Here is a 55,848-nt window from a genome sequence, read left to right as displayed (position 1 = left end):
CGCCGCCCGCACGTCCACACTGTTGGTCAACGCCTACGGCGCGGTCGGTATAGCTGTAGCCGAGACGCTCGCACTGCCGGGTCGCGACCTGGTTGGCGTGTTGATGGCTCAGCGGCGGGTGATCGAGGCGCTCGGTCAAGTAGGACACCGCCACCTGTCCGGCGCCCTTCCCGGGAGCCACGGCGTAGTCGGGGCTGCTCGCGCATCCCTGCAGTCCCACCAGAACAACCAGAGCGAATGCATGGCGGCGCATGGGTCTCTCCTGTAGTCGGCTCCGGTCCGATCCTACCTGCGATACGGATCCGCTTCACGCCGGGGTGCAAACTCCCACTCGCCAATCGGTGAGTCACAGATGCAGCTTCAAGCCTTCATGCGATGCGACGAAACCGAGTCCCTCGTAGAACCGGATCGCATCGGTGCGTTTCTTGTCGGAGGTCAGTTGCACCAGATGGCAGCCCCGGACCTTGGCCCGGTCGATGGCCCACTGGAACAGTTGCCGTCCTATTCCGCCGGAGCGCTGGTCTTCCGCGACTCGGACTCCTTCGATCTGCGCACGCCACCCGCCCTCATGTGTGATGTGCGGTACGAACGTCAGCTGGAGCACGCCGGCTACCGGCCGATCCGGCGTGTCAACGACGATGAGCTCGTTGTTGGGGTCGCGGTCGATCGCCATGAACGCCGCTTCGTACGGCGCGGGGAGCGGCGATGTGTTGTTCTCGCGTCGCGCACCCAGGGGATCGTTCGCCAGCAAAGCAACGATTGCGGACAGATCCTCCAAGGTGGCAGCCCGGAAAGTGAGAGCCGAGGCCGTCATGACTTCGCGCCCGCCATGATGATCCCCATCCCGAGCAGGCAGAAACCGACGCCGACCCAGTCCGTGACCGTTGGCCGCACCGAGTCCACGACCCACAGCCAGACCAGCGCGACGCTGATGTAGACGCCGCCGTACGCCGCGTAGACCCGGCCGGCCGCGTGTGGATGCAGTGTCAGCAGCCAGGCGAATGCCGCCAGGCTCAACGCCGCCGGTACCAGCAGCCAGGCCGAGCGGCCCTGCTTGAGCCACAGGTACGGCAGGTAGCACCCGACGATCTCGGCAAGCGCCGTGACGACGAACAGCCCGAAAACTTTCAGCATTTCCAAAACAGACGTTCCCTCCCGTCGCCGCCGCGCTACACCAGCCAACCGCGCGCAATCGCCCTGCGGCTGAACCAGACAAGGCCGATACCCACGGCCAGCACGATCGCCTGCATGGCCACGGCCACCGGGCCCGCGAGGGTCGCGCCGTCTGCCAGCACGAACAGCCCGAAGTCCTGGACAAGGATTCCGAGCAGCGATAGGACAAACACCGGGAACGCCCACTTCCTGCGCAACAGCAGCCCGATCGAGCCAAGCACACCCCCGAAAACCGCAACGGCGGTCGCCACAACGGCCCAGCCCGGGCGCGCGGCGTAAAGCGCCTGCTGGGCCTCGGGCAGCCGGGCGAGGTCGTCGGGCGAAAGACGAAGATCCGAGAAGAACGCAAGACATCCGAGCAGGTTCCACAGCAACGCCACGATTGCGACGACCTTGAGCGAGACAGGCGGCTTCATTCGGTTCTCCCCGGCTTGTGAAAGGTGTAAGCGCCTCGTCGCAATCAACGTCAACTTGCCTCCTACGCGGCCCGGCGAAACCGAACCCGGATGCGTGGCGGAGGGCGCGACTGCCAAAGCCTACCCGCTTACCGGCGCAGGGTGCCCATGCATCCAAGTGTTTGGGATCCGCACCTGCCTCCCGCCCCAATCCACTCCGTTTTGCGGGTTAAGCCGCCCGTGGATAAGCTTTCCCGGCGCGTTCGCGCATTCAGGGGAAAGGGGATCAGATGATCAGCAGGAACATGGGACTGCCGCTCGCCGCGGCGGTGTTGGCATGCGCGTGCGGAACCGCCCACGCGGCCAAGGACGCGCCGGAGCGCCACGATCCGTCGCAGGGCGAACTGCTCTCGGGCATGGCACTGCACGCCGTGGCCGCGCATGACCGGCTCAAGAGCCAGATCACCTACGGCTACATCGATGTGGGTGACACCATCACCAACGCCACCAACAGCCTGTACATGAATACCCCCGGGCTCTCGTACGGCAGCGCCGCTGCCGCGGGCCTTGCCGGCGGGCTGATCGCGACGGCGCTCATCAACGCCGAAGCCAAGGCGTCCGCCCAGCACCAGGTGCGGGATGCGAACACGGAGTTCGAGCGTGCCCAGTGCAAGCTGTCGAACACCGACGCATTGCTGGGTGCGATCGAGCGCAGCGTCGCTGGCACGCCGTGGGGTGCCGGACGCGACATCCAGCGCCATGTGCTCGCGCCGGACCAATCAGTGGACGACCTGGTGACGCAGGACGAGCCGCGCTACGAACTCGTGGCGACCTACAGCATGACGCCGGACTATTCCGCGCTGGTCACCTCGGTCACCCTCGGCGCCTACTCGCCGCAGCTGCCCGGCGCCCCGTCGCGCTGGCAGAAGAAGCCCGCGTGGAGCGACGACCTGGTGGTGGTGTCGGATATCGTTCCGCTGGCCGACAAGACCCCGGCTGACATCGAAGCCGCCGTCGCCCGCGAGACCGCGCGTTATGCCGACTCCGGCGCATACAAGCTGATCCAGGCCGCCAACGCCGGCGACCGCACCGCGCGGCGCGATGCCAGCGCAATGCTCAGGACCCACAAGTCGCGCATGCGTGAGGCCAAGGGCGAGCGTTGGACGCCACGCGAAGCCGCGGCCGCGCGTGCACGCATCTGGGCGGCCGACGATTGCAGCCTGGTCCGCGCGGCGCTCACGCAGGGCGCGACCGACATCGAGACGCTGCTGGGCCGCCTGTTTGCCGGCTCGCTCCCCGCCCACGCGGAAGCCGTCCAGCCAGCGGTGCCGTTGCGCGACGATAGCGATCGCGTCATACAGCCACTTCCGGAGGGGCGGTACGTCGCACGCGCCGTCGATGCCGACGCACCACTCGGCTGGCGCTACTCGTGGTTCCCCGAGGACGAAACGCCGGAAGAAGCGTCGGCGGAATAAGCCCGAGGCGGGACCCTGCGCACGCGGGGCCCTGCTGGACGGTCTCCGTTGCCGCTACTGGCTAGAGCGCTGCCGCTCCCGCCGCCTCGCTCATGGACAGGTGCCCCGGTTGCGCCTTCACGCGCCCGAGCCATGCCCGCACGGCCGGATACTGCGCCAGATCAAACCCGCCTTCGTGCGCCACGTGCGTATAGGCGTAGAGGCCGATGTCCGCAATGCTGTACCGCTCCGCGACGAAGAATGCGCGCTGCGACAAGTGCTGCTCCATGACTCGCAGCGCGGCGTGGCCGGGCGCCATCTTCTCCTGGAGCCTGGCTTCCTGCTCCTCGCGTCGGCCGAGGTAGCGGACGATGTAACGCGCGACCGCAATGTAGGGTTCGTGGCTGTACTGCTCGAAGAACAGCCACTGCAGGACCTGTGCACGTTCGAGACGCGCCGACGGCAGGAGCGGCGTGCCCTCTGCGAGGTAGTGGAGGATGGCATTCGACTCGGGCAGGTAGGTGCCGGGTTCGATCTCCAGCAGCGGAATCTTGCCGTTCGGGTTCCTGGCCAGGAACGCCGATGTACGGTTCTGCGTTTGCAGGATGTCGACGTGCACCCCACTCGTGCGCCAGCCCAAGCTGCGCCAACACCAGCTTGACCTTGTAGCAATTACCCGACTTCAGATCGCCGTAGACGGTGAACACTCGATCTTCCCCACTTATTCCTGTTGTGTGCTCTAGCGTCTGATCTACGCCGAGCCGCGGAGCCGATCCGGCTTGAATGAATTGTCAGGCCCGCGCCGCTTGGCCAGAAGGAAGGCCGTTATCACCGAGACCATCACGGCAACGCCGAGTACGGCGAGGTAGATGAGCTGCGGCAAGTCCTGGTAGGGCACATCGTGTGTGCTCGCCAGGCCGCGCACCGATTGCGGCCGACAAAGGCCAAGACTAGCGCGCCGAGCTCACAACCCCAGCCACCGAGCAGAAAGACCCACCGATGGAGCTCGGAGCCCCGACGGCCGAGCTACTTACTCGGAAGGTGGGACCAAGAGCTCCAACGGCCGAGCCGTGAGCTTCAACGGCCGAGCAAGTTGCCCGGAACATGGAGCCGAAAACCAGGGCTGCCGAGCAACGTGGCCCGCTGGTTGAGCTCCGAGCCCCACAGCACGAGGAAATTGCGTCGAAGATGGAGCTACAAGACCCGGCGGCAAAGTCCCAAGCTGCAACACCAAGTCCTTGTTCCGACGGCTTGCATTATTGCTGCCTTAGCGGCCTAACGCTTGAGTTAAGGGTTGCTGCGAAGCGACATCCCCTTGAACGAATTGTTACGCCTCTTCTGTACGGGATGACACCTTGTGAATACCCGTGGAAACAACCACGAGCACAACAATCGCCCACATAGCTCCGTGATATCGGTGCGCCTGAGTTTTGGAGACGTATCTAACAACACCGCGGGTTGCGATTGCGACCGGTTTGTCGGCCGAATGGACAGGACGGCCAGCAAGAACGTTGGATTGCTGGTGCATTGTCCAAGCTCCAATTACGGCAAATGCACTAGCCAAAACTACCCAAGTTACCTTGCTCCGCGTGGTCAAACGCTTGGGTAAACGAAGCAGTCCTACACCCAACGCAACAACACAGAGTGCGATGGCAACTTGGACAGACGTTGCGGACAAGACTGCGACGAGAGCTTCCATGGGGTCTAACACCTGATTCAAGCCGCGCCGCGAAGCGGCGTCGGCTTGAACGAATCGTTATGCGGCGCTCTGCTTGTCTGCACCATGCAACAACTTCACAAAGCTAGGCATTCGAGGGTCCACGAAACGATAATAGCCCCGGCCGCACTTCTCGATGATTCCGCCTGCCTTTGCGGCAATTGCCGTCAATCTCCGTGAGATGATTGCCGCCTCTACATCTAGACCCACACGATCCTGTAACTGCTGTCTAATATCGTATGCACGAAACTCAGATCCCTTGCATTGCGCCGCACCGAGAACAATGACTTTATACTCAAGCGGCTTGTTGAAGCTATGCAAGCAGTTTGTGTAGCTATCCTTCAATGCGTTTTCTGAATCTTTCACTGATTCGATTAGCGCCGCAGTGAGGACCTCCGAGCCGATGTGCTTGTTTCCGCTAACCACGCTAGCCTCTGCACATTTGAGGCAGATCAGGTGAGTAAAGTGCGGTAGTCCGGCACTAATGTCGGTGATGCGTGTTACGACCTCTTCAGTCGGAACTTGGCCGAGCTTCTTGAAGCCGTTACGTATGATCTTCTTTATGTCATCGTCATCCATCCGCTTCAGCTGGACTTCCTTGAGGCATCTTTGCACCGAGGGATGGCCCGCGGTTAGATCAGATCCCGTGCTAGCGATTCCGACCAGCACAACTTTCAGCGGTGACTTGTTGTCGCTCAACAATTTTACGAGTTCTGCGAGTTTCTTGCGATCTTCTTTGCCAGCAACTGCATCTACCTCGTCAATCAAAAAGATGCCAGGCTTTGACTGAAGTTGCTCAGCCACCCAAGACGGAGACGAGAGACTGACCTGATGCAGCACTTTGACTGCATTCTGCCGGTGAGAATCCAGTTCTGCACCCGCCACGGGAATCTTGATGGACGCTTTTCCGCCTCGATTCGTGGTTTGTGTCATCTCTCGGTTCTGATGCTCGATCTCAAGTGCCCTTAGAACGTTTAGGACAATGGATTCGAAAGTATCGCTGGAGTCACAACGTTTCTCGATGTACTTGCCGCCGCCCATGACGCGTTGTAGGAGGACACGACAAGTTGTGATTGCGAGGGATGTCTTGCCTACGCCCCGATCGCCAAAGACGAGTACGTGTTGCCCTTCGGTATTTATTACGCTGACAAAGCGAGAGGCCTCCTCCTCTCGTCCGAAGAAATGCGAGATGTCATCCACGGGCGAATGTGGAGTAAATACCCTTCTCGCACCACTCCTGACGATCCTCGTCTCACGCCCAATTCCAAATGTCCCGTTGCTCATGCTTCCCCTAATGTCACGATGAGTGCGGCATAGCACTTGAGTTAAGCCGACTTGCGTAGTGGAGCCAAAGCCATGGCAAAATTTTTCTGCCATGGCTTTGGTGTAACGAAGCAAGTTCGGCTTGAACGAGTTGTTTGGCGGCAAGTGCACAACTGCAGCTTGCCGCCAAGGCTTACTTAGCTAGCCCGGAGGCGAGCACTCCCTTCTTACCCTCTTCCTCTGTTACTAGCTCTACGTTCGCACCGCCGACAAATACGCCCATCTTGATGTATTGCCTAATGAAATGGTTCACGCCTTCTGCAGCGATGAACTTGAACGCGTTGTCACTGAACTCTGATTCGGTCGAAACCGTGTGCTCCCCTGGCTCCACCTGCTGGTAAAAGTAGGTCTTGTTTGCGCTCTCGCCAAGGAACTCTCCGTCTAGATACAGGTTTTTCTTGAGCGCTTGGCCCGCGAAGCTATTCCTGTAGATATACACCCCAGCGTGTCCCTCTGCTGGCGCCGGAAAAGTCTTTAACGCAGCGTCCTGCCCGGCAGGCCCCATTGGGACGGAAGCGCAGCCGGACGCAAAAAGAACCGCTGCGGATACAGCAAGAATCAATCCCCTAAACATACTTTCCCCTTAGTTGTACAACGGTGGTGAAGCTAGGTTTGACGCCTAACACCTGAGTTAAGCCGAACTGCGTAGTGGAGCCTAAGGCATGGAAAGCTTTTCCTGCCATGCCTTAGGCGTAACGAAGCAGTTTCGGCTTGAACGAATTGTCAGGCTTCACCGATTCGATAATACCGGCTTGCCCCAACGTTGATGAGGTGCACTGCAATAAATACGAGCGAGACACCTACAAGAAGGCCGCATGCGTACCAACCAGCTCTAGGCCAAAAATCTTGCCGCCCGGGCTGATCGCCAACGACCAGAACACCGATGAGAATTACGGACATTAGAGCGCACACGAGGATGTTTGGCATAGCTAGTGCAATCCAAAGGGCCTCCTTTCTAGGATTCCAAGAGCTGGAAAATAGCTTACGGAGGGCTTGGAATACGAAGCCAGAGCCACAAGAGATGCCGCAAAGGTATCCGCCACCAAAAAGTACAAATATCTCGATGAATTTCACAGTGAGGCCTAACGCCTTATGTCTTTGAAGTTCCGTAGCCTAGACGTCGAGAGCCCGGTGTGCGCGCCCGATAACGCCTCGGTGTCAGCAGCACCGTAATTCAGCAGGGGCCGCACACCGGGTACTCACTTCCAAACGCCCGAACAGTTGCGCGAGAAACACTCGCACCGATAAGCGTGGGCTGGAGGTGAGGCGCTCTCGACCTTTCCTACTCTAACGGAGGTGGGCATGACTGCGGTGGGCATCGATGTCAGCAAGGCCATGTTGGACCTGGCGTTCAACGACACGACGAAGGTCTATCGCTTTCACAACACTCCGGCGGGGATCCGCCGCCTTGTCGAGTTGTTACGTGCCCGTCCCGGTGTCCGGATCGTGTTGGAGGCTACCGGCGGGTACGAGGAAGCCGTGCTCGATACCTGTGCCGAGGCCGGTCTGTGGATCGCGCGGATCAACCCGCGGCAGGCGCGGGACTTCGCCAGGGCGGCCGGACAGTTGGCCAAGACCGACAACCTGGACGCTCGCATGCTGGCGGAGATGGCGGCAGTGTTCCATGCACGGCTGCGTCGCCATGTGCCCGCGGAGCCTTGGCAGGCAGAGCTCAAGTGCTGGTTGCGGCGCCGCCGCCAGATGGTCGACAACATCCAGCGCAGCCGACAGCAGATGGCGCTGACCCTGCCGGCGATACGCCTGCTGGTGAAGAAGACGCTGGTGTCTCAGCAACGGGAGCTGGCGACTGTCGACGCGGCCTTGAAGGCGCTGTTGCAGGCGCATACGACCCCGGCGCTGAGCTCGACGAAGGGGCTGGGGCCGGTGTTCCAGACCACCGCTTTGGCCTTGCTGCCCGAGCTGGGGCTGTTGAGCCGACACCAGATCGCCAAGCTGGTCGGGGTCGCACCGCTCAACCGCGACAGCGGCAAGACCCAGGGCAAACGCCAGATCTACGGTGGCCGCTCCGAGGTGCGCGTGGCGCTGTACATGGCCACGCTGTCGGCGGTGCGCTGGGACCCGACCATGCGGGCGCACTATCAACAACTGCGTGCGCGGGGGAAGCTTGCGAAGGTCGCCTTGGTCGCGTGCATGCGCAAGCTGCTGACGATCGTCAACGCCCGCCGCCGGGACGAACTGCAGGGTATGGATGCGATCGCCTGCGCCGCCTGATGGGGGGTGAAGCTCAAGACAGTTGCTGAGTTAAGCCGAACTGCGTAGCGGAGCCAAACACATGGCAAGCTTTTTCTGCCATGTGTTTGGTGTAGCGAAGCAAGTTCGGCTTGAACGAATTGTTAGGCCGGCGGCTCACGGACGCCGGCCTGCTGAAGGAATGCTGCAAGTTGCTCAGAGTTGACCTTGCGCCCAATACCGTACAGGTACTCCCGGCCGTCTTTGGTGCGAAAGGTGAAGACCCGGTGCTCCATGCCGCCCATGCGAGTGGTGCCGACGATGGCAGATTGTACCTGCGCGAGTGGAGTGACTTCCCGGCCAACTGCGATACGGTCCGCTGCTACGAGGACACTGTTGGGGATGCGTGAGAATAGCCACATGCCCGGATAAGCGATTAGCAGCGCCGGCGTACCCGAGAACAGCGCGACCAATGCGAAGTCTCGGGAGCTGGTTGGCGGATCCGCAGCCACAAGCGCAAGCGCCAACAGCGCCGCCAGGATGATGACGAGCAAGAGCTTGTTTCCGCTTGCGGCAGAACGAGCACGAGCCTGAGCAAAGGCGAACGGCTCAGTCCAGTAGAAACGTTGGTCGCGCGACATTTTCACCAAGCAGGCCTAACGCCTGAGTTAAGCCGACTTGCGTAGCGGAGCCAACAACATGGCAAGCTCTTCCTGCCATGTTGTTGGTGTAGCGAAGCAAGTTCGGCTTGAACGAATTGTTGGTCAATAGCCTCTTGATCTAAAAACGCCTTTCAGAGGCTTTTTGACAAGTTCCGGAGTAGATAGATGGGAACTCTGCGTTTCCGTAACGGGTTGCACCCGTATAGCGATTGATATTGAAGAAAAAATCAGTTCCTTCAATCTCGACCTCCCAAGAGATGCTGGAATCTGTAATGTTCGCGGGATACTCAAGCTTTGAGTCGAGGGTGACAAGTCCGTTGGCAAAGTCAACGCCCGCAATGAAGTCTAGTCTTCTATTTTGTTTTGGCTCTATTAGCTCGCAGGACAGGCGCAACGACGGTTGAGCACTCTTTGCAGAAGGTGGCTGAGATGGATTTAGGGACGAGTTAAACAGGTTGTAAAAGGAAGCGCATTTAGATGCCTTCTTTTCGTCACTCGCAGCATCGAACTCTTGAGCGTTCTTCCACCTTGCAGCCTCCTCAAATTGTTCAATTGCTTGCCCCGGATCAAGCTTGGCCGCGATGGCAAGCCTGCCTACTGCAATTTGTTCTTTTCTTGATGCGACCCACCGCTCATAGATTGGGTCAAATCTGGAGGCATAGCCATTTACTAGTGATTCGCAAATATCCCTAGTCCCCGGTGCAACTACACTGGCTGGGTATTCGATCCCCGTGAGCTTGTCTTCCGCGTGAGCGACCGATGGCAGAAGTATAAACAACAAAGTTAAGGGCTTTAAGAGCTGCATGAGTCTTCCTCTGTTGCCTAACACCTGAGTTAAGCCGACCTGCGTAGCGGAGCCAACAGCATGGCAAGCTCTTTCTGCCATGTCGTTGGTGGAGCGAAGCGGGTTCGGCTTGAACGAACTGTTAGGCAGCATCACTCGCACCAGACCTCACAGACCTCCTTTGTCCGAAGGTTAAGGATTTCTGCGGACGCACACGCCCCGTAAGCGCTGCCCTCGATGAAGATCACGGAATCGCCCTCCTCCATGTCGAAGCAGTAGGTCTTTGCCTCGTACTTCTCGCCGTTGATGATGAAAAGCTCATCGTCGTGGGCTACCTCAATCTCATATTCTGTCGCTGCACTGACGGTGCCTGTCACTACCAGTAATGCGGAAACGGCAAGCCATCGGCTGATCTTCTTCATGATGCGTCTCCCCTCGTTGTGTGCTGCCTAACGCCAGAATTAAGCCGACCCGCGAAGCGGGTTCGGCTTGAATGAATTGTTAGGGGGCAGGCTGGTCATAGTTGACTGTGACCATGTAGTACGTCACGCCCTCATGTGTGTGAGAGTTGAACGAGCTAAACACGAACTCAGCATCCGGTTGCGTTACCGGTGCCATTTGAGCCTTGCCGCCATCAGCTGCGATTGCCTTGGCAGACTCTGCAAGCGCAACCAGACTTTCACCCGAGAGACCAGGTGTTTCCATGGGGCCGTAGAGCTTCTTTAGAGTGGTGTAAGTCTCTATCCAAACTTGCGTAGCCTTGGAAATGTCAGTGCCCTCGTACGTACGAAGAGCGATTCGCCAGAGGCGGCCATCCTTGAGGTAGAACTGGGCGTTCTGGCGCTTGCCGCCAAAATCGGCGCTGTATGTCTCAAGATCACCATTAGAGAACGCGCGATACGGGCCGTGGCTTTCGACAGCCCTGATCTCATACGCCGACATGCCGAAGGTCCATGGGCCAAAACCTCCAGCCAAGGCCGGAAAAGCTGCGAATAGCAGAAGCACAAGTGCCACGAATCTCATTCCTGCCCCCTAACACCGGAATTAAGCCGACCCACAGCGCGTGAGCCGGGAGTGGAACTGATGCCCCAGCAGCGACTATGCCTGCAAATGGGACGAAGTGGGTTCGGCTTGAATGACCTGTTAGGTGCAGCGCGACTACCAACCGAAGGTGATGGCGACGAGCAGTACAAGGGATCCACCCAAAACAAGAGTGGCGAATGCGTACGGCAGCGCTTTTGCTGCGGCCCCGGCAGCAGCACGATACTCGCCCCTATTGACCAGGGCAGCCCCTCGACAGGCGAAGCCCAGAACCCATGCGGCTCCAACACCTAACACCAGCGGTGCAGCTCCCGGCGAGCCGTCACCGTACACGGCGAAGATGGAGCTCAACCCCACCAAAGCAAGATTGGCGACCGTTATGCCGATGACTGCCCAGGTAGCGGAGGTTTTCGACATGGCGCCTAACGCCCTGAGTTAAGCCGAGCCGCGAAGCGGCTTCGGCTTGAACGAACTGTTAGCACCCACCTGCGTCACTTGCGAGCCGGGGGTGGATTTGGGGGCGGAGTAGGCTTGCTCTGCGTGGGTGGAGGATTCGTATTCGCGTTGTGACCCCGCCCTGGAGGTGGCGGGTTAGAACCTTTGCGTACAGTATCGTCGTAGCTCTTCTTATCGTTTGTCATTTCTTTGGCTCCTCATATCGCAGGAATTCAACCCACTCGACATCTTGAACATTCACAAGTATTCCGTCTAGCTGTGTCAGATCAATGGGATTACCGTCATCGTCAATCCAGCTTGGGACTTGGATATAAAATTGACCTCTTTGTGGGTCTATAGGCCATTCTTTGGGCCAGCCGTAAAGTCTCCGGCCATCCTTGAGATGGAGGATGATGTAAGTGACATGCTCGGTGAAAGCGCAAAACCACTCGGATGGGTGAGATGTGCGTGACGTAAAGCCAAACGATCTAAGCCTTCTATGGAATAAATCGTTGTTTGTGCAGTAAGCGATTAGTCCACCGAGGATGACCGCAAGAAACAGCGACCCCAGCAACTCCGATTCTTTGCTCCAAGGTGCGAATGCTAGGACGGATCCGAAACCGATCAGAGCCCATCTAAGAAGAGGGAGGAACGCCTGAATTACGAATGTAAAGATTAGTGCTTGTACGACGCGCTCAAACTGTGAGGGTTTCGCGTGAGATGTAAGACCGTAGAAGAGCCAGGCCGCTGCGAACCCGGGCAGCAGAAAGGCTAAGAGCTCAATAGCATCAGATGGCAGCTGAGTCATTTGTGGGTGCTAACACTTAGTAGACCCCAAAAACGGGGTGTATTCCGGATGGTACCCCGTCGCAGAAGCCATGGGACGCTTACAACAGCGAGCTCTCACGACAAAGTGACCCATCGCAGGTCCCGGGAAATGCCGCGTTTCAGCGGCGGTATCTCTTACCGCTGCAAATATGCCGCATAGCGCGGCCGCGACGCGGCGATGCAGTCGGGTCACTCCGCACGTCCGAGCGACACCGTCACCTCGTCCATAACCCTGGCCCCATCCTGCTCCCCTCCACCAAACGTCATTGGCCCCGCTTCCGCCGCCAGCGGCCGATAACCCCCGTCGTAATCCCAGGTGGTCACGTGCAGCCGCGCGCCCTCCAGTGATTCCGGCTGGCCGAGTGCCGTCGCCGGCAGGGTGAAGGTAATGGTGCGTGCGGCATGGTCGACGGCGATGGTCGCCCCCGGGGTGACAAGGGTGCCTTCGTCTGTGTCGCTGGCGCCCCGCGGCGTGGTCAGCACGTTGGACCAGCCGTGGGCGCGCAGCCGGCGGTGCCACTGCATGCCGTCCGGCAGGTTGGCGTGCTGTTGCGGCATGGTGCGGGTGCCATCGTCGCGGCCTGGCAACTGCAGGTACGCGGTGAACGCGGCCCGGTCGAAGCCGTTGGCTGGGTTCCAGCCCTTGCTGATGCCACGCACGGTGAGTTCGAAACGCAGGGCGCCGCCGGCGGTCCAGACGCGTACGCGTTCGATGTCGGCCGGGTGCAGGCCGCGCCAGCCGGGGTCGAGCGGGTAGACATAACGCCCGGTGGGGCCGGTGTCGTCGCCCCGCGGGTCGGCGTGGTCGGCCCGCAATGTCCAGTCGAGTGCAACGCGGAAGCCACGTGCGTCGCCGGCGGTGCCGCTGTCGGGGTCCCATGCGACGACGCGATGCGCGAGGACGGGGTCGGTCATGCCGTCGGTGCGGACCGTTGCGCGCCAGCGGCCGTCGCTGTCGGCCTGCACGTCGGTTGCGGCTTCCAGGTTGCCGTCGACCACCAGCTGGAACGCGTGGCCAGGACGGGCGGTGCCGGTCAGGTACAGGTCGCCGGTGACGGTTGGTTGCGCCGTGCCGCCGTGGCGCTGGATTGGATCGATGGTCGGCGCAGCCGGTGGTGGTGTGGTCGGCGTTGCCACCCCGGTGGCGGGCGGTTCGATGCGCCAGACCATGCCGCTGCGTGGCGGCAGCGCCAGGGTCAGCCGGCCGTCCGCGCCGACGACAAGGTCGGGCGGCGTACCGTCGATGCCGAACAGCCCGCGCAGGCGCGTGCCGGCAGGCGCGGCCACGTCGACGCGATCAAGCAGGGCGGCATGTCCGGCGCTGTTGAGCACCACCAGTGCCGACTCGCCGTCATGGTCGGTGCGCCACGCAATCGCGCCGGCGGCGGCCGGGTTGTCCGCCAGCACGGTCGGCACGCCGCGCGAGAACAGCGGGTGGTCACGACGCAGGGCGATGGCGCTTTGCAGGTAGCGGTACAGCGGCGTGGCGGTGTCGAAGTGCCCGCGCCCGCCGCTGCCCACCCCGCCGGCGAACATCGACGCACGCCGTTCGGCGAAGCCCTGCTCGGTGCCGTAATAGATGACGGGGATGCCCGGCAGGGTCAGCATCGCCAGCAGGGCCTGCTTGAGCGCCGGCACGTCGCCACCGGCCAGGAACCGGTCGACGTCGTGGTTGTCGATGAAGCTCGGCATGCGCTGCGGGTCGGCATGCAGCGCCAGCATCGACTCGATGCGGTGGCGCAGCTGCGCGGTCGGCGCGCCCCGCGCGAACACGTCGCCGAGGCTGCCGTACAGCGGGAAGTTGATCATCGACGGCAGCCCGCCGGGCGTGCGCATGTACGCGTCGAGCTTGCGCGCCTGGGTGTCGTCGAACGGCGCGTCGCTGCCGAAGCCTTCGCCGAACGCGAGGAAGTCGTCGCGCCCGGAGGCGGCGGCGACGCGCGCGATGCCCGGTGCGTCGGCGTCGGCGCTGTGCAGGAAGTCGGCGAAGAACGCCGCCGGCACGTGGAACGCGGTATCGACCCGGAACGCATCGACGCCGACCTCGCGGACCCAGTGGCCGTACGACGCGCGCAAGGCGTCGCGCACCGCCGGGTTGCGGGTGTCGAGGTCGTCGAGGCCGGCCAGCGCGAAGTCGAGCTCCTGCCGGCGGTCGGTGAAGTCGGTGATCTCCGGCGTCCAGTGATAGATGCCGGCCGCGCGCTCGTCCGGGTTGGCCGGGTCGTTGCGGTCGAACGGTGGCTGCAGCGGCGCGCGGCGCCCCTGAGGGTCGGTGCGCAGCCGGCAGTCGCGCGCGGGGTCGGCATCGCCGGTGCAGTCGAGCCAGTCGCCGGCGTGGTTCACCACCACGTCCTGCACCAGGTACATGCCCTGCCCGTGCAGCACGCGCGACAGCGCGCGGTAGTCGTCGAGCGTGCCGTAGTGCGGGTCGACCGCGCTGAAGTCGCTGGCCCAGTAACCGTGGTAACCGCCGTAGCTGGCGCCCGGGTTGAGCCACTGGCCGGCAACCGGCGGGGTGATCCACACCGCGGTCGCGCCGAGGCCCTTGATGTAATCGATCCGCCGGGTGACGCCGGCCAGGTCGCCGCCGCTGTAGCGCGACGGGTCGGACGGGTCGTACTCGCCAGCACCCTGGTCATTGTTGGCCGGGTCGCCGTCATCGAAGCGGTCGACCAGCACGAAGTAGATGACCTGGTCGCGCCAGTCCGGCGACGGCACGTGCAGTGCGCCATCGCTGGCCGAGGCGTTCGCGATGACAGCCCACATGCCCAGTGCCAGTCCCAGCACCAACCCCCGCGCACGCCTTGTCCGCTGTCCGTATCGCACCTGGCCGCCCCTGCCGCGATGCGGCCGATGAATGCGCGCCCCACTATTCCACAGCAGTGTTGCGGCACGCCGGGTGCAACACGGCCGCGCCAATGAATACGTTTGCAGCGCAATTTGTGCGGGGTTTCACACGACTACCATCGCCCTGCGCCTGGGGAACGGCCGTCGTTCCGGAGCGCGAACGAACGGCCCGGGGCGTGTAATCGCCCATGTCCGGGCACCGGCATTCCGCGTAGTGGAGGGGACACCTTGAACATGAAACGCAACCTGCTGAGCGTGGCGCTGGCCACGGCGACGCTGATGATCGCCACCGCCGCACAGGCGCAGGACGCCAGCGCGAACGCAGACCGGCAGGCCCCGCCCGAAGAGACCGCCACCCCGGCCGACGACGCCACCGAGCTGGACCGCGTCACCGTTACCGGCATCCGCCGCGGCATCGAGGACGCCATCGAAGCCAAGCGCACCTCCACCTCCATCGTCGAGTCGGTCTCGGCCGAGGACATCGGCAAGTTGCCGGACATGTCGATCGCCGACTCGCTCGCGCGCCTGCCCGGCCTCACCGCGCAGCGCTTCGGCAACCGCCCGCAGGAGATCAACATCCGCGGCTTTGCCGGCGACTTCTCCACCACGCTGCTCAACGGCCGCGAGCAGGTCAGCCTCGGCAACAACCGCGGCGTGGAGTTCGACCAGTACCCGTCGGAGCTGATGAGCCAGGTGATGGTCTACAAGACCCCCGATGCGCAGCTGGTCGGCCAGGGCCTGTCCGGCACGGTCGACCTGCGTACCGTGCGCCCGCTGTCGTTCGCCGAGCGCGTCACTGCCGTAAACCTGCGCGGTGACATGAACCGGCTGGAGGACAGCGACGAGTGGGGCAGCCGCGCCAGCATCTCCTACATCGACCAGTTCGCCGACGACACCGTCGGCATCGCGGTCGGCTATGCACGCATGGACAACCCGACCCAGGGCCGGCAGTTCGAGTCCTGGGGCTACGACAACGGCGTGCTGGGCGGTGCCAACCTGCACGCGATCGAGGGCGACAACCAGCGCGACGGCCTGATGGGCGTGCTGGAGTGGAAGCCCAGCGACCAGTACCACTCCACCCTTGACGTCTTCTACTCGCAGTTCGACAAGGAAGAGGCCAAGCGCGGCCTGCAGATGGGCCTGGTGTGGGGCAACGGTTCGACCCTGGTCGGCGGCACCACCAACGACAGCGGCACCATGACCGAAGCCCATTGGGAGAACGTCAAGCCGATCGTGGTGCGCAACGACTACAACGCGGCCGACGACGACATGTTCGCGTTCGGGTGGAACCAGGCCATCGCGATCACGCCCAACTGGACGGTCACCACCGACCTGGGCCATTCGTCGGCCAAGCGCAACGAGCGCATCCTCGAGGTGTACGCCGGCCTGCCGGACGGCGGCCGCGACACCGTCGACCTGGCCTACAACCCGAACGGCTACTTCGACTTCACCCTGGGCCAGGACTACACCAACCCGGACGGCCTGCGGATGTTCGACCCGGGTGGCTGGGGTGGCGAGCGCGCCCAGGCCGGTTACCTGAAGGACTTCGAGGTGCGCGACGCGCTGACCTCGCTGCGGATCGACCTGACCCGCACCTTCGACACCGGCTTTGTCAGCGCGCTGCACTTCGGCGCCAACCTGACCGACCGCACCAAGAGCCGCGCCTCGTCGGAGGCGACCCTGTGCATGACCGCGGCCTGCACGGAGAACGTCGAGGGCGTGATCCCGGCGCAGTACGTCACCGACACCTCGTTCGGCCACTTCGGCCTGCCCGGCGTGCTCGGGCTTGATGCGCTGGCGATGTTCAACGACGGCGTGTTCCACCTGTGGCGCAAGGACCACGCGGACATCTCCAACAAGAACTGGGAAGTCGACGAGGAGGTCTCGACGTTCTACGTGCAGGCCGACATCGATACCGACCTGGGTTCCATCCCGGTGCGCGGCAATATCGGCGCGCAGCTGGTCAGCGTCGACCAGACCTCCACCGGCGTGGCGACCTTCCAGGGCGTGGCGCTGGGCGAGGCAGCTACGCGCGGCGCGTCCAGCACCGAAGTGCTGCCGAGCCTGAACCTGTCGTTCGAGCTGCCCGCCGACCAGATGGTGCGCGTCGCCGCCGCACGGCAGATGGCGCGGCCGCGGATGGACGACCTGCGCGCCAATGCCGGTTACGGCTATGACGCGCAGCGCGGCATCCTCACCGGCGGCGGCGGCAACCCGGAACTGGAGCCGTGGCTGGCCGACGCCTACGACGTGTCCTACGAGAAGTACTTCGGCGGCAAGGGCTACGTCAGCGCCGCGTACTTCTACAAGGACCTCAAGACCTACATCTACAACCAGACCACCGAGTTCGACTACCGCCAGTTGCCGATTCCGATGGACTTCGACCCGGCGCTGCTCCCGGACAACTGGTGGCAGGGCGAGTACAGCCAGCCGATGAATGGCGAGGGCGGCACGCTCGACGGCTTCGAGCTGGCGGTGTCGGTGCCACTGGACCTGGTGTGGGCGCCGCTGGAAGGCTTCGGCGTAGTGGCCAGCTACTCCGAGACCGACAGCGAGATCGAGCCGCTCGGCCCCGGCACCACCGAGCCGTTGCCGGGCTTGTCGCGCTACGTGTCCAACATCACCGCGTACTACGAGCGCTTCGGCTTCTCCGCGCGCGTTGCCCACCGCAAGCGCTCGCGTTTCCTCGGCGAGGTGCAGGGTGCGGGTGGCGACCGCAGCAAGGTGTACTTCGACGGCGAGTCGGTGACCGACCTGCAGCTGGGCTACACCTTCCAGGACGGCCCGATGCAGGACCTGTCGCTGCTGCTGCAGGTCAATAACCTGGAGAACGAGCCCTACCGCACCATCCACGATGGCCTCAGCGAGCGCCCGCACCAGTATTTCGAGTTCGGCCGCACGTACCTGCTGGGCGTGAACTACAAGTTCTGAGGTGCGAGCGGGAAGCCGCATGTCCCGACTCGAACAGGTTCTACCCCGACTGCCCCGCCGGTTCGCCGGCGGGGCTTTCTTTTGCGAGAGCTGCGTCGGGGTGACATAGGTCGCACGCGAAACATTAAGCGCGAACTTTTCCAGGGTAGGAAATTTCCTACGCAAGGGCGCGATACCTACTGATACCTGCCGGCTCCGCAAGGAGCGACTCTGTCGCGGCCCCGGTGGCTGGCAACTACTGAAGCTGCATTGGATGCGGCGGAGTCCGGCCAGCCCCGGGGCTACATACTCGGGGAATCGCCATGGGCTACAGAGTCGAGCTTCGGATAACGGATGAGATCGGCAATGAGACCCGATGCCCCACAGACGGCCGTCGCCACAAGACGCTGGTCCACGCGTGGAGCGCAGGGATGCAAGCCGCTCGCGTTGAGGCCGTCAGGCATGGAGCGAACGTGCAGGTGCGCATCCTTGATGACTTGGACGCTGTGACGGTTACCGGCTCTGTCGACGCTCCGTTGAGTGCCTAAATCACTAAGTCACGCGACGAAGCGGTACTCGGCCGCATCGAAGAACTGCTCGACATCGCCAATACGGATCGGGCCGAGGCCGATCACAGCTGAAGCCGCTCCTACGGGGTGGGGTGCCAGGCCTCCCGGAGGCGGGCGAGGCCCTCGTCGAAGCCGACCGGCGGCACGTAACCGAAGTCGCGCCGCGCCGGGCCCATGTCGTACCAGTGCGGGGTGACCAGCTGTTCGGCGAGGAAGCGCGTCAATGGCGGCTCGCCCTTGAGCGGCAATGCACCCCACAGCGCTTCGCAGGCGGCGCCGATGGCGTAGGCGAGGCCGAACGGTACGGTCCTGTCGACCGTGGGCGCACCCACCGCGGCAAGCAGCGCGTTGATGGTCTCGCGCATGGTGCGCGGGTCGCCGTTGCTGATGAAGTAGGCGCGGCCAGCGCAGGCGGCGCCCGGCGCGAGCGCGTCGAACGCGTCGAAATGCGCCTGTGCGGCATTGTCGATATAGGTGGTATCGACCAGGTTGTGGCCGTCGCCGACCAGCCGCAGTCGGCCGGTCCGGGCACGTTCGGCCAGCCGGGGCAGGAGCTGGTTGTCGCCCGGCCCCCAGATCAGCCGCGGACGCAGGGCGACGGTGGCGAGCGCTGCATCGTTGGCCGCCAGCACTTCCTTTTCGGCGATGGTCTTGGTGGTGGCATACGGCGCCTTGAAGCCCTCGCCATACGGCACCTCGTCGGCGCCGAGGCCCTCGACCGGGTGCGTCGCGCGGTGGGTGACGCTCGGGGTGGAGGTGTACACCAGGCGGCCGATGCGATGGGTGCGGCACGCGTCCAGCACGTGCCGCGTGCCCAGCGCGTTGGCGCGGTGGTAGTCCTCGTACGGCCCCCATGCGCCAGCCTTGGCCGCATTGTGGAAGACCGCTTCGCAGCCGTCGGCGGCGGCGATGACGGCGTCGCGGTCGGCCAGGTCGCCGCGGAGCTGGGCGACGCCGATCGCCTCGAGTTCCGGGTAGTGCCCGCGGTTGAAGCTGGCGACCTCATGGCCGCGGGCGCGCAGGCCGCGGCACAAGGCTTGGCCGAGGAAGCCGCCACCGCCGGTGACCAGGATCTTCAATTGAGTGCCTCCGTGTTCGTGCAGGTTCGGTGTGAGCGGGCTTCAGGCGCGATCGAAGACCCAGTGGTGGCTCGCGATATCCGATCGCGGCTGAAGCCGCTCCTACGACGGCAGGCGCTTCTGCGCCCAGGCGGCCAGCGTCTCACGGCCGATCTTGGCGTTGTGACGGATGTCGACAGGGAATCCCGGATGCCGCAGGAAGCGATCGATGCCGGCGGTGTGCGGGTGCGCGGCGCCGATGCGGCGCAAGTCGCGCTCGATGCCGGACCACTCGCCGCGCGCTACGCCCTCGGCCAGCTCGACGCACAGCACCGGCGTCCGTGCCGCGATGGCGCCGACACCGACGAGCGCGGTCCGTCGCACCTTCGGGTGGGTGTTGAAGACCGGCTCGACCTGCTCGGTGAACAGCGTGCCGGACGCGGTCGCGACCCGGTGCGACTTGCGGCCGCAGAACCACAGCCGGCCCTCGGCGTCGAAGTAGCCCACGTCGCCCATGCGATGCACGACGCGATCACCGCCCGGGGTGTGCTCGCTGATCTTCGCCAACCGCGTCTGCGCGTCGCGGTTGAAGTAGGTGTCGGTCGCGGTCGGCCCGGCGACGGTGATCTCGCCGACTTCGCCCGCCGGCAGTTCGCGTGCGTCGTCCCAGCGCGCGATCGCCTGCTCGGTGATGGCGATGATGCGGACCTCGATGGGCGGCACCGGACGGCCGACGCAGGTACCGGCGCCGGCCTCGGTCGCCGCGCGCGTGGCCTGCAGCTCGCGGCCTTCGACCAGCGCGACCGGCAGGCATTCGGTGGCGCCGTATGGCGTCCAGAACTCTGCGTCTTCAGGCAGCAACGCACGCAGACTGGCGACCACCTCGGCCGGCACCGGCGCGCCCGCCGACATCACCCGTCGCACTGTCGGCAGGGGTGCACCGTGCCGGGCGAGCACCGCCATCAGGGCGGGCGAGCCGAACAGCTGGTCGACCCCGAACCGCGCAATCGCGTCGTGCAGGCGACGCGGGTCGGCACGGGCGGGCCGCGTCGGGTCCATGTCCGGGATCACCGACGTCAGCCCCAATGCCGGGTCGAACAGGGCGAATGGCGGGAACGTCGGCAGGTTGACCCCGCCCGGCGCGATGCCGAACGCCTCGCCGAGCATGGCCGCCTGCGCCACGAAATGACGGTGGCGGTAGACCACGCCCTTGGGCACCCCGGTCGAGCCGCTGGTGAACAGGATCGCGGCGACGTCGTCCGGCGCGGTGTCGGCCAGTTGCGGCCCCGCACCAACCCCCGCCGCCTCGACATCGGCCAGGGTGGTGTCCGCCAGCCATGCGCGGGCACCGGTGGTGACCCGCACGCTGGCCGACCGCGCCCATCCCAGCAGCCGCCGCGCGAGGTGTGCCAGCGGGATGCCGACGAACGCCTCCGGCCGCGCCTCGTCCAGGCATTGCCGCAGCGCGCGCTTGTCGATGCCCGGGTCGACCAGCACCGGCACCGCGCCGGCCTTGAAGAGCGCGAACATCAGCAGGAAGAACGCCGGTGACGGCCGCACCATCACCACCGTGCGGGTGCCGCGCACCACGCCGTGCGCGGCCAGGCCGGCGGCGATCGCATCGCTGCGCGCGTCGAGCTCGCCGTAGGTCAGGGTGACGTCGTAACGCGCCATGCCGTCGGGTCCACGCCCGCCGGGGCAACGCATCGCAATGCGGTCCGGCGACTCGGCAGCCAGCCGCGGCAGCGCGGCGGCGATGTTGCAGGGAGCGGTCATGGCGCCATTGTCGCCGCTGGCGCAGGCCGGGCGAAGCCGCGCGCGCCAACACCTGCCTGAACCGTAGGCCCCGCGGGCGATACGGATCGCCACGGGGGGCTTGCGCGCGGCCGTGGAACCCGCAAAATCGCCGCCCCGATTCCGGCGTCCTCCCGGCCGCCCGGGCCCACCGGCTTGCGCCCGTGAACCATCCCTGCCTGAGCTGCGGCGCCTGCTGCGCCCACTTCCGCGTCGGCTTCCACTGGTCGGAGACCGAACCCATGATGGGCGGCACCGTGCCGGCCGGACTGACCGCGCGGCTCGACCCGCACCGCGTCTACATGCGGGGCACCTGGTCGCCAGCGCCGCGCTGCATCGCCCTGGATGCCGAGATCGGCGTACGGGCACGCTGCACCATCCACCCCGACAAGCCGAGCGTGTGCCGCGAGGTGCTCGCGTCCTGGGAGTTCGGCGCGCACAGCCCGCAGTGCGACAAGGCCCGCATCGCCCACGGCCTGGCACCGCTCACCCCCGCCGACTGGCACGACGACGGCGACATCGCCGCCTGACCGCATCAAGCGATCGGGTGCGTGTCCAGGAACGCGCGGATGGCCGGGACGAGCACCTCGTGCCGGTCTTCCAGCACGTAATGGCCGGCATCGTCGAACGCATGCACGTCCGCCTCCGGCAGCGCGCGGCGGAACCCGTCCAGGAAGTGCCGGTCGAACACGAAGTCCTTCAACCCCCAGCCGATGAAGGCCGGGCGGTCGGCGAACCCGTGCAGTCGCCGGCCGGCCTCCGCCACCAGCGGCCACGCCGGGTCGCCCTCGCGCAGCGGGATGTCCTGCATGAAGCGCAGCGTGCTGATCGCGTTGCGCCAGCCGTTGTAAGGCGCGATGTAGCCCCGCCGCACATCCGCCGGGAGCACGCGTTCCGTCCCCAGCCACGCGGCCCCGCGGGCGAACAGGTTGAACCGCCGGATCAGCCAACCGCCGATGCGCGAGTCACGACCGAGCGACAACTGCCACGGCATCGGCTTGGCCGACGGCAGCGGAAACGCCGCCGTGTTGAGCACTACCAGCCGCCGCACCTGCGCCATGTGCGACAACGCCCAGCCGAAACCGATCATCCCGCCCCAGTCGTGCACCGCCAGCGTGACCGGGCCGGTGATGCCCAGGTGCGCAAGCAGGGCATCGAGATCGTCCACGCGCGACTGCAACGTGTAGTCGTAGCGCGGCGACGCACCGGCCGCGTCATCGGGCCGGTCGGACAGGCCCATGCCGACGTGGTCGGGCACGATGCAGCGGTAGCGGTCACTCAAGCCCGCTACCAGGTGGCGCCAATAGAAGCTCCATGACGGATTGCCGTGGAGCATCACCACGATCTCGCCGTCGCGCGGGCCCTCGTCGAGGTAGCTCATCCCGATGCCGGGGCGTACTTCGAAGCGGCGGGGAGTGAAGGTGAAATCGGGAAGAACGGAAGGAATCATCGGCTCAACGGCGGCAGGTCAAGGGGCCTATTGTCTGCCGAGAGGCGACCGAAGGCAGCTTTGGCCATCGGCGCGGCATCCGGGGCCCTGTCGGACGCCGGTTCCACGATCGCGACTTACGTCGCTCCTACGGTGGCCGGTTGGCAGCGGGGCGCGTGCGCTGCATACGTATTCACCGCGTGCGGGGCGATGCTGCGGTGCGGCTGCGCGCTAGCGTGGCGGGGTTGCTGGCCGGCGGGGAGACCGGAGCTTGGACTCGAATGCATTGCAGGTGGCGGTGTTCGTCGCGTTGACCGCGCTGGTCGCGCTGCTGACGTGGTGGCGTTGCCGGCGGGCGGTGCACAGCGCCAACGCCTCGCGTGACTACTTCCTCGCCGGCGGCACCCTGGCCTGGCCGTTCATCGCCGGGTCGCTGCTGCTGACCAACCTGAGTGCCGAACAGATCGTCGGCATGAACGGCGCGCAGATGATGCTGGTTGCGTGGTGGGAGTTCGGCGCCGCCGCCGGCCTGCTGGTGCTGGCGCACGTGCTGGTCCCGATGTACTACCGCCACGACTGCACCACAACCACCGAACTGCTGGAAAAGCGTCTCGGCGACCCGGCGCTGCGGCGGGTGGTGTCGGTGCTGTTCCTGGCCGGCTACATGTTCATCCTGCTGCCGGTGGTGCTGTACACCGGCGCGGTCTTCATGAAGTCGATGTTCGGGCTGGAGTGGTCGATTGCCACCATCGCGGCGCTGTTCGCCGCCGGTGGATTGGCCTACGCCGCGTTTGGCGGGCTGCGCGCGATTGCCATCTCCGACACCTGGAACGGCATCGGCCTGCTGGTGATGGGCGTGGCGGTGACGCTGTTCGCGCTGGCGGCGGTCGACTGGGACCTGTCGGGCGTCCCGGCCGAGCGCTGGACGCTGGTCGGCGACAGCGATTCCGACATCCCCTGGCACACGCTGCTGACCGGGATGGTGTTCATCCACATCTTCTACTGGGGCACCAACATGGTCATCGCCCAGCGCGCGTTGGCCGCGCGTTCGGTGCGCGAGGCCCAGAAGGGGATATACGCCGCCGCGGCGTTCAAGCTGGTGACGCCGCTGCTGGTGATCCTGCCGGGCGTGATCGCCTACAAGCTCTACGGCGATGTCGGCGACGTGGCGTACGGGCGGCTGGTGGCTGACGTGTTGCCGGACTGGCTGTCGGGCGCGTTCGCGGCGGTGATTGCCGGGGCGGTGCTGTCGAGCTTCAACTCCTGCCTCAACTCGGCGTCGGCGCTGTACACCTGCGACATCCACCTGGCGAAGCTGAACCCGGACGCCGACGCACGGCGGATCGGGCAGCGGGTCGCACTGGTGTTCGCGGCGGTGTCACTGGCGATGGTGCCGCTGTACCAGCATGCCGAAAGCATCATTGCCACCCTGCAGCAGCTCAACGGCCTCTACTCCATGCCGGTGCTTGCGGCCTTCATCGTCGCGGTGCTGTTCAAGCGCATCGACTCGCGCGCGGTCCGCGGCGGGCTGGTGTTCGGCGCGGCGCTGTATGCGGTATTCACCTTCGCGTGGACCCCGCTGCACTACATCCACCTGATGTTCATCACCCTGGTGGCGACGGTGTCGTTGACGTGGGTGTTGGGGCGCGTGCTGGACGGCCGAAGCGCGGTGGCGCTGGGCAAGGCGTGATCGCCCCGTTTGCTGTAGGAGCGGCTTCAGCCGCGATCGAGAAAATGCGCTGGGGCCGACGACCCGATCGCGGCTGAAGCCGCTCCGACAAGGCGGACCGAAACCGCCTGGATGTAGGAGCGACGTAAGTCGCGATCGTGGCTTCGTCGATTGCGGAATTCGGATCGCGAGTTACGTCGCTCCTACGGTGGCTGGGTGGCGCAGCATGCGCGCGCGAGCGCGGTGATGCGCTGCCAGTCTCGCGCTTCGATCGCCTCCCGGGGCACCATCCACGAGCCACCAACGGTCATCACGTTGGGCAGCGCGCGATAGCGCAAGGCCGATGTCGCGTCGATGCCACCGGTCGGGCAGAACCGGGCCTGCGGGAAGGGGCCGGCGAGGGCGTTCAATGCCGCCACGCCGCCAGCGGCCTCGGCCGGGAAGAACTTGAAGCGGCGGTGGCCATGATCGAGACCGCGCATGAGCTCGCTCGCAGTCGCAATCGCCGGGATCCACGGCATGCGCTGACCCTCCGCGGCGGTGTAGAGCGCCTGGGTGGCGCCGGGCGAGATCGCGAACGCGGCGCCGGCCGCGGCCACCGCGTCCAGGTCGGCCGGTGACAGCACGGTACCGGCACCGACAACGGCGCCGCCGACCTCCGCGGTGATCCGGGTGATCGCGGCCAGCGCGGCCGGAGTACGGAGGGTGACCTCAAGCACCGGCAGGCCGCCGTCGACGAGCGCGCGTGCGAGTGGCACGGCGTCGTCCAATCGCTCAATCGCGAGCACCGGCAATACCGGTGCGCGGGCGAGGATCGCGTCGATGGCGGCCGCGCGGTTGTCGTGGTCGATGCTGGTCATGGGGCGGCGTGCGTCCGGGTGAACCTGATCGGAGATGTTCCCGTAGGAGCGGCTTCAGCCGCGATTGTCCTGACGCCCGCAGTGGGGGTCGCGGCTGAAGCCGCTCCTACGACGGCTCGGACCATCACGCCCGCAGCGCCACGGCGGCGCCGAGCAGGCCGGGGTTGGGGTGGGTCGCGACCTGCACCGACACCTGCTCCAGGTACGCGGCGAAGCGGCCCTTTGCGAGGAAGCGCTCGCGGAACGCGCTGCTGCGCAGGAACGGGATGAAGCGCGGGACGATGCCGCCGGCGATCATCACCGTGCGCGCGCCGTGCACCAGCGCGACGTCGCCGGCGACGCTGCCGAGGATGGCGCAGAAGCGGGCGAGTGCGCGGCGCGCAACCACATCGTGCCCGTCGAGCGCCGCGGCGACCACCTCCGCCGGGTCGCGCAGCTGCAACGCACGACCGGTGTCGTCATCAAGCCCGCGGAGCACCGCATCGATGCAGGCCAGCCCGCTCCCCGACAGCACACGCTCGTACGACGTGCGGCCGTGGCGTGCGTTCATCCAGCGCACGATCGCCTGCTCCTCTTCGCCCAGCGGCGCGAACCCGACGTGGCCGCCCTCGGTCTCCACCACGTGCCAGTCGCCCTCGCCTCCCACCAGCAGGCCGACGCCAAACCCGGTGCCGGGGCCGAGCACGCTGACCGGGCCCCGCAGCGCCTCGCCGGTCGGCCCGTACAGGGCGATGCGATCGGCGGGACCGAGCGCCGGCACGGCCCAGCCGACCGCACCGAAGTCGTTGATCAGGCGCAGTTCGTCGAGCCCGAGCGCGACCTGCAGCTCGGCGCGGCTGAATGACCACGCCCGGTTGGTCAGGCGGATCTCGTCCCCGGTGATCGGGCAGGCCAACGCGATCGCCGCGCGGCGCGGGCGTGCGTCCACCATCGCGAGGTAGTGCTCGGCGGCGTGCTGCAGGCTCGCGAACCGTGCGTTCTCGAGCGCCTGCGGGTGCAACAGTTCGGGCTCCGGCGCAGCCGGGTCGACCAGCGCGAAGCGGGCGTTGGTGCCGCCGATGTCGGCGATCAGCTCGAGGCGGTCCGCTGCGCTCATGCGACCTCCGCGCGAGCGATGTCCGGATCTGCGAACAGGCTGCAGGCGCCCTGCTCGGCAGTGCCGGCGTGGGCACGCATCAGGCCGAACAGCTCGCGGCCCATGCCAGCCCGGCTCGACGGGTCGATGGTGCGGGCGGGTTCGCGCGCGCGCCACTGGGCCGCGTCCACCTGCGCGTCGAGCGTGCCGGCGTCGGCGTCGATGCGCACCCGATCACCGTCACGCAAGCGCGCGAGCGCGCCGCCGTCGATTGCTTCGGGGGTCACGTGGATTGCCGCGAGCACCTTGCCCGACGCGCCGGACATGCGCCCGTCCGTCAGCAGCGCGATGCGCTGGCCGCGGTCCTGCAGCACGCCGAGGGTCGGGGTGAGCTTGTGCAGTTCAGGCATGCCGTTGGCGCGCGGCCCCTGCCCGCGCACAACGCACACAAAGTCGCCTTCCAGCGTGCCGGCACGGAACGCGTCGAGCACTGCGTCCTGCGAGTCGAACACCCGCGCCGGCGCAGTGATCGAGCGGTGCGCCGGCGCAACCGCCGACACCTTCACCACGGCCCGGCCCAGGTTGCCCGCCAGCCGGCGCAGTCCACCCTCGGCATCGAACGGCATCGCCACCCCGCGCAGCACCGAGGGGTCGAGCGAGGTCGCGGGCGGCGCGCGCCAGCGCAGCGCCAAGTCATCGAGCCAGGGTTCCATCGCCTGCTGGCGCAGGTCGCCGCCGTGTACGCAGGCGATGTCCGGATGCAGCAGCCCGGCGCCGATCAACTCGCCAATCGCGAAGCCCAGGCCACCGGCGGCGTGGAAATGGTTCACGTCGGCGCTGCCGTTGGGGTAGATCCGCGCGAGCAGCGGGGTGACCCGCGACAGCGCGTCGAGGTCGTCCCAGTCGATCGCGATGCCGGCCGCGCGCGCGATCGCGACCAGGTGGATCGCGTGGTTGGTCGAGCCGCCAGTCGCGGCCAGTCCGACCATCGCGTTGACGATCGCCTTCTCGTCGACGGTGTGCGCGAGCGGGCGGTAGTCGTCGCCCAGGGCGGTGATGCGAAGCGCCTGTTCGGTGGCGGCGACGGTCAGCGCATCGCGCAGCGGCGTGCCGGGGTTGACGAAGGCGGTGCCCGGCATGTGCAGGCCCATCACTTCCATCAGCATCTGGTTGGAGTTGGCGGTGCCGTAGAAGGTGCAGGTGCCGGCGCCGTGGTAGCTGCGCGCCTCGGCCTCCAGCAACTCCTCACGCGTGGCCCGCCCTTCCGCGTAGCGCTGGCGCACCGCCGCCTTGTCACGATTGGACAGGCCGGTGGTCATCGGCCCGGCCGGCACGAAGACCACCGGCAGGTGGCCGAAGGACAGTGCACCAATCAGCAGGCCCGGCACGATCTTGTCGCACACACCCATCAGCAGCGCGGCGTCGAACATGTCGTGGCTCAATGCGACCGCGGTCGCCAGCGCGATGGTGTCGCGCGAGAACAGCGACAGCTCCATGCCGGCGCGGCCCTGGGTGACCCCGTCGCACATTGCCGGCACGCCGCCGGCCACCTGCGCGCTGCCGCCGGCCGCCCGCGCGGCGGCACGGATCAGGCTGGGGTACTGCTCCAGCGGCTGGTGGGCCGACAGCATGTCGTTGTAGGCGGTGACGATGCCGATGTTGCCGGCATGGCCGTCACGCAGTGCCGGCTTGTCCTCGCCGGAGGCGGCAAAGCCGTGGGCGAGGTTGCCGCAGCTCAGCGCAAGCCGCGCGGGCGTGCGGGCTGGCGACTGCGCACGCGCCTCGTCCATCCGCCGCAGGTAGTCGCCGCGGGTGTGGCGGCTGCGTTCGATGATGCGCGCGGTGACGCGCTCGACGGTGGGGTGCAGGCTCATCACGGGCTCCAATGTACGTGCACCGGCGCGGTGGCCGCGTCGAGGACGGCGGCGACCGGCGGCCGCGCGTTCTTCGCACCCGACGCGAGGGCGCGATGCAGCACGTCGCGCTTGTCACCGGTGATCGCCAGGTACAGCGCGCGGGTGCGCAGCAGGCGCGCGGCGGTCAGGCTGATGCGGGGATACGGCGCCTGCGCCGGCAACGGCTGCGGGTCGATTCGGCAGGCATCGGCGGGACCGTCCGGATCCAGCGCCTCGACCAGCTGTGGTGCGCCGGGGAACAGCGACGCCACGTGCGCGTCGCCGCCCATGCCGAGCAGCACCGCGTCGAACGGCTCGGGGTAGCCCGCCAGCAGGTCGCGCGCGGCCCGTTCGGAGCGCTCGGGGTCGCCGTCCTCCGTGGTCAGGCTGGCCAGCCGCATGCCGGCGGCGGCAGCGAACGCCTCGCCCAGCGCGCGCACGTTGCAGGCCGGATGGTCGTGCGGCACGCAGCGCTCGTCCGTCGGCAGCAACAGCACCTGCGACCACGGCAGCGGCGCGGCGGCCAGGCGACGATACAGCGGCAACGGCGTCTGCCCGCCCGCAAGCGCAAGCACCGCGCGGCCGCGGCGGGCGATGGCCGCTTCGCAGGCGAGCCTCAACTCCTCCGCCAGCGCCGCGGCCAGTGTCTCGGCGCTGTCGTGGATATGTTCGAAGCGGCCGGTCATCGCCATGCTCACTCGCGCCAGGCGTGGCCGTGCCGCTCGGCCAGGGTGACCGCACGCGACGGCCCCCAGGTCCCGGCGGGGTACGGCCGCGGGGTGATGCCGGCTTGGCGCCAGCCCTCGTGGATCGCATCGATCCACTGCCACGCGGCCTCGGTCTCGTCGCGCCGCACGAACAGCGTGCCGTTGCCCTCGATTGCATCGAGGTACAGCCGCTCGTAGGCAAGGCGGCGGCGGTGGCTGGCGAACTGCTCCTGCATGTCCAGGTCCAGCGCGACCTGCGACAGCTGCAGGCCGTTGCGGTCCAGCCCCGGCGTCTTGTGCATCATCCGCAGCTCGATGCGCTCCTCCGGCTGCAGCCGGATCACCAGTGCGTTGGGCTGCAGCGGCGCGCCCCCGTGATCGAAGATCGAGTGCGGCACGGCGCGGAACTGCAGGTAGATCTCGGTGCAACGCTGCGGCATGCGCTTGCCGGTGCGCAGGTAGAACGGCACGCCCTTCCAGCGCCAGTTGTCGACCTGCGCGCGCAGCGCGACGAAGGTCGCGGTCGCACTGCCGCGGCCAAGCTCGTCCAAGTAGCCCGGCACCGCCAGGCCGCCGACGGCGCCGGCGGTGTACTGGCCGATGACGGTTTCCGCGGCGACCTCCTCCCGGCCGATCGGGCGAAGCGAGCGCAGCACCTTGATCTTCTCGTTGCGCACCGCGGTCGGCTCGAACTGCGACGGCGGCTCGATCGCGACCAGGCACAGCAGCTGCAGCAGGTGGTTCTGCAGCATGTCGCGGCTGGCGCCGGACTCGTCGTAGTAGTCCCCCCGCCCTTCCACCCCGACGGTCTCGGCCACGGTGATCTGCACCTGCTCGACGTGGCGCGCGTTCCACAGCGGCTCGAACAACGCGTTGCCGAAACGCAGCGCCAGCAGGTTCTGTACGCCTTCCTTGCCCAGGTAGTGGTCGACCCGGAACACGCGGTCCTCGTCGAACGCACGGGCGACGCCGTCGTTGATCGCGGTGGCGCTGGCGAGGTCGTGGCCCAGTGGCTTCTCGAGCATCACCCGGGTGCCAGGGCCGGCGACGCCGTGTGCGGCGAGCGCGTCGCAGACAGGTGCATACCAGCGCGGTGCGGTGCTCAGGTGGAAGACGGCGTCACCGCCGTCGCGCAAGCGGGAGATGGTGTCGCACAGCGACGCAAGCGAGGAAGCGTCATCGAGCGCAGCCGGCTGGTACTGGATGCGTTGCAGCAGCGCGGCCAGTGCGTCGGGATCGCGCTCACTGGCTGGGACCTGCTCCTCGATCGCCTCGGCGACCAGCGCGCGGAAGCCGTCGGTGTCGAGCGCGCTGCGCGCGGTGCCCAGGACCCGCAGCGCCGATGGCAACAGGCCGTCACGCTCGAGCCCGTGCAGCGACGGCAGCAGCATGCGCCGGGCCAGGTCGCCGGTGGCGCCGAAGATGGTCAACAACGAGGCGGTTGTGCCGGTCACGTCGCGGGTCCGTGCAGTGGATCCGCAGCGTACTGCCGGTGATCACCGGGTGGCGGCTGCATACGTTTGCAGCACGCCGGCGTGCCTGCGATACGTCAGGGGAGCGCTGTCCCTCCCTGCACCCAGGCCCAGACAACGCCCGCCAGCAAGGCGAGCAATGCAAATCCACGTGACATCAATTCCGTGCGGTCCGGCCGCAGCGGCTTGTCCGGTTTCATGGCGCCATCCCCCTGTGTCCCCATCCCCACGGCGGCGTGCCTTGCCGCGGGACCCCAGGGCCTATCGAACGCCAGTGGCAGACGCCCGTCTGCGATCCGGGTCACAAGCCGGCAACTTGCCAGGGACCCGGGGGGCTCAGTGCGTGCGGTGACTCCGCCGTGCCTGTGACGTGGCGCCTGCCGGAGCGTCACCGGCGGCAGCCGCACCGGCCGGTTCGCTGGCGGCGGTGGACACCGGCACCGCCAGCCTGGCCATCGGATCCACACGCGGTTCGCGCCCGGGTTGGGGCGGCCGCGTGCCCGGTGGGACATGCCAGCTGTGTACGCGCGGCTTCACGACGCCACCTGGCCGTACGGCGGCTCCGGCGCCAGCATCGCGCGCGGGCGGCGGTAGTTCCAGGCGGTGTAGGCCCATTCGGCCACGCAGATCCAGTCGACCCGCAGGCGCGCGTAGTTGTTCGCCCAGCAGCGTGCCAGCGCCGGCTCGATCTCCGCCCACGGGCGGTCGCCGAAACACGCACGCGCCTCGATGCCGATGGTGCAGGCGGCGGCCTGCGCGGCGTCCCGGGACCTCTGGGACGCGGTCTTGCGGATGCTCTTCATCGACGACTCCGGGGGGCACGTGCCGCTTGGGGGAATCCACCCTAGGTCCGACGGCATTAAGTACGGGTCAATTCACGAAGCTGGCCACGCCGGTCTCGATCGAGGTTTCAATCCCCCGCTCCGCACGTGGACGGTCCCACCCGATCAGGCCGATCCTGAACCTGCGATGTAGTTGCTGGACTCGTGGGTTCACAATTCAGTGGCGGTTTTGCCGCCACTTGGATACTGCCGATGCCGAGCCGCGGCGCACCTCCCCCGAATGCGCGACCGAGGCCGGACCAATCATCAAAAGAGGCCAAGACCTTCATGAAAAAGTCCCTGCTCGCCCTGACCCTGCTTGCGGCCCTGCCGTTCGCCGCCTCTGCCGCCGACGGCGTGTCCTACAACTATGTCGAGGGCGGCTACATCGCCAACGACGCGCTTGATTCCGACGGCTGGGCCATCAACGGTTCCGGCGCGATCGCTCCGAACTTCCACGTGTTCGGTGGCTACTCCGGCCAGAAGACCGACGACTTCAACGTCGGCGGCGTGCAGTTCGAAGGCGTCGATGTCGACCAGATGCGCCTCGGCCTGGGCTACAACCACGAGATCTCCCCGCGCGCCGACCTGGTGACCCGTGTCGCCTACGAGCGCTTCGAGGACGAGTTCGACAACAGCTTCAACGGCTACAGCGTCGAAGCCGGCGTGCGCGGCGCGCTCACCACCAACCTCGAGGGCTACGCGATGGCCGGCTACGAGGATGGCAACGACTACGACGGCGAGTTCTACGGCCGCGTCGGTGCGCAGGTGAAGTTCAACCCGATGTGGGGCATCAGCGGCGACGTCAAGCTCGTCGACGGCGATGCCGAGTACTTCATCGGACCGCGCATCACGTTCTAAGCGTCACCCCGCGTCTCGCGACAATCTCTCTCTCCCCCGAAATCGTCGCGATCAAGCCCCGGCTCCGGCCGGGGCTTGCTTTTTGGCGCGGCGCACTCAGCCGAACAGCGCGGTCGGGTACTCGGCCTTCTGCTCGCGCGCCATCAGCTGGCGCAGGCCCTCGCCGGGCGTTATCTCGCCGTGCAGCACGGCGTACACGGCTTCGGCGATCGGCAGTTCGACGCCGTGGCGGCGCGCCAGCCGCATGACCTCGTCGGCGGTCTGCACCGACTCGACCACCTGCCCGATCGCGGTGACCGCCTCGTCGATCGACTGGCCGCGGCCCAGTGCGAGGCCGAGCCGCCGGTTGCGCGACAGGTCACCGGTGCAGGTCAGCACCAGGTCGCCCAGTCCGGCCAGCCCCATCAGGGTCTCCGGCTGGCCGCCGAGCGCGCGGTTGAGCCGCAGCATCTCGTTGAGGCCGCGGGTGATCAGGCCGGCCCGGGCATTGAGCCCGAGCTCCATGCCGTCGGCGACGCCGGTGGCCACCGCGAGCACGTTCTTCATCGCGCCACCGAGTTCGGCGCCCAGCATGTCCTCGCCGGTGTAGGCGCGGAAGCTGGGGCCGTGCAGCACCCCGGCCACCGACTGCGCGAACGCGGCGGTATCGGAATGCACGGTCAGCGCGGTCGGCAGGCCGAGCGCGACCTCCTTGGCGAAGGACGGCCCGGTGACGACGGCGAGCGGCACGCCGGGGCCCAGCACCTCGGCCGCCACCTCGTGCAGGAAACGGCCGCTCCCCGGTTCGAAACCCTTGGTCGCCCACGACACGCCGGCCGCCTCCGGGCGGTGCGGCGCCAGCAGCCGCAGGGTGTCGGCGAACGCGTGCGACGGCACAGCGACCAGCACCAGGTCGGCGCCGGACAGTGCGGCCGCCAGGTCGGTGGTCGCGCGCAGGGTGTCGGGTAGCGGAATGCCGGGCAGGTAGCGGGTGTTCTGCTGGCCCTGGTCGATCATCGCGATGCTGGCCGCGTCGCGTCCCCACAGCACGGTGTGGTGGCCGTGCCGGGCGATCAGGGCCGCGAGCGCGGTTCCCCACGAGCCCGCGCCGAGCACCGCGACAGTCTGCGCGGGCTCGCTGTTCAGGCTGGAAACCATGCCGTGCCGGTCAGGCGTTGCCGCCGGTTTCCGCGTCGCTCAGTTCGCTGGCCTGCTTGGCCGCGCGCTGGCGCAGGCCCTCGGCATACAGCGCATCGAAGTTGATCGGCTGCAGGAAGAACGGCGGGAAGCCGCCGGACTGCACCAGCGAGCTGATCAGCTGGCGGGCGTACGGGTACAGCATGTTGGGGCAGTGGGTACCCAGCATGACGTCGAGCTGGGCGGGCTCGAAACCCGACAGGCCGAACACGCCGGCCTGCTTGACCTCAACCAGGTACATCGGCTTTTCGGCGGCGTTGCAGGTCAGGGTGATGCCGAGCACGACCTCGTAGGCGTTCTCGCCGAGGCGCTGGACGCTCTGGCTGAGGTTCATCTGCAGTTGCGGCTGGGCCTGCTCGTTGAACACCGCCGGGCCACCGGGCACTTCGAAGGAGACGTCCTTGGCGTAGATCTTCTCGACCGTGAACGCCGTCCCGGTGTTGCCGGCGGCGGCTTCGGCCGGCGCGACAGCGCCGTTGGTGGTTTCTTCGGACATCTCGGTGACTCCAGCGATAAGGCGGAAAGGATCGATTATGGCATGCGGCAATCAGCCAGCCATCGTTCAGGATGGGGGCTGCGAAGCCCGGCACAAGGGCCTGTCGGCGGGCTTGACGCCCGCGCTATGGCGTCTGTCAGCCGCGGCCCTTGACCAGTGGCAGGTCGGCCTGCTGCCAGGCCTGGACGCCACCGTCGAGCCAGTAGACCTGCTCGAACCCGGCTTTCTTGAGGCGCTTGGCGGCACTGGCCGAGGCCTGGCCGGTCCGGCAGGTGACCACCACCGGCAGCGTCTTGGCGGCCGCCAGCATCTTGTTTTCGGGATCGAACTGGCTGGGCTGCACCGACTTGCTGCCGGCGATGTGGCCCTTCTGGAAATCGTTGGTCGAGGACAGGTCGACCACCAGCGCGTTGTCGCGGTTGATCAGCCCCGTCAGTTCGGCCGGGCGCAGCGCCTTGTATCCGCGGAACAGGCGGGCGACCTCGGTGTAGATGATCGCCACGGTCAGACCGGCAAGGCCGAGCGAGAGGTAGGGATGGCGGCCGGCGAAAGCCAGCAGTTCGTCAAGGGTCACGGCGGCGGGACTGCGGTTGGCGGGGGGCGGATTGTCGCAGAAATGCCGCCCGGTGCCCGCCGCACGGGCCGTCCGCGGTCAGTCCCCGTCCCAGAGGTCTGGCAACCCGCTCGTGATCCACCAGGCCTGCGCCTCCGGGTCCCAGCGCCAGGTCTCGCGGTAGCGCACCGCGCGCTCGGCCATGGTGTGGCGGTTGACCACGCCGATCTCGATGTCGCGCACCGCGGTGCCCGCGTCGACGTCACGGCTGGCGCCCAGGTCCCGGTAGCGGGTGATCTGGACCTGCTCGTAGCGCTCCAGTTCGAGGTCGGTCAACGGATCGGCCTCGCGCACGGCAGGGTCGACCAGGTTGGCGGCGCCGGTGAAATCGCCCCAGCGGATCGCGCCCGACCACGCGTACTGGGCGGCATCCAGCGCGTTGGCGGCCTTGCCGGCGCTGGCGCAGGCCGACAGCAGCAGCACGAAAAGCAGCAGCAGGACCCGGAGGGTGGCGCCGGCAGTGGGCGCGGGGCGCCGGGGGGACAGCGATTGGGGCAGGCGCATGGGCGCTCCGGTCAGTGCAGTGCCGACATCCTAGCCGCGCCGGCGCTCAGGATTCAGCGACCGGCTTGGCGATGGCGACGTAGCGGGCCGTGAACGTGGTCGCCGGGCCGCCGTCGGGCAACGGCACGCTGGCCACCAGGTTTGCCCGGGCCCGGCCGCGCTGGCGCAGGGTCTGGATGAAGCCGTCCCAGTCGCTGTCGGGTCCCAGCGTGGCGGTGACCTGGATGTCGGAGAACAGCGGCGCGAGGTAGCGCACCTGGCTGTCGGCCACGTACACGTCGGCGGCGATGCCGGCGGCCTCGATCCGGAGCGATACCAGCCCCCACGAGGCCAGCGTCATCATCGAGGCGAGGCTGCCGCCGAACGCACAGCCTTTGTCGTTGACGTGGCGCGACAGCGGCGCGGCCAGCTGCAGGCGCTCGCCGTCGTAACCGGCGATCGACAGGCCCATCGCGGCCACGGGCGGCATCGACTGGTAGTGGTGGCGAAGACGTTCGAGGGCGTCGGCGTGGGGCATCGGCGAACGGGACCGGGTGGGCGCTTCAGGATAGGGCACTGCCGGCTTCACCGGCGGGTGGCTATGCTCCACCGCATGTCCATGGCCGCTCCCGACTGGTACCTGGTTTCGCTTCGACCGCGGGGCCAGCACGAACCGATGCGCAGCGCCGCCGCTCGGCACGGCGGCGGCGTGGTGGCGATCTCGCCGTGGGCGTTGCGCCGGCGCGACGACGAGCATGTCGAGGCCACCCTGTCGATGGCGCTGGGGGCGCCGCGGGTGGTGTTTACCAGTCCGGCGGCGGTGCGCGCGGCGGCGGCGCTGCTGCCGTTGCGGCCGACCGAGCACCAACAGTGGTTCGCGGTCGGGAGCGGGACCGCCGCGGCACTGGCCGACGCGGGCGCGCGCGGGGTGGCCACGCCGGAGCGGATGGACAGTGAAGGCCTGCTGGCCCTGCCCGGACTGCAGGACATCGCACGCACCCGGATCGGCCTGGTCACCGCGCCGGGCGGGCGCGGGACCCTGGTGCCGGCGTTCGAGGCCCGCGGTGCGACGGTCGTGCGTGCCGATGTCTACCATCGCCAGCCGCTGTCGCCCTCGCCCCGGGCGATGACCGCACTGCGCGAACTGCAACGGCCTGCAGTGCTGGCGGTATCGAGCGGCGAAGGCCTGCAACAGGTCCTGCTCAACCTGCCACCCGACCTCGCCAGCCGCCTGCGCGCGCTGCCGGTGGTGGCCGCCAGCGACCGGCTGGTCGAGCTTGCGGAGCGGCTGGGTTTCGACCGGGCCAGCCGCGCCCGTAGCGCGCGTCCGGCCGACCTCGCCGACGCCGCTGCAGCCGCGCTGCGCTGACGGCGGGGTACCTCCCTTCCGGTAGCATGCAAGGCCCTCCGCACGCACCGCCGCCGTGACCCCGATCCCTGACGAGACAATCCCCGCGCGGCGCCGCAGCGGCAGTGCCTGGCCCCTGCTGTTGATGCTGCTCGCCGTGTTGCTGGCGGCCGCGGGCTGGTACGGCTGGCAGCGCTGGCTGCGGTACCAGGCCGCCGAGGCTGCCGAGGCCGACGCCGCGGTGCTGGTGGACGCGCTCGACCAGCGGGTGGATGCTTTGCGCCGCGACCAGCGCGCGCAGGCACAGCGCCTGCAGCAGGCCGACGCCACCAACCGGGTGCTGCGCGACGAGCTGCTCGGCTTGGGCGAGCGCTCGGCGATCATCGAGGACAGCTTCGCCCGCTTCGCCGACCCCGACCGCCACGGCGCCCAGGCGCTGCGGCTGGACGAGGCCGAGCTGTTGCTGTCGCTCGGCCAGCAGCGCCTGCTGATCGCCGGTGACCTCGACGCCGCGCGCCGCGCCTACGCGCTGGCCGGTGGCGTGCTGGCGGGAGTGGACGACCCCGCGTACCTGAGCCTGCGCCAGACATTGCAGCAGGAGCGCGCCGCGCTGGAGGCGCTCGAGGCCGAACCCCGCGCGATCGCGCTGGCCCGGCTGGACGCATTCGCCCAGTCGGTGACCGCGCCCCAGCGGCAGGCGCGCAACACGACGTCCACCGAACAGCCCTGGTGGCGGCGTGCGTTTGCCGGCATCGTCGATGCGCAACCGAGCGATTCGGTGGTCGCGGTGCAGCCGGCCGACGTGGCCGCGGCCAGGGCCGGGTTCCAGCTCGAGGTCAGCCTCGCCCGCGCCGCCGCCGAGCGCCGCGACGTCGACGGCTACCGCGCCGCACTGCAGCGGGCGGGCGACTGGCTGGCACGACTCGAACCCGACCGCCCAGCGCGCGACAACGGCCTGGCGCAGCTGGAGCGCATCGCTGCGATGCCGCTTTCACTTTCGCTTCCGACCCTGGGCAGCACGCTGGGGCAACTGCGCCAGTTGCGCGCCACCCGCGAGGAACCCCGATGAGCCTGTTCCGCAACCTGCTGATCCTGATCGTCCTGGTGCTGGTGGGCGCGCTGGTCGCGCAACTGCTGGTGCAGGATCCGGGCTACGTGCTGGTGCGCTACCGCGGGATGGACTACACCACCACCCTCGCCGCCGCCGTGCTGATCGGGCTGGGGGCGCTGTTGGCGCTGTGGCTGGTCTGGAAGATGCTGAGCATGCCTCTGGTCGCATTGCGCAGGCGCCGCGAGCGCGCCGTCCGTGCGCGCTTCACCGACGGCCTGGAAGCCCTGCACCTGGGCCACTGGCAGCGCGCCGAACGGCTGCTGGACGAAACCGCGCGCCACCCGGCGGCCGACGACGACGGGGTCACCGCGATCGCGCGGGTGGGTGCCGCGCGCGCCGCGGCTTCGCGTGGCGACGAGGCCGTCGCCCGCCAGCACCTGGACGCGCTCGCCGAACCGCACCCGGTCGCCCGCGCACTGACCGCGGCCGAACTGGCACTGGCAGAGGACCGTCCGGCCGACGCCGTGGCGTTGCTCGATGCCCCCAACCTGCAGCCGCTGCCGCCGCGAGGGCTTGCACTGCGCGCCCAGGCGCTGGCCGCGAGCGGCCACCCCGGCGAGGCCTACGGACTGCTGGGCCCGCTGCGCCAGCAGAACGCGCTGCCGCCGGCGCGCCTGGACGGACTCGAGGCACGTTGGGCCGAAGCCTCGCTGCGCGAGGCCGGCGACGCCAACATGCTGGCTGACCGCTGGGAGGCGCTGCCCAAGCCGCTGCGCAGCCACCCCGCGGCCGTCGCCGCGTACGCCGAGCGCGCCGCCGCGCTGCGCTGGGAGGACGCCGCCGCCAGCAGCATCGAACACGCGCTCGACACCCGTTGGGACGAAGGCCTCGCCGGGCTGTATGGCCGGCTGCCGATCGGCAGGATGGATGCGCGCCGCGCACGCGCCGAGCGCTGGCTGCAGGACCACCCCGCCAGCCCCGGGCTGCTGTTGACCCTGGCCCGCCTGTCGCGTGCCCAGGGCCAGTGGCCGCAGTCGGAGGGCTACCTGCACCGCGCGCTCGCCCAGGGTGCCAACGCCGAGGCGTGGGAAGAACTCGGCCACGGGTTCGCCCAGGCCGGCGACGAGTCCCGCGCCCGCCTGAGCTATGCCAACGCCTTGCGCGCCAGCCGCAACGAGCCGTTCACCGAGCTGCCCGGGCGCGACCTGCGTGAGCGCATCTACGACGAGGCCGTGCACGAGGAGCGCGACGAGCACGGCATGCCGCGGCTGCGCGGCTAGCGACTCGGCACCCGTTCACGGGGATATAGCGCGCGGTCCGTAGGCTGGGGTCGATGTTGTCGACCCCAGTCCCGCCGGCGGGCACGCCGGACACCGAACCCGCCCGCACCGCGCTCGCGGACCACTACCGTGCGGTCCGCGACCGCACCTCGCACCTGGCCGCGCCACTATCGGCCGAGGACGCGATGGTGCAGTCGATGCCCGAGGCCAGTCCTGCCAAGTGGCACCTCGCCCATACGACCTGGTTCTTCGACCGGTTCGTGCTCTCCGACCGGCCTGGCGCACCGCCGGTCGACCCCGGCTGGGACCACCTGTTCAACAGCTACTACCGCAGCGTCGGCAACGCCCACGCGCAGGCACGCCGCGGGCTGTTGTCGCGTCCGTCGCTGGCGCGGGTGCACGACTACCGCCGGCAGGTCGACGAGCGGGTGCTGGCATTGCTGGCAGGCGAGACCGACGCGCCGACACGGCAGCGCATCACGCTCGGGCTGCACCACGAGCAACAGCACCAGGAGCTGCTGCTCACCGACATCAAGCATGCGCTGTGGAACAACCCGCTCCGACCGGCCTACCGCGACGACCTGCCGCGCACGCCTGGCGCGTTGCAGCCGCTGGACTGGGTCCGGTTCGACGAGGCGGTGGTCGACGTCGGTGCCCCGGCGTGGCCTGGCGCCTCCGGCTTCGCCTACGACAACGAATCGCCGCGGCACCGCGTGCTGGTCGGCGCGCATGCACTCGCAAGCCGGCCGGTGACCAACGCCGAGTACCGCGCGTTCATCGATGACGGTGGCTACCGAACCGCTGCGTTGTGGTTGAGCGACGGCCTGGACACCGTCGAGCGCGAAGGCTGGTGCCGGCCGCTGTACTGGGACGAGGGACTGGAGACCGAGTTCACCCTCGGCGGAATGCGCCCGATCGACCCTGCCGCCCCGGTCTGCCACCTCAGCCATTACGAGGCCGACGCGTTCGTACGCTGGGCCGGCGCCCGCCTGCCGACCGAGTTCGAGTGGGAGCGCGCGGCCGCGGCTGCGCGTGGATCAGGCGACATCACCGGCAATTTCGCCGACGCCGGACGTCTGCACCCGACCGCCGCACCCGTCGCCCCCGGCGGGGACCTGTCGCAGCTGTTCGGCGACGTGTGGGAGTGGACATCGAGTGCCTACGTGCCCTACCCCGGCTTCCGCGAGATGCCGGGCGCGCTGGGCGAGTACAACGGCAAGTTCATGTCGGGCCAGCAGGTCCTGCGCGGTGGGAGCTGCGCCACCGCGGCCGACCACTTGCGCGCGAGCTACCGCAACTTCTTCCGTCCAGCGGCGCGCTGGCAGTTCAGCGGCGTGCGGCTGGCACGCGACGCGCGATGAGGGCGCCGATGACCCGGCCCACTGCGACCGGCCTGTCCATCACCGACCTGCGCCCGGCGCCGGCCGACATCGCCGGCGACGCCGTCAGCGGCCTGTCGGCGAGCCCCCGGTGGCTGCCGTCCAAGTACTTCTACGACGCCCATGGCTCGCAGCTGTTCGAGCAGATCACGCGCCAGCCCGAGTACTACCCCACGCGGGTCGAGCTCGCCCTGCTCGACGCGGCCATGCCGCAGATCGCCGACGCGGTGGCGCCACACGCACACGTGGTCGAGTACGGCAGCGGCAGCGGTCGCAAGACCCGGCTGCTGCTGGAAGGACTCGAGACGCCGGTGGCCTACACCCCGATCGAGATCTCGCGCACGGCGCTACGGGCCAGCGTCGAGCGGCTGGCGGAGGAATTCCCGCAGGTCGAGTTGCTGCCGGTGTGCGCCGACTTCACCCGGCCGGTGCCGCTGCCGGAACCCTCACGCGAGACCGGCCATACCCTGGTGTTCTTCCCGGGTTCGACCCTGGGCAACTTCACCGACGCCGACGCGGTCGAGCTGCTGCGGTCGATGCGCGAGACGATGGGGCCGCGCGGGCAGGCGCTGGTCGGCATCGACCTGGACAAGGACCCGGCCCTGATCGAGGCCGCCTACAACGACGCCGCGGGCGTCACCGCCGCATTCACCCTCAACCTGCTGGCGCGGCTCAACCGCGAGATCGGCAGCGATTTCGACCTCGACGGCTTCCACCACCGGGCCCGCTATTCACGCGAACGGCGCCGCATCGAGACGTTCCTGGTCAGTAAGCGTGCGCAGGACGTCGTCGCCGGTGGCCGTCGCTTCCATTTCGAGCCCGGTGAGACGATCCAGGTCGAGTACAGCCACAAATACACCGACGCGTCGTTCGACGCGCTGGTGGCCGACGCCGGCCTGCAGGTCGTGCGCCGCTGGAACGACCCGCGCGACTGGTTCGGGCTGCGCCTGCTCGAACCGGCCTGAGCCGACCCGCATTGGCGCAGCGTTGACGGTCGCGCCCGTATCCATGGCGGATGTCGAATGCCGCCCCCGGTGAAGCCTCCACCCTGCAGGAAGACGCGGCCCACGCCGCCAGTCAGGCCGGCCTCCGCCACGTCTGCGATGACGAGCCCGGCATCGCCCGGCGCCGCGCCGGGCCCCATTTCACCTACGTGATGCCCGATGGCGCGACCGTCACCGACGAGGCGGTGCTGGAGCGCATCCGCGCACTCGCAATCCCGCCGGCGTGGACGGAAGTGTGGATCTGCCGCACACGCAACGGGCACCTGCAGGCCACCGGGCGGGACGCGCGCGGACGCAAGCAGTACCGCTACCACGCCGACTGGCAGGAAGTCCGGGGCAATGGAAAGTTCGACCGCATCGTCGCGTTCGGCGCCGCCCTGCCGCGGCTGCGCCGGCGCCTTCGCCGCGACCTCGCGCAACCCGGCTTCCCACGCGACAAGGTGCTGGCCATCGTGGTCGCGCTGCTGGCCGACACACTCGCCCGCATCGGCAACGATGCGTATGTCCGCAGCAACCGCTCCTTCGGCCTCACCACCCTGCGCAACCGCCATATCGCATTCCTGCGCGGCGGGCGGGCGCAACTGCGGTTCCGCGGCAAGGCCGGCGCCGAGCACGAGATCACGCTCGACGACGCGCGCCTGGCCCGGCTGGTACGGCGCTGCCGGCAGCTGCCGGGCCAGGCGCTGTTCCAGTACCGCGACGACGACGGCACGCTGCAACCGGTCGATTCCGGCGAGGTCAACGACTACCTGCGCCAGGCGATGGGCGAGGGTTTCAGCGCGAAGGACTTTCGCACCTGGGGCGGGACCCTCGAAGCCTTCCGCGCGCTGGCGGCCACGCCGGTCCCGAGCGGCCCCGACGGCAGCGAACCCTCCGAGCGCGCACTTACCGCCGCCCGCAACCAGGTGGTCCAGACGGTGGCCGACCGCCTCGGCAACACGCCGTCGGTGTGCCGCAAGGCCTACATCGACCCGGTGGTGTTCGACGGCTGGCTGGACGGTCGACTGCAGCGCGCGGCCAATGGCGCCCGCGGCGCCCGCCAGTGGGAAGCGGCCGCGCTGAAGTTCCTGCGTTCCGCACACCGCCGCACGCCGGGCAACGGGCGACGCCGGCGCGCGCGCCGCGGCTGACCTTCACCGGTCCTGTCGGCCGCCGGCGGGACACTGCCCCGACATCCGAACAAGGAGCTCCCCATGGCCACCTGCGACGTCTGCGGCAACGACTACGACAAGGCCTTTACCGTGCAGGCCCACAACGGCAGCGGCACGTTCGACTCGTTCGAATGCGCCATCCATGCACTCGCGCCGACCTGCGCCCACTGCCAGTGCCGGATCATCGGCCACGGCTCCGAGCACGACGGCACCTTCTATTGCTGCGCGCGCTGCGCCAAGCAGGCGGGCGTGGTGGGGCTCGACGACCGCGTGTAGCAGCTCGATACCGTAAATCAAAGACTTGCGTCACACATCGCACGCATTGCTTAAAGTTGTGGGCGGGTTTACCCTGCGCTGCGTCCGGCTCCGGCCGGCGCCATGTCCAACTGCTTGTTCCCGGCCCGCCGGGATCTTCAAGGGAGGCTCCGGCCTCCTTTTTTCTTGCCTGCGCGATGCCGTTCCGCGACCGGCTTGGCTTGTACGTCCGCCCCGCCCCGGCCAAGATGCCGGCCTGCGTCCGGGGGGAACCGCGCCCATGTCATTGATTCGACGAGTGATCGTCGCGCTGCTGCCGGTGGTCGCACTGGCCGGCCTGATCGCGCTGGTGGTGGCGGTCGGTGGCTGCGAACGCGACGCCACGGCGCCCGCGCCGGTCGCGACCGGACCGGTGGACGCGGTGCGGCAGTTGGCCGACGACCTGCGCGGCAACGACCTGGTGGCCTACGCCGCCCACGCGCTGCCACCACCCCTGCACGCCCGCATGGCGGCAAGCTGGACCGCCGGCCGCACGATCTGGCCGCTGACCGAACTACCGCTCGACGACCGGCTGCCGGCGTTCGTGACCGTGCTGGCCGCGCCCGATTCGGAGAAGACCCTGCTGGCTGCCTACCAGCGACAGTTCGCCGGCGCCGACCGCGAACTGCGCACCGCCGCCGCCACCCTCGGGCTGTTCGCCGGCCAGTACGTCCGCGAAGCAGGGGACTACAGCGATGCCGAACGCGGACACTACCTGCAGATGATCGCCGCGCTCGGCCAGTGGGCCAGCCAGGCTCCGCTGGGCGACCCGGCACTGGCGAGGGCCGCGGTGCCGCAGCTGACCACCGCCGCACGCCTGACCGGCCTCGCCGGTGGCGTGGAGGCCTTCCACAAGGCCGGCATGGAGCGCAGCCTGCGGCGCATCGGGCCGTTCTTCCAGCGGTTCAAGCAGGTCCTCGTGTCCTACGGGCTCGACCTCGACCAGGCGCTGGCGGGTAGCCAGGTGACCCTGCTGGAGCAGACCGGCGAGCGAGCCCGGGTGGCCGTCAACTACACCCTCGCGGGCCAACCGGTGGCGGCGGAGGTCGAGCTCGAGCGCCACGACGGCCGCTGGTACCTGACCGACCTGCTGCGGCACGCCGAGGTGGAGGCCGCTGGCGTCCCCGCGGTGCCGCCGGCCGGCGCCGCTCCCGGAACGTCCCCGGCGCCGGAAAGGTCCAACGAAACGCCGGAGCCGGCTCTGACCGTGCGCTGAGGCGGGGCCGCGGTCCCGCCATGGCGCGCACGGCTTAACCGGCATAATGTCGCCGATGCCGAAACAGACCCCATTGCCGTTCCCCGGCGCCGACCCGGACGGCGACGCCCGGCGCCCGGCCGCCGACACCGAAGCGGTGGCCGATGCCGCGGCCGACGCCGCGCTGCCGGTCCCGCCAGCGGGCGAGCCGCTGGCCACGCCGGACGAACGCGTCGCCGCCGCGGTGATCGCGCCCGAGCCGCTGGCCTGGCACGACGCGGAACCGCTGGCCGAGGCCGCCGACCACCCGTCGACCGCCGAGCCGCGCGCCGGCGCCGGCGCCGGCGCCGGCCAGTTCGAGCCCGGCTCCACGCTCGGTGGCACGCCTGGCCGCACCGCGCCGCCTGCTACCCAGGACGAGCTGCCGATGCCGCCGCCGGTGGCCGAACCACGCACGCCCCTCGTGCGCCGTTCGTCCGATGCCCAGCGCCGCCCATGGTGGTCGCGCCTGCTGGGCCGGGTGATGGAGCCGTGGGTGTCGCTGACGCTCGAGCCTGCCGACCCGGTCAACCACGCCCCGGAGCTCGAGGGCCGGCCGGTCTGTTACGTGCTGGAGGACTACGGCCTGTCCAACGCGCTGATCCTCGACCGGGCCTGCCGCGAGACCGGCCTGCCCTCGCCGCTGCAGCCGCTGCCGGGTGACCCGATCGGACGCAAGCGGGCCTACGTGGCGCTGTCGCGCCGCAACGTCAGTGCGCTGGCGCCACTGCAGCAGTCGCTGGGCAGCGCGCCGCCGTCGGCCAAGACCCACTCCGGCTCGCTCGCCCGGTTGCTGGAAGCGCACCGCGAGGACCCGGCGCTGGACGTCCAGCTGGTCCCCGTGTCGATCTTCGTCGGCCGCGCGCCGGACAAGCAGAGCGGCTGGTTCAGCGTGCTGTTCTCGGAGAACTGGGCGCTGGTCGGGCGTTTCCGCCGGCTGCTGGCGATCGCCCTCAACGGCCGCGACACCACCGTGCGCTTCGCCCCGCCGGTCAGCCTGCGCTCGATCATCGCCGAGGACCTGCCGCCCGAGCGCACCGTCCGCAAACTCTCGCGCGTGCTGCGCACCCATTTCCGGCTGATCCGTGCTGCGGTGATCGGCCCCGACCTGTCGACCCGGCGGCTGCTGGTCGACCGCGTGCTGACCGCCCCGCCGGTCAAGGATGCGATCGCCGACCAGGCCCGGCGCGACAACTCCAGCCCGGCCGAGGCCTGGAAGAAGGCCCACGGCTACGCCTACGAGATCGCCGCCGACTACTCGCACCCGGTCGTGCGGTCGGCCAGCTTCCTGCTGACCTTCGTCTGGAACCGGATCTACCGCGGCGTGCTCGTCCATCACCTGGACAAGCTCAAGCAGGCCGCGCCGGGCCACGAGGTGGTCTACGTGCCGTGCCACCGCAGCCACATGGACTACCTGCTGCTGAGCTACCTGCTCTACACCAAGGGCATCGTGCCGCCGCACATCTTCGCCGGCATCAACCTCAACCTGCCGGTCATCGGCACCGTGCTGCGCAAGGGCGGCGCGTTCTTCGCCCGCCGCAGCTTCCGCGGCAACGCGCTGTATTCGGCGGTGTTCCGCGAGTACATGGCGCAGCTGGTCGCGGGTGGCTACTCGATCGAGTACTTCATCGAGGGCGGACGCTCGCGCACCGGCCGGCTGCTGCCGCCCAAGGGCGGCACCCTGGCGATGACCGTGCGCGCCTACCTGCGCCAGCCGACCCGGCCGGTGCTGTTCCAGCCCATCTACATCGGCTACGAGAAGCTGATGGAGGGCAACAGCTACCTCGACGAGCTCACCGGCAAGCCGAAGGAAAAGGAGTCGATCTGGCAGCTGCTCACCGGCATCCCCAAGGTGCTGCGCAGCAACTACGGCCAGGTGGTGGTCAACTTCGGCGAGCCGATCCGGCTGGGCGAGGTGCTGGCCGAGCATGCGACCGGGTGGGACGGCAGCGCGGTGTCGGACGACGACAAGCCGATCTGGCTGTCCAACACGGTCGATGCGCTGGCCGACCGGATCCAGGTCAACGTCAACCGCGCCGCCGACGTGAATCCGATCAACCTGCTGGCGCTGGCGCTGCTGTCCACCCCCAAGCACGCGATGGGCGAGTCCGACCTGCTCGCGCAGATCGCGCTGTCCAAGACCCTGCTGGCCGAGCTGCCTTACTCGGACCGGGTCACCGTCACCCCGCACGCGCCGGCCGAGATCGTCGCCCACGGCGAGGAGATCAACGTGCTGACGCGCACCGTCCACCCGCTCGGCGACGTGCTGCACGTCGGCGGCGACAAGGCGGTGCTGCTGAGCTACTTCCGCAACAACGTGCTGCACCTGTTCACGGCGGCGGCCTGGGTGGCCTGCTGCTTCCAGAACAACCGGCGGATGGCGCAGGACAGCGTGCTCCGGCTGGGGCGCAGCGTGTACCCGTTCCTGCAGTCCGAGCTGTTCCTGCCGTGGAGCGACGACGAGTTCGTCGGCCGGCTCACCGGCACGATCGACGTGTTCGTCCGCGAGGGCCTGCTGGAGCGGGTCAACGACGAGGACGGCGGCATCCTCGCGCGCAACACCGGGCAGAGCGACGAGGTGTTCCGCCTGCGCGCGATCGGCCACTCGCTGCAACAGGCGTTCGAGCGCTACTACATCGCGATTTCGGTGCTGGCCAAGAACGGCGCGGGCACGCTGTCGGCCGGCGAGCTCGAGAGCCTGTGCCAGCTCGCCGCGCAGCGCCTGAGCCTGCTGTACGCGCCGGCCGCGCCGGAGTTCTTCGACAAGACCCTGTTCCGCGGCTTCATCCAGAAGCTGCGCCAGCTCAAGCTGGTCTGGGTCGACGAGAACGGCAAGCTGGCATTCGACCAGCGGCTGGAGGCTTGGGCGCGCGACGCCAAATTCATCCTCGGCCGCGAACTGCGCCACAGCATCGAGAAGGTCAGTCCGGAGGCGGCGCGGCCCGACAGCGAGGCGATGCCGGCCGACTGACGGCGCGGGAGCGGCTGCAGCGCTCCAGCGGCGGCGTTACGATGGCCCCGGCGCGACCGGAGTCGTCGCGGGCCGGCCGCCATCGCCCTGCCGCGGGTTTCCGCGGGCGTGTGCCGCGACCCAGCACGAGGAATCGCGCATGGTGCCGCCGCCCGACATCGCCGTCTCCGACGAGGCCACGGACACGCCCGGCCCGACCGAAGCGACGGCCCCCGATGCCATCGCACGTCTCGACAGTGCCCCGCAGCAGCTGGTTGCCGGCATGCTCGGCCGGGCCGACATCCGCATCGACGGCGGCCGCCCGTGGGACATGCGGTTGCACGACCCCGGCGCGCTCGAGCGTGCGCTGGCGGAAGGCAACCTCGGGCTCGGCGAGGCGTACATGGCCGGCGCCTGGGACTGTGAGCGGCTCGACGCGTTCTTCGACCACCTGCTGCGCGCCCACATCGACCGCGAGGTGCAGCCGGCGCGGCTGGCGTGGCATGCCCTGCAGGTCCGCCTGTTCAACCGGCAGAACCGCACCCGCGCCTGGCAGGTCGGCCGCGCCCACTACGACCTCGGCAACGACTTCTACGAGGCCATGCTCGACCCGTTGATGGCCTACTCCTGCGGCTACTGGCGCGATGTCGACACGCTGGCGGCGGCGCAGGAGGCCAAGCTCGAACTGATCTGCCGAAAGCTGCGGCTGCAATCGGGGATGCGGTTGCTCGACATCGGCTGTGGGTGGGGCAGCTTCATGGGCTACGCGGCGCGCCACCACGGCGTCGAAGGCGTCGGCGTGACGGTTTCCAGGGAGCAGGCGGAGTGGGCACGCGAGCGTTACGCCGGGCTGCCGCTGACGTTCCGGCTGCAGGACTACCGCGAGCTGGATGACCGCTTCGACGCGATCGTCAGCGTCGGCATGTTCGAACACGTCGGGCGCAAGAACCACCGCCAGTACATGGAGGTCGCCGCGCGCTGCCTGGCCGACGACGGGCTCTTCCTGCTGCACACGATCGGCAAGAACCGGCGCGACGCGGTGCCCGACCGCTGGATCGACAAGCACATCTTCCCCAATGGCGAGACACCCTCGATCGGCCAGATCGGCGACGCGATCGATGGCGTGTTCGTCTGCGAGGACCTGCACAACTTCGGCGCCGACTACGACCGCACGCTGATGGCCTGGCACGACAACTTCGAGGCGGCCTGGCCGCGCTTCGCCGAGCGGCTGGGCGAGACGTTCCGGCGCAAGTGGCGCTACTACCTGCTGTCGTGCGCCGGCGCCTTCCGCGCGCGCGAACTGCAGCTGTGGCAATGGGTGTTGTCGAAGGACGGCGTGCGCGGCGGCTACCGCCGGCCGCAATAGCGCCACCGTCCTACCCGTACCGCCGCCCTTGCGCGACCGCCCGCGCCGCCTCCGCCCGTAGGAGCGACGTAAGTCGCGACCTGTACATCGGTCGGGAAGGTGTTGAAAACCGGCTACCGCATTGGCGGAGGAAGCCGCTCCGTGGAGCTGGCCCGCTGCCCGCCAACGACGCTTCGGCCGGGTTCGGCGGGTCGCGACTTACGTCGCTCCTACGAGGGCATCCACGCTCGCGACTTACGTCGCTCCTACGGTGGCTTCCGGGAACTGCGGGCTTATGCCGGCTCGTCGGGGATCAGCGCGCTTTCCAGCCGGGCGATCGCGTCCTTGAGTTGCAGCTTGCGGCGCTTCAGGCGCTTGAGGGCGAGGTCGTCGTGGCCGGCGAGGGTCGACAGGCCGCTGATCGCGACGTCGAGGTCGCGGTGCTCCAGCCGCAGCGCGGCCAGGCGTCGGGCAATCTCGGCGGGATCATCGCTTTCGGTCATGGCGGCCAGCTTAGCGCGCCGCCGCTCCCGTGCGCGGTGGCGACCCGCGGCCAGGCAGTCGTAGGACCGTACGCGCCGGAACCCGCTGGATTGCCCCACTGCCGCCGCGACTGTCGGCCCGGTCCGTGCGACGGACGCCCGGTAGAATCGTCCACCTGATGAACACCCCCTTGCCCCTGCTTGACCCGGCGCCCACCGGCGCCGCCGACACCCTGCCGCTGGCCGAGCCGCTCCCGCGCGCGGGCGAGCTGGAGCGCCTGGGCAAGCGCCTGCGGCACCAGGTCGGCCAGGCGATCGCCGACTTCGGAATGATCGAGGACGGCGACCGGGTGATGGTCTGCCTGTCCGGCGGCAAGGACAGCTACACGATGCTGGACGTGCTGCTGCAGCTGCAGAAGAAGGCGCCGGTGTCGTTCTCGATCACCGCGGTCAACCTCGACCAGAAGCAGCCCGAATTCCCCGCGCACGTGCTGCCGGGCTACCTCGAATCGATCGGGGTCGACTACCGGATCCTCGAGCAGGACACCTACTCGGTGGTCACCCGCGTCGTCCCCGAGGGCAAGACGATGTGCTCGCTGTGCTCGCGGCTGCGGCGTGGCGCGCTGTACACCTTCGCCGCCGAGCACGGGTTCACGAAAATCGCCCTGGGCCACCACCGCGATGACCTGGTGGCGACCTTCTTCCTCAACCTGTTCTTCCATGCCAAGGTCTCGGGCATGCCGCCAAAGCTGCTCAGCGACGACGGCCGGCATGTAGTGATCCGGCCGCTCGCGTACGTCGCCGAAGCCGACATCGGCCGCTACGCGCGGCTGAAGGATTTCCCGATCATCCCGTGCAACCTGTGCGGTTCGCAGGAGAACCTGCAGCGCAAGCAGGTGCAGCGGATGATGGCCGACTGGGAGCGCGAGACCCCGGGGCGGGTCGAAACCATCGCCCGCGCGCTGGGCGACATCCGGCCGTCCCAGCTCAGCGACCCGAAGCTGTTCGATTTCCTCGGCCTGGCACCCCGTCCCGCCACCGCCGACTGACCCCTGCCGCCCGCCCCGCCTCCGCGCCCACCCCGTGGCGCGGCGCGTGCGGCGCGCCTCCGGACGCACCTCCAACTGGATTCCGCATGTTCTTCCGCAACCTGACCTTCTTCCGCTTTCCCTCCACCACCAAGCTCGACGATCTCGACGCCGGCCTGGACCAGTGCCAGCTCAAGCCGGTCGGTCCGCTTGAGCTGTCCAGCCGCGGCTTCGTGTCGCCGTACGGGCGTGACGCGGAGGTCCTGGCCGGGCGCCAGGGCGATGCCATCTGGATCACCATCGGCGGCGAGGACCGGCTGCTGCCGGGCGCGGTGGTCAACGAAATGCTTGCCCGCAAGCTCGACGAGATCGAGCAGAAGGAAGGCCGCCGCCCGGGCGGACGCACCCGCAAGCGGCTCAAGGACGAGTTGATCACCGACCTGATGCCGCGCGCGTTCATCAAGCCCAGCCGCACCGATGCCCTGCTCGACACCGGCCACGGCGTCATCGCGATCGATAGTTCCAGCCGCAAGTCGGCCGAGAACGTTTGCAGCGAGGTGCGGCGCGCGCTCGGCAGCTTCCCGGCGCTGCCACTCAACGCCGAGATCGCGCCGCGCTCGATCCTGACCGGCTGGGTCGCCGGCGAGCCGCTGCCCGACGGGCTGTCGATCGGCGACGAATGCGAGCTGCGCGACCCGGTCGACCAGGGCGCGGTGGTCAAGGTGCAGCGCATGGACCTGCACAGCGACGAGATCGCCCGCCACCTGGAAACCGGCAAGCAGGTCACCCGGCTGGCGCTGAGCCTGGACGACCATGTCTCGTTCGTGCTCGGCGACGACCTGGTGGTGCGCAAGTTCAAGCTGCTCGACGGCGCGGTCGACGAGCTCGACAACAACAACGCCGATGACGCGCGCGCCGAGCTGGATGCGCGTTTCGCGCTGATGAGCGCCGAGGTCAAGCGGCTGTTCGCCGTGCTGGAATCGGCGATGAAGCTGAGCAAGGCGGACTAGCCCGGCCGGCATCCGTCCGCGGGTCGGCGTGCCGATCCTGCGGGACAGGACCCAGCGGTTCGTCCACCATCCCCCCATGCCCAACCCGTTCCGCCTGCTGGCCGCCAAGCCGCGCACGATCGAGCGCGACGCGTTCACGCTGGCGCTGGACGACGGCCGGACGATCGAGGTTGAGCGCGTGCGCGACCCACGCGCGCGGCGGATCAAGCTGACGGTCGACGACCGGGGCGCGCGGCTGACCCTGCCCGTTCGGGCCAGCGCGGCGACCGCCGAGCGCTTCGCGATCGCGCACCGCGACTGGCTCGCTTCCCAGCTCGACCGCCACGTGCCGGTCGACCTGCCGCGGCTGCAGCCGTTCGAAACGTCCGCGCTGCCGTTGCGTGGCCAGGACCAGCCGCTGACATGGGTGGCCGGGCGCTACACCGGCGTGCAACCTGCAGGCGATGGCGCGGGCTGGCGGTTCACCGTCTCCGCGCGGGCCGGCGCACCGGCACTGGCCCGCGCGCTCCATGACTTCTACGAGGCGCAGGCACGCGCCGACGTCGGCCACTGGCTGCCGCGCTACCTCGACCGGCTGCAGGTCGACGGCCGGCCACGCGCGCCACGCCGGTTCCGGTTCAAGCCGATGCGTTCGCAATGGGGGTCGCTCGCGCCCGACGGAACGGTCGCGCTGGACCTGGCGCTGGTGCTCGCACGCCCGTCGGCATTCGAGTACGTGCTGGTCCACGAGCTGTGCCACCTGCTGCACCACGACCACTCGCCGGCGTTCTGGGCCGCGGTCGAGGCGCGTTTCCCGGCCTGGCGCGACGAGCGCACGTACTTCCGGGCGGAAGGCACCCGGCTGAAAGCCGGCCTGCGCGCGCTGCTGGCATCGTCACCCGCGTCCTGACGCATGCGCAGACACATCTCCTGACCCGCGTCCTGGGCTACAGGTGTCCCCGGCGGCCGCGCGTTCGCGTTGGCTGCAATGCCGGTCCGTGCCGGCGACACCTCCAGGCCCGCGATGTCCACCACTGCCAACCCCATCCCTGTCCTGCGTCCGCTGATCGCCGTTGCGCTGGCCGCCACCGTGCTGGCGACGCTGGCCGGTTGCGGCAAGTCGATGGAAGACGCCGCCACCGAAGCCGCGGTCCGCGCCGCCAGCGACGGCAAGATGGAGGTCGAGCGCGACGGCGACCGGATGACCTTCACCGGCGAGGACGGCAGCACGGCGACCGTCAGCCACGGCGACGACCTCGACCTGCCGGCCGGCTTCCCCGACGACGTATGGCGCCCCGCGGACTACCGGGTGCGCAGCGTGGTCGACGCAGACGGCATGTGGATGATCGGCATGAGCAGCGACACCCCGGTCGACGCGCTCCGCCGAGATGCCGGTGAGCGGATGGCCGCGCAGGGCTGGAAGCAGGTCATGGCGATGGAGCACGAAAACGGCGCGATGCTGGCCTGGGAAAAGGACGAACGCCACGCGGCGCTGTCGTTCGGGCGGGAGGGCGACGCTTCGATGATCAGCGTGCAGCTGCGCGAAGCTCCCTAGCGGTACCGCGCATGCTCAATGCCGCGGCCCGGCGAAGTGCCCGCCGATCGCCGCGGCGACCGCTTCGGGCTGTTCCATGTGCAGGTGGTGTCCGCCGTCAAGCACGACCAGCTCGCCGTGGCGCAGGCAGGCAAAGCGCGCGCGCCGCAGTGCTTCGGGGAAATACGGCTGGGCCGGGTTGGCATAGACCACGCGGGTCGGGCACTCGATCGCGGTGAGCAGGTCGCGGACCTGGTCCTCGCTCATGCGGATCGCGGTCGGCCGGGTCAGGCGCGGGTCGCTGCGCCAGGTGTAGCCACCCTGGGACTCGTCGAAGCGCGCCGGGGCGACGCCGCGCTCCACCAGCAGGCGCGCGGCCGCCACCTCGATCCCGCCACTGGCCACGCGTGTCTCCACCGCGGTGGCGATGTCGGGAAACACCCGCAACGACCGGCGCGTCGCGCGCGGCTCGCTGAAGGCGCGGTGCAGCCGCAGGGCGCTGCGGTCGATGTCCTCGGCCAGCGCGCCGAGTGCCTCGATCGCGACCAGCCGTTCGATCCGTTCCGGCGCGGCGGCGGCCATCACGCTCGCGACCGCCGCACCGAGCGAATGCCCGAGCAGGGCGAAGCGGTCCCACCCGAGCGCGTCGGCCACGGCGAACATCGCGCGCGCGGCGTTGACCACGGTGTACTCGGCCGCGGCCGGCAGGTGCGCGCTGGCGCCATGGCCGGGCAGGTCGGGGGCGACCAGCTCGATTCCCGGCAGGTGCGGCTGCAGCGGCACGAAGCTGGCCGCGTTGTCGAGCCAGCCGTGCAGCGCGAGCACCCGCGGCGCGCCCGCCGGCCCACCGCGCAGGCCGGCGAGGCGTCCGAAGTCGGTGTCGACGACGAACTCGCGCAGCGCGCTCACGCCCATTGATCCAGCGCGCGGCGTGCGACGGCGGCCAGCGCGCGGGCGTGTGCCGGGCTGTCGTTGAGGCAGGGGATGTAGCGCAGCGTCCCGCCGCGCTCGGCGAACTGCTCCGCCAGCATGATCGAGACTTCCTCGAGCGTTTCCAGGCAGTCCGCGGCAAAGCCCGGCGCGATCACGTCAACGGTTCGGATCCCGCGTGCCGCCAGCGCTTCGAGGGTCGTGTCGGTGGCCGGCTCCAGCCAGCGTTCGCGACCGAAGCGCGACTGGTACGCCAGCGTCCACGCATCATCGGGCAGGCCCAGTGCCGCGGCGATCGCGCGGGCACTCGCCTCGCACTGCCGCGGATAGGGGTCGCCGGCGTCGGCCACGCGCTGCGGCAGTCCGTGGAACGAGAACAGCAGGTGTTCGCCGGCGCCGTTGGCCGCACGGTGGTCGCGCACCGACTGCGCGACCGCGGCGACCCAGCCGTCGTCGAGGTGGTACTCGTCAACCATCCGCAGGGCCAACCCGTCCGCGCGGGCGACCACGTCGCCTACCGAGGCCGTGGTGGTTGTCGAGTACTGCGGGTACAGCGGCAGCACGAGTACGCGTTGCAGGCCCTCGTCCCGCAGGCGCTGCAGCAGCCGCGCAAGCGAGGGTTCGCCGTAGCGCATCGCGTCCAGCACCTGCAGGTCCGGCAACTCCTGTTGCATCGCCGCCGCGAGCTGCCTGGTGTACACCGCCAGCGGCGACCCCCCGTCGAGCCAGACGCTGGCGTACTTGGGCGCGACCTTGGGTGCACGCAGTGGCAGGATCACGCCGCGCAGCAACGGTTGCCACAGCAACGGCGGCAGCGAGACCACGCGGCGGTCGGACAGGAACTCGGCGAGGTAGCGGCGCACTGCGGGGGCGGTCGGTGCCTCGGGGGTGCCGAGGTTGACGACCACGACGGCGGTGGCGGCGGATTGGCGGGCCTGGGTCATCGGCATAGGATGACAGCGCCCGCGCCGGGCAACACGCGGCGATGGTTCCCGCGCGATTCATCGCCGCGTCACTAGCCTGAACTTCGCGTGCGGCCCGCGGTCCGAACCGCCGCCACGCACCACTGCCTACCCCGCTCGGGTCCTGTTCCGCCACGGAGTGCTTCCATGTCGATCCTGCCGCGCCTCGCCGTCTTCCTGCTTGCCATCGGACTGGCGCTGCCAGCCACCGCCGGCGTCACCGAGGACGAGCGCGCCCGCAACGCCGTGCGCGTGCTCGAGGAGATCCAGGCGATCCCCGAATCGGGCATTCCCGACGTGCTGTTCGACGAGGCCCGGGCGATCGTGGTCGTGCCCGACACGCTGAAGATCGGGCTGGTGATCGGCGGCCGTCGCGGCCATGGCCTGGTCTCGGTCAAGAACCCCGACGGCACCTGGTCCAACCCGGCCTTCGTCAAGCTCACCGGCGGCAGCATCGGCTTCCAGGCCGGCGTGCAGTCGTCGGACGTGGTGCTGGTGTTCACCAGCCAGCGCGGGCTGGAGTCGATCGTCAACGGCAAGATCACCCTCGGCGCCGATGCCAGCATCGCCGCCGGTCCGGTCGGCCGGACCACGGGGCTGGCCACCGATGGCCGCCTGAAGGCCGAGATCTGGTCGTGGTCGCGTGCGCGCGGGCTGTTCGCCGGCGTCGCCCTCGACGGCGCGGTGCTGAGCATCGACGACGACGCCAACCAGGCGGCCTACGGTGCGGGCACCACCCCGCGGATGATCTTCGAGGACCGTGCGCCGCAGCGGCCGTCCGACCCGGTGGTCACCTTCCGCGACCAGCTGGAGGAAGCGACCGCGGCCGCCCGCGCCGCGCGCGGGACGCTGCCCGCGCCCGCCCCGGCCGCGACCACCGCGCCGTCGCAGGCCTATCCGTCCGCCCATCCCTACCCCGCCCAGCCGGCGCCGGCGCCGACCACGCAGCCGCAGCCGCAGCCGTTCGAGCCGGTCGACAGCCCCTACGATCCGGTCCGCACCGAGCCGCTGCCGCCCGTGCCGTAAGGCCCGCGGGCACGGCGGTCACGGGGCTTGCGGTATCCTCCGCATCCCTCTTCCCGGCGAGCATCATTGCGATGGGCAGTTTCAGCATCTGGCACTGGTTGGTCGTGCTGGTGATCGTGGTGCTGGTGTTCGGCACCAAGCGCCTGAAGAACGTCGGCAAGGACCTGGGCGAAGCGGTCAAGGGCTTCAAGCAGGGCGTCGCCGACGATGACAAGCCGGCCGCACGCCTGTCCGACGAGCGCGTGCCCGACCAGCGCCGCCGCGACGAGCCAGCCACCAGCGACCGCGATGCCGCGCGCGACGACGACCAGATCCGTCGCCCGTAACGGCGCGCGTCTGCCGTCATGTTCGACATCGGCTTTTCCGAGCTGTTCCTGGTCGCGGTCGTGGCGCTGATCGTGCTGGGGCCCGAGCGCCTGCCGCGCGCGGCGCGGTTCGCCGGGTTGTGGGTCCGGCGCGCGAAGGCCCAGTGGTACTCGGTGAAGTCCGAACTCGAGACGGAGCTGGCCGACGAGGAGTTGCGTCGCAGTCTGCGCGCCACCGAAGCCGAACTGCGCGCCGCGCGTGCGCAACTTCACCAAGGTGGCCAGGCCCTGCAGCGCAGCTTCGCGCCTGATGCCGCGGCCGCGCATTCCGAACCGACGCCACCCGAACGGACGCCGCCCGGACCGGCCGAACCCGGCCCGTCCGAGCCGGTGCGGCGCGACCCGCAACCGGGCGATGCGCCACAGGGCGACCCGGACCCGGATGCGCCCGAACGCCGTGAACCCGGCTCGCCGCCGCCGGAACGCCGCGATCCCGACCCCGCTCCCGAAACCGACCCCGGCCATCCCGGCGACCCGCCGCCCGGCCAGCACGTGGACGGTGCCTCCGATGCGCCACCGCGCGTGCGGGTCGACGGGCGATGACGGACCACGGCCACCGCGACGCGGCGCCGGACATCGACAACGGGTCCGACGCCAGCGCCGGGCCCCGCCTGCTCGACCATCTGCTTGAGCTGCGTGCGCGCCTGCTGCGTGCAGTGGCCGGACTGGTGCTGGTGACGCTGGTGCTGCTGCCATTCGGCAACGACCTCTACGCCTGGCTGGCCCAGCCGTTGCTGGCCAAGCTGCCGGCCGGTGGCC

Annotated in this window: 54 protein-coding genes and 1 pseudogene (2 of these 55 cut by a window edge); 24 read left to right on the top strand and 31 right to left on the bottom strand. The window is 68.5% G+C overall.

What is annotated here, in order from left to right:
- From yecR to KOD61_RS00825, 4 genes are all read right to left on the bottom strand, one after another.
- A protein-coding gene (yecR, locus tag KOD61_RS00840; protein WP_215219204.1) for a YecR family lipoprotein crosses the window boundary here: on the bottom strand, positions 1 to 253 show its 5' portion. Its footprint begins 116 nt before the window's first position; 253 of the gene's 369 nt are visible here — the first part of the coding sequence; its start codon is at positions 251 to 253; the stop codon falls past the left edge of the window.
- Positions 254 to 346: 93 nt separating this feature from the next.
- Positions 347 to 814, bottom strand: a complete 468-nt coding sequence (locus KOD61_RS00835; protein WP_215219203.1) for a GNAT family N-acetyltransferase — start codon at positions 812 to 814, stop codon at positions 347 to 349.
- Entirely contained in the window at positions 811 to 1,134 is a 324-nt protein-coding gene (locus KOD61_RS00830; RefSeq protein WP_215219202.1) for a YnfA family protein, read from the bottom strand. Before KOD61_RS00830 ends, KOD61_RS00835 begins: the two co-directional genes overlap by 4 nt.
- Positions 1,135 to 1,169: 35 nt before the next feature.
- Positions 1,170 to 1,589 carry a hypothetical protein gene (locus tag KOD61_RS00825; protein WP_215219201.1) on the bottom strand — a complete coding sequence of 140 codons (420 nt, stop codon included), beginning with the start codon at positions 1,587 to 1,589 and terminating at the stop codon, positions 1,170 to 1,172.
- Between the two features lie 269 nt (positions 1,590 to 1,858).
- Between KOD61_RS00825 and KOD61_RS00820 the strand changes: the two genes are divergently transcribed.
- Positions 1,859 to 3,043, top strand: a complete 1,185-nt coding sequence (locus tag KOD61_RS00820; RefSeq protein ID WP_215219200.1) for a hypothetical protein — start codon at positions 1,859 to 1,861, stop codon at positions 3,041 to 3,043.
- Between the two features lie 61 nt (positions 3,044 to 3,104).
- On the opposite strand, the pseudogene KOD61_RS00815 reads toward KOD61_RS00820, so the two are convergent.
- The 3 genes and pseudogenes from KOD61_RS00815 to KOD61_RS00805 form a co-directional block, all read right to left on the bottom strand.
- Positions 3,105 to 3,747, bottom strand: a pseudogene (locus KOD61_RS00815) (glutathione S-transferase family protein).
- Between the two features lie 1,031 nt (positions 3,748 to 4,778).
- Positions 4,779 to 5,939 (bottom strand): nSTAND1 domain-containing NTPase, encoded by a 1,161-nt coding sequence (locus tag KOD61_RS00810; RefSeq protein ID WP_215219199.1) that lies wholly within the window; start codon positions 5,937 to 5,939, stop codon positions 4,779 to 4,781.
- 256 nt (positions 5,940 to 6,195) lie between these two features.
- Positions 6,196 to 6,501 carry a DUF2846 domain-containing protein gene (locus KOD61_RS00805; RefSeq protein WP_251370612.1) on the bottom strand — a complete coding sequence of 102 codons (306 nt, stop codon included), beginning with the start codon at positions 6,499 to 6,501 and terminating at the stop codon, positions 6,196 to 6,198.
- Between the two features lie 863 nt (positions 6,502 to 7,364).
- On the opposite strand from KOD61_RS00805, the gene KOD61_RS00800 reads away from it, so the two are divergent.
- A complete protein-coding gene (locus KOD61_RS00800) occupies positions 7,365 to 8,294 on the top strand; it encodes an IS110 family transposase (RefSeq protein ID WP_215219197.1) in 930 nt (309 codons plus the stop codon).
- A gap of 122 nt (positions 8,295 to 8,416) precedes the next feature.
- Here KOD61_RS00800 and KOD61_RS00795 read toward each other — a convergent pair whose 3' ends face one another.
- The 7 genes from KOD61_RS00795 to KOD61_RS00770 all read right to left on the bottom strand — a co-directional run bounded on the left by KOD61_RS00795 (position 8,417) and on the right by KOD61_RS00770 (position 14,768).
- Positions 8,417 to 8,899, bottom strand: a complete 483-nt coding sequence (locus KOD61_RS00795; RefSeq protein ID WP_215219196.1) for a hypothetical protein — start codon at positions 8,897 to 8,899, stop codon at positions 8,417 to 8,419.
- A gap of 133 nt (positions 8,900 to 9,032) precedes the next feature.
- On the bottom strand, positions 9,033 to 9,851 hold the full coding sequence (locus KOD61_RS00790; RefSeq protein WP_215219195.1) for a hypothetical protein: 819 nt from the start codon (positions 9,849 to 9,851) through the stop codon (positions 9,033 to 9,035).
- Positions 9,851 to 10,120 carry a hypothetical protein gene (locus KOD61_RS00785; protein ID WP_215219194.1) on the bottom strand — a complete coding sequence of 90 codons (270 nt, stop codon included), beginning with the start codon at positions 10,118 to 10,120 and terminating at the stop codon, positions 9,851 to 9,853. The genes KOD61_RS00790 and KOD61_RS00785 overlap by 1 nt, the downstream gene beginning before the upstream one ends.
- A gap of 79 nt (positions 10,121 to 10,199) precedes the next feature.
- The gene (locus tag KOD61_RS00780; protein ID WP_215219193.1) at positions 10,200 to 10,712 is read right to left on the bottom strand and encodes a hypothetical protein; all 513 of its coding nucleotides are present in this window, start codon (positions 10,710 to 10,712) and stop codon (positions 10,200 to 10,202) included.
- 144 nt (positions 10,713 to 10,856) lie between these two features.
- Positions 10,857 to 11,156 (bottom strand): hypothetical protein, encoded by a 300-nt coding sequence (locus tag KOD61_RS00775; RefSeq protein WP_215219192.1) that lies wholly within the window; start codon positions 11,154 to 11,156, stop codon positions 10,857 to 10,859.
- Positions 11,157 to 11,376: 220 nt separating this feature from the next.
- Positions 11,377 to 11,982 (bottom strand): DUF6338 family protein, encoded by a 606-nt coding sequence (locus tag KOD61_RS13105; protein ID WP_407074550.1) that lies wholly within the window; start codon positions 11,980 to 11,982, stop codon positions 11,377 to 11,379.
- Positions 11,983 to 12,191: 209 nt separating this feature from the next.
- Entirely contained in the window at positions 12,192 to 14,768 is a 2,577-nt protein-coding gene (locus tag KOD61_RS00770) for an alpha-amylase family glycosyl hydrolase (protein WP_215219191.1), read from the bottom strand.
- A gap of 315 nt (positions 14,769 to 15,083) precedes the next feature.
- On the opposite strand from KOD61_RS00770, the gene KOD61_RS00765 reads away from it, so the two are divergent.
- Complete coding sequence (locus tag KOD61_RS00765) at positions 15,084 to 17,780, top strand: TonB-dependent receptor (protein WP_215219190.1); 2,697 nt, start codon at positions 15,084 to 15,086, stop codon at positions 17,778 to 17,780.
- 628 nt (positions 17,781 to 18,408) lie between these two features.
- Here the strand turns inward: KOD61_RS00765 and oleD are convergent.
- Together oleD and oleC are read right to left on the bottom strand one after the other, a co-directional pair.
- Complete coding sequence (gene oleD / locus KOD61_RS00760; protein ID WP_215219189.1) at positions 18,409 to 19,407, bottom strand: 2-alkyl-3-oxoalkanoate reductase; 999 nt, start codon at positions 19,405 to 19,407, stop codon at positions 18,409 to 18,411.
- Between the two features lie 102 nt (positions 19,408 to 19,509).
- Complete coding sequence (oleC, locus tag KOD61_RS00755) at positions 19,510 to 21,162, bottom strand: olefin beta-lactone synthetase (RefSeq protein WP_215219188.1); 1,653 nt, start codon at positions 21,160 to 21,162, stop codon at positions 19,510 to 19,512.
- A gap of 182 nt (positions 21,163 to 21,344) precedes the next feature.
- Here oleC and KOD61_RS00750 point away from each other — a divergent pair, with 182 nt between their 5' ends.
- Complete coding sequence (locus tag KOD61_RS00750) at positions 21,345 to 21,710, top strand: YkgJ family cysteine cluster protein (RefSeq protein ID WP_215219187.1); 366 nt, start codon at positions 21,345 to 21,347, stop codon at positions 21,708 to 21,710.
- Positions 21,711 to 21,715: 5 nt separating this feature from the next.
- On the opposite strand, the gene KOD61_RS00745 is transcribed toward KOD61_RS00750, so the two are convergent.
- A complete protein-coding gene (locus tag KOD61_RS00745) occupies positions 21,716 to 22,630 on the bottom strand; it encodes an alpha/beta fold hydrolase (RefSeq protein ID WP_215219186.1) in 915 nt (304 codons plus the stop codon).
- 250 nt (positions 22,631 to 22,880) lie between these two features.
- Here KOD61_RS00745 and KOD61_RS00740 point away from each other — a divergent pair, with 250 nt between their 5' ends.
- Positions 22,881 to 24,299, top strand: a complete 1,419-nt coding sequence (locus tag KOD61_RS00740; protein ID WP_215219185.1) for a solute:sodium symporter family transporter — start codon at positions 22,881 to 22,883, stop codon at positions 24,297 to 24,299.
- A 182-nt stretch (positions 24,300 to 24,481) separates the two neighbouring features.
- Here KOD61_RS00740 and eda read toward each other — a convergent pair whose 3' ends face one another.
- The 6 genes from eda to KOD61_RS00710 form a co-directional block, all read right to left on the bottom strand.
- Positions 24,482 to 25,138 (bottom strand): bifunctional 4-hydroxy-2-oxoglutarate aldolase/2-dehydro-3-deoxy-phosphogluconate aldolase, encoded by a 657-nt coding sequence (gene eda / locus KOD61_RS00735; RefSeq protein ID WP_215219184.1) that lies wholly within the window; start codon positions 25,136 to 25,138, stop codon positions 24,482 to 24,484.
- A 124-nt stretch (positions 25,139 to 25,262) separates the two neighbouring features.
- Positions 25,263 to 26,234, bottom strand: coding sequence for a glucokinase (gene glk, locus KOD61_RS00730; RefSeq protein WP_215219183.1), 972 nt, complete (start codon positions 26,232 to 26,234; stop codon positions 25,263 to 25,265).
- Positions 26,231 to 28,087: a phosphogluconate dehydratase gene (edd, locus tag KOD61_RS00725; protein WP_215219182.1), complete on the bottom strand. Its 1,857-nt coding sequence runs from the start codon at positions 28,085 to 28,087 to the stop codon at positions 26,231 to 26,233. Before edd ends, glk begins: the two co-directional genes overlap by 4 nt.
- Positions 28,087 to 28,800, bottom strand: coding sequence for a 6-phosphogluconolactonase (pgl, locus tag KOD61_RS00720; protein ID WP_215219181.1), 714 nt, complete (start codon positions 28,798 to 28,800; stop codon positions 28,087 to 28,089). Before pgl ends, edd begins: the two co-directional genes overlap by 1 nt.
- A 2-nt stretch (positions 28,801 to 28,802) precedes the next feature.
- Positions 28,803 to 30,269 carry a glucose-6-phosphate dehydrogenase gene (zwf, locus tag KOD61_RS00715; RefSeq protein WP_215219180.1) on the bottom strand — a complete coding sequence of 489 codons (1,467 nt, stop codon included), beginning with the start codon at positions 30,267 to 30,269 and terminating at the stop codon, positions 28,803 to 28,805.
- A gap of 551 nt (positions 30,270 to 30,820) precedes the next feature.
- Complete coding sequence (locus tag KOD61_RS00710; protein WP_215219179.1) at positions 30,821 to 31,090, bottom strand: hypothetical protein; 270 nt, start codon at positions 31,088 to 31,090, stop codon at positions 30,821 to 30,823.
- A gap of 306 nt (positions 31,091 to 31,396) precedes the next feature.
- Here KOD61_RS00710 and KOD61_RS00705 point away from each other — a divergent pair, with 306 nt between their 5' ends.
- Positions 31,397 to 31,969 carry a porin family protein gene (locus KOD61_RS00705; protein ID WP_215219178.1) on the top strand — a complete coding sequence of 191 codons (573 nt, stop codon included), beginning with the start codon at positions 31,397 to 31,399 and terminating at the stop codon, positions 31,967 to 31,969.
- A 96-nt stretch (positions 31,970 to 32,065) separates the two neighbouring features.
- Here the strand turns inward: KOD61_RS00705 and KOD61_RS00700 are convergent, their stop codons facing one another.
- The 5 genes from KOD61_RS00700 to KOD61_RS00680 form a co-directional block, all read right to left on the bottom strand.
- Positions 32,066 to 33,106 (bottom strand): NAD(P)H-dependent glycerol-3-phosphate dehydrogenase, encoded by a 1,041-nt coding sequence (locus KOD61_RS00700; protein WP_215219177.1) that lies wholly within the window; start codon positions 33,104 to 33,106, stop codon positions 32,066 to 32,068.
- A 10-nt stretch (positions 33,107 to 33,116) separates the two neighbouring features.
- Positions 33,117 to 33,641 carry a protein-export chaperone SecB gene (secB, locus tag KOD61_RS00695; protein ID WP_215219176.1) on the bottom strand — a complete coding sequence of 175 codons (525 nt, stop codon included), beginning with the start codon at positions 33,639 to 33,641 and terminating at the stop codon, positions 33,117 to 33,119.
- A gap of 136 nt (positions 33,642 to 33,777) precedes the next feature.
- Complete coding sequence (locus KOD61_RS00690; protein WP_215219175.1) at positions 33,778 to 34,215, bottom strand: rhodanese-like domain-containing protein; 438 nt, start codon at positions 34,213 to 34,215, stop codon at positions 33,778 to 33,780.
- A gap of 78 nt (positions 34,216 to 34,293) precedes the next feature.
- Positions 34,294 to 34,758 (bottom strand): hypothetical protein, encoded by a 465-nt coding sequence (locus KOD61_RS00685; RefSeq protein WP_251370611.1) that lies wholly within the window; start codon positions 34,756 to 34,758, stop codon positions 34,294 to 34,296.
- Positions 34,759 to 34,804: 46 nt separating this feature from the next.
- Complete coding sequence (locus KOD61_RS00680) at positions 34,805 to 35,275, bottom strand: YiiD C-terminal domain-containing protein (RefSeq protein ID WP_215219174.1); 471 nt, start codon at positions 35,273 to 35,275, stop codon at positions 34,805 to 34,807.
- A gap of 75 nt (positions 35,276 to 35,350) precedes the next feature.
- Between KOD61_RS00680 and KOD61_RS00675 the strand changes: the two genes are divergently transcribed.
- The 10 genes from KOD61_RS00675 to cfa all read left to right on the top strand — a co-directional run bounded on the left by KOD61_RS00675 (position 35,351) and on the right by cfa (position 47,794).
- Positions 35,351 to 36,106 carry a uroporphyrinogen-III synthase gene (locus KOD61_RS00675; RefSeq protein ID WP_251370610.1) on the top strand — a complete coding sequence of 252 codons (756 nt, stop codon included), beginning with the start codon at positions 35,351 to 35,353 and terminating at the stop codon, positions 36,104 to 36,106.
- Positions 36,107 to 36,230: 124 nt separating this feature from the next.
- Entirely contained in the window at positions 36,231 to 37,154 is a 924-nt protein-coding gene (locus tag KOD61_RS00670; protein WP_251370731.1) for a uroporphyrinogen-III C-methyltransferase, read from the top strand.
- Positions 37,151 to 38,416 (top strand): heme biosynthesis protein HemY, encoded by a 1,266-nt coding sequence (locus tag KOD61_RS00665; protein ID WP_215219172.1) that lies wholly within the window; start codon positions 37,151 to 37,153, stop codon positions 38,414 to 38,416. Before KOD61_RS00670 ends, KOD61_RS00665 begins: the two co-directional genes overlap by 4 nt.
- Positions 38,417 to 38,469: 53 nt before the next feature.
- Entirely contained in the window at positions 38,470 to 39,777 is a 1,308-nt protein-coding gene (egtB, locus tag KOD61_RS00660; protein ID WP_215219171.1) for an ergothioneine biosynthesis protein EgtB, read from the top strand.
- 8 nt (positions 39,778 to 39,785) lie between these two features.
- Positions 39,786 to 40,760, top strand: coding sequence for an L-histidine N(alpha)-methyltransferase (gene egtD / locus KOD61_RS00655; protein WP_251370609.1), 975 nt, complete (start codon positions 39,786 to 39,788; stop codon positions 40,758 to 40,760).
- Positions 40,761 to 40,810: 50 nt separating this feature from the next.
- The gene (locus tag KOD61_RS00650) at positions 40,811 to 41,929 is read left to right on the top strand and encodes a DNA topoisomerase IB (protein WP_215219169.1); all 1,119 of its coding nucleotides are present in this window, start codon (positions 40,811 to 40,813) and stop codon (positions 41,927 to 41,929) included.
- A gap of 63 nt (positions 41,930 to 41,992) precedes the next feature.
- The gene (locus tag KOD61_RS00645; protein ID WP_215219168.1) at positions 41,993 to 42,226 is read left to right on the top strand and encodes a hypothetical protein; all 234 of its coding nucleotides are present in this window, start codon (positions 41,993 to 41,995) and stop codon (positions 42,224 to 42,226) included.
- Between the two features lie 259 nt (positions 42,227 to 42,485).
- Positions 42,486 to 43,460 carry a hypothetical protein gene (locus KOD61_RS00640; protein WP_215219167.1) on the top strand — a complete coding sequence of 325 codons (975 nt, stop codon included), beginning with the start codon at positions 42,486 to 42,488 and terminating at the stop codon, positions 43,458 to 43,460.
- 46 nt (positions 43,461 to 43,506) lie between these two features.
- A complete protein-coding gene (gene plsB, locus KOD61_RS00635; RefSeq protein WP_407074549.1) occupies positions 43,507 to 46,449 on the top strand; it encodes a glycerol-3-phosphate 1-O-acyltransferase PlsB in 2,943 nt (980 codons plus the stop codon).
- Positions 46,450 to 46,711: 262 nt separating this feature from the next.
- The gene (gene cfa / locus KOD61_RS00630) at positions 46,712 to 47,794 is read left to right on the top strand and encodes a cyclopropane fatty acyl phospholipid synthase (RefSeq protein WP_251370730.1); all 1,083 of its coding nucleotides are present in this window, start codon (positions 46,712 to 46,714) and stop codon (positions 47,792 to 47,794) included.
- Positions 47,795 to 48,066: 272 nt separating this feature from the next.
- On the opposite strand, the gene KOD61_RS00625 is transcribed toward cfa, so the two are convergent.
- Positions 48,067 to 48,276: a YdcH family protein gene (locus tag KOD61_RS00625; protein ID WP_215219165.1), complete on the bottom strand. Its 210-nt coding sequence runs from the start codon at positions 48,274 to 48,276 to the stop codon at positions 48,067 to 48,069.
- Between the two features lie 158 nt (positions 48,277 to 48,434).
- Between KOD61_RS00625 and ttcA the strand changes: the two genes are divergently transcribed.
- From ttcA to KOD61_RS00605, 4 genes are all read left to right on the top strand, one after another.
- The gene (gene ttcA, locus KOD61_RS00620) at positions 48,435 to 49,304 is read left to right on the top strand and encodes a tRNA 2-thiocytidine(32) synthetase TtcA (protein WP_215219164.1); all 870 of its coding nucleotides are present in this window, start codon (positions 48,435 to 48,437) and stop codon (positions 49,302 to 49,304) included.
- An 86-nt stretch (positions 49,305 to 49,390) separates the two neighbouring features.
- On the top strand, positions 49,391 to 50,293 hold the full coding sequence (locus KOD61_RS00615; RefSeq protein WP_215219163.1) for a recombination-associated protein RdgC: 903 nt from the start codon (positions 49,391 to 49,393) through the stop codon (positions 50,291 to 50,293).
- 76 nt (positions 50,294 to 50,369) lie between these two features.
- Complete coding sequence (locus KOD61_RS00610) at positions 50,370 to 51,182, top strand: M48 family metallopeptidase (RefSeq protein WP_215219162.1); 813 nt, start codon at positions 50,370 to 50,372, stop codon at positions 51,180 to 51,182.
- A 114-nt stretch (positions 51,183 to 51,296) separates the two neighbouring features.
- Positions 51,297 to 51,827 (top strand): hypothetical protein, encoded by a 531-nt coding sequence (locus KOD61_RS00605; protein ID WP_215219161.1) that lies wholly within the window; start codon positions 51,297 to 51,299, stop codon positions 51,825 to 51,827.
- Between the two features lie 15 nt (positions 51,828 to 51,842).
- Here the strand turns inward: KOD61_RS00605 and KOD61_RS00600 are convergent, their stop codons facing one another.
- Both KOD61_RS00600 and hemH read right to left on the bottom strand, forming a co-directional pair.
- Positions 51,843 to 52,706: an alpha/beta fold hydrolase gene (locus tag KOD61_RS00600; RefSeq protein ID WP_251370729.1), complete on the bottom strand. Its 864-nt coding sequence runs from the start codon at positions 52,704 to 52,706 to the stop codon at positions 51,843 to 51,845.
- A gap of 5 nt (positions 52,707 to 52,711) precedes the next feature.
- A complete protein-coding gene (hemH, locus tag KOD61_RS00595; RefSeq protein ID WP_215219159.1) occupies positions 52,712 to 53,680 on the bottom strand; it encodes a ferrochelatase in 969 nt (322 codons plus the stop codon).
- 165 nt (positions 53,681 to 53,845) lie between these two features.
- Between hemH and KOD61_RS00590 the strand changes: the two genes are divergently transcribed.
- The 4 genes from KOD61_RS00590 to tatC form a co-directional block, all read left to right on the top strand.
- On the top strand, positions 53,846 to 54,724 hold the full coding sequence (locus tag KOD61_RS00590) for a lipid-binding SYLF domain-containing protein (RefSeq protein WP_215219158.1): 879 nt from the start codon (positions 53,846 to 53,848) through the stop codon (positions 54,722 to 54,724).
- A 71-nt stretch (positions 54,725 to 54,795) separates the two neighbouring features.
- Positions 54,796 to 55,050 (top strand): Sec-independent protein translocase subunit TatA, encoded by a 255-nt coding sequence (tatA, locus tag KOD61_RS00585; protein WP_215219157.1) that lies wholly within the window; start codon positions 54,796 to 54,798, stop codon positions 55,048 to 55,050.
- Between the two features lie 18 nt (positions 55,051 to 55,068).
- Entirely contained in the window at positions 55,069 to 55,632 is a 564-nt protein-coding gene (tatB, locus tag KOD61_RS12945) for a Sec-independent protein translocase protein TatB (RefSeq protein ID WP_251370607.1), read from the top strand.
- Positions 55,629 to 55,848 carry the start of a twin-arginine translocase subunit TatC gene (gene tatC, locus KOD61_RS00575; protein WP_215219156.1) on the top strand. The gene runs 566 nt beyond the window's last position, so the window shows 220 of its 786 coding nt (coding positions 1-220); its start codon is at positions 55,629 to 55,631; its stop codon lies off the right edge, out of view. The genes tatB and tatC overlap by 4 nt, the downstream gene beginning before the upstream one ends.

Origin of the sequence: Lysobacter luteus, from assembly GCF_907164845.1 — a bacterium.
In the GTDB taxonomy this organism is placed as follows: domain Bacteria; phylum Pseudomonadota; class Gammaproteobacteria; order Xanthomonadales; family Xanthomonadaceae; genus Novilysobacter; species Novilysobacter luteus.
Note: the sequence above shows the minus strand (reverse complement) of the source record. Positions and strands in the feature narration are given on the sequence as shown.

Coding starts and splice junctions, on each gene's coding strand:
- KOD61_RS00835 (WP_215219203.1), bottom strand. CDS start 814: ATGACGGCCTCGGCTCTCACTTTCCGGGCTGCCACCTTGGAGGATCTG.
- KOD61_RS00830 (WP_215219202.1), bottom strand. CDS start 1,134: ATGCTGAAAGTTTTCGGGCTGTTCGTCGTCACGGCGCTTGCCGAGATC.
- KOD61_RS00825 (WP_215219201.1), bottom strand. CDS start 1,589: ATGAAGCCGCCTGTCTCGCTCAAGGTCGTCGCAATCGTGGCGTTGCTG.
- KOD61_RS00820 (WP_215219200.1), top strand. CDS start 1,859: ATGATCAGCAGGAACATGGGACTGCCGCTCGCCGCGGCGGTGTTGGCA.
- KOD61_RS00800 (WP_215219197.1), top strand. CDS start 7,365: ATGACTGCGGTGGGCATCGATGTCAGCAAGGCCATGTTGGACCTGGCG.
- KOD61_RS00790 (WP_215219195.1), bottom strand. CDS start 9,851: ATGCTGCCTAACAGTTCGTTCAAGCCGAACCCGCTTCGCTCCACCAAC.
- KOD61_RS00785 (WP_215219194.1), bottom strand. CDS start 10,120: ATGAAGAAGATCAGCCGATGGCTTGCCGTTTCCGCATTACTGGTAGTG.
- KOD61_RS00775 (WP_215219192.1), bottom strand. CDS start 11,156: ATGTCGAAAACCTCCGCTACCTGGGCAGTCATCGGCATAACGGTCGCC.
- KOD61_RS13105 (WP_407074550.1), bottom strand. CDS start 11,982: ATGACTCAGCTGCCATCTGATGCTATTGAGCTCTTAGCCTTTCTGCTG.
- KOD61_RS00770 (WP_215219191.1), bottom strand. CDS start 14,768: ATGTGGGCTGTCATCGCGAACGCCTCGGCCAGCGATGGCGCACTGCAC.
- KOD61_RS00765 (WP_215219190.1), top strand. CDS start 15,084: ATGAAACGCAACCTGCTGAGCGTGGCGCTGGCCACGGCGACGCTGATG.
- oleC (WP_215219188.1), bottom strand. CDS start 21,162: ATGACCGCTCCCTGCAACATCGCCGCCGCGCTGCCGCGGCTGGCTGCC.
- KOD61_RS00745 (WP_215219186.1), bottom strand. CDS start 22,630: ATGATTCCTTCCGTTCTTCCCGATTTCACCTTCACTCCCCGCCGCTTC.
- eda (WP_215219184.1), bottom strand. CDS start 25,138: ATGACCAGCATCGACCACGACAACCGCGCGGCCGCCATCGACGCGATC.
- glk (WP_215219183.1), bottom strand. CDS start 26,234: ATGAGCGCAGCGGACCGCCTCGAGCTGATCGCCGACATCGGCGGCACC.
- edd (WP_215219182.1), bottom strand. CDS start 28,087: ATGAGCCTGCACCCCACCGTCGAGCGCGTCACCGCGCGCATCATCGAA.
- pgl (WP_215219181.1), bottom strand. CDS start 28,800: ATGGCGATGACCGGCCGCTTCGAACATATCCACGACAGCGCCGAGACA.
- KOD61_RS00710 (WP_215219179.1), bottom strand. CDS start 31,090: ATGAAGAGCATCCGCAAGACCGCGTCCCAGAGGTCCCGGGACGCCGCG.
- KOD61_RS00705 (WP_215219178.1), top strand. CDS start 31,397: ATGAAAAAGTCCCTGCTCGCCCTGACCCTGCTTGCGGCCCTGCCGTTC.
- KOD61_RS00700 (WP_215219177.1), bottom strand. CDS start 33,106: ATGGTTTCCAGCCTGAACAGCGAGCCCGCGCAGACTGTCGCGGTGCTC.
- secB (WP_215219176.1), bottom strand. CDS start 33,641: ATGTCCGAAGAAACCACCAACGGCGCTGTCGCGCCGGCCGAAGCCGCC.
- KOD61_RS00685 (WP_251370611.1), bottom strand. CDS start 34,758: ATGCGCCTGCCCCAATCGCTGTCCCCCCGGCGCCCCGCGCCCACTGCC.
- KOD61_RS00680 (WP_215219174.1), bottom strand. CDS start 35,275: ATGCCCCACGCCGACGCCCTCGAACGTCTTCGCCACCACTACCAGTCG.
- KOD61_RS00675 (WP_251370610.1), top strand. CDS start 35,351: ATGTCCATGGCCGCTCCCGACTGGTACCTGGTTTCGCTTCGACCGCGG.
- KOD61_RS00670 (WP_251370731.1), top strand. CDS start 36,231: ATGCTGCTCGCCGTGTTGCTGGCGGCCGCGGGCTGGTACGGCTGGCAG.
- KOD61_RS00665 (WP_215219172.1), top strand. CDS start 37,151: ATGAGCCTGTTCCGCAACCTGCTGATCCTGATCGTCCTGGTGCTGGTG.
- egtB (WP_215219171.1), top strand. CDS start 38,470: ATGTTGTCGACCCCAGTCCCGCCGGCGGGCACGCCGGACACCGAACCC.
- egtD (WP_251370609.1), top strand. CDS start 39,786: ATGACCCGGCCCACTGCGACCGGCCTGTCCATCACCGACCTGCGCCCG.
- KOD61_RS00650 (WP_215219169.1), top strand. CDS start 40,811: ATGTCGAATGCCGCCCCCGGTGAAGCCTCCACCCTGCAGGAAGACGCG.
- KOD61_RS00645 (WP_215219168.1), top strand. CDS start 41,993: ATGGCCACCTGCGACGTCTGCGGCAACGACTACGACAAGGCCTTTACC.
- KOD61_RS00640 (WP_215219167.1), top strand. CDS start 42,486: ATGTCATTGATTCGACGAGTGATCGTCGCGCTGCTGCCGGTGGTCGCA.
- plsB (WP_407074549.1), top strand. CDS start 43,507: ATGTCGCCGATGCCGAAACAGACCCCATTGCCGTTCCCCGGCGCCGAC.
- cfa (WP_251370730.1), top strand. CDS start 46,712: ATGCTCGGCCGGGCCGACATCCGCATCGACGGCGGCCGCCCGTGGGAC.
- KOD61_RS00625 (WP_215219165.1), bottom strand. CDS start 48,276: ATGACCGAAAGCGATGATCCCGCCGAGATTGCCCGACGCCTGGCCGCG.
- ttcA (WP_215219164.1), top strand. CDS start 48,435: ATGAACACCCCCTTGCCCCTGCTTGACCCGGCGCCCACCGGCGCCGCC.
- KOD61_RS00615 (WP_215219163.1), top strand. CDS start 49,391: ATGTTCTTCCGCAACCTGACCTTCTTCCGCTTTCCCTCCACCACCAAG.
- KOD61_RS00610 (WP_215219162.1), top strand. CDS start 50,370: ATGCCCAACCCGTTCCGCCTGCTGGCCGCCAAGCCGCGCACGATCGAG.
- KOD61_RS00605 (WP_215219161.1), top strand. CDS start 51,297: ATGTCCACCACTGCCAACCCCATCCCTGTCCTGCGTCCGCTGATCGCC.
- hemH (WP_215219159.1), bottom strand. CDS start 53,680: ATGACCCAGGCCCGCCAATCCGCCGCCACCGCCGTCGTGGTCGTCAAC.
- KOD61_RS00590 (WP_215219158.1), top strand. CDS start 53,846: ATGTCGATCCTGCCGCGCCTCGCCGTCTTCCTGCTTGCCATCGGACTG.
- tatA (WP_215219157.1), top strand. CDS start 54,796: ATGGGCAGTTTCAGCATCTGGCACTGGTTGGTCGTGCTGGTGATCGTG.
- tatB (WP_251370607.1), top strand. CDS start 55,069: ATGTTCGACATCGGCTTTTCCGAGCTGTTCCTGGTCGCGGTCGTGGCG.